The organism is Marinobacter caseinilyticus, assembly GCF_011074955.1.
Lineage (GTDB): Bacteria > Pseudomonadota > Gammaproteobacteria > Pseudomonadales > Oleiphilaceae > Marinobacter > Marinobacter caseinilyticus.
In genome coordinates this window covers 57,672-115,342 of sequence record NZ_WUQJ01000036.1, presented here as the reverse complement: position 1 = coordinate 115,342, position 57,671 = coordinate 57,672, and the positions used below count along the sequence as shown (strand labels likewise).

At 56.8% G+C, this 57,671-nt stretch carries 50 protein-coding genes and 1 tRNA gene (2 of these 51 cut by a window edge); 32 read left to right on the top strand and 19 right to left on the bottom strand.

Annotated features, from left to right (window positions below):
• The 3 genes in view from dapC to map are tightly spaced (each overlapping or abutting the next) and all read right to left on the bottom strand, a layout consistent with a single transcriptional unit that may run on beyond the window.
• A protein-coding gene (gene dapC / locus GRX64_RS18505; protein ID WP_166269502.1) for a succinyldiaminopimelate transaminase crosses the window boundary here: on the bottom strand, positions 1 to 304 show its beginning. 893 nt of this gene lie to the left of the window's left edge; 304 of the gene's 1,197 nt are visible here — the first part of the coding sequence; the start codon lies at positions 302 to 304; its stop codon lies off the left edge, out of view.
• The gene (locus GRX64_RS18500; protein WP_166269500.1) at positions 301 to 2,946 is read right to left on the bottom strand and encodes a [protein-PII] uridylyltransferase; all 2,646 of its coding nucleotides are present in this window, start codon (positions 2,944 to 2,946) and stop codon (positions 301 to 303) included. The genes dapC and GRX64_RS18500 overlap by 4 nt, the downstream gene beginning before the upstream one ends.
• Positions 2,947 to 3,717, bottom strand: coding sequence for a type I methionyl aminopeptidase (gene map / locus GRX64_RS18495; protein WP_166269498.1), 771 nt, complete (start codon positions 3,715 to 3,717; stop codon positions 2,947 to 2,949).
• Between the two features lie 278 nt (positions 3,718 to 3,995).
• Between map and rpsB the strand changes: the two genes are divergently transcribed.
• The 18 genes from rpsB (at position 3,996) to GRX64_RS18405 (ending at position 23,575) form a co-directional block, all read left to right on the top strand.
• The gene (gene rpsB, locus GRX64_RS18490; RefSeq protein WP_166269496.1) at positions 3,996 to 4,745 is read left to right on the top strand and encodes a 30S ribosomal protein S2; all 750 of its coding nucleotides are present in this window, start codon (positions 3,996 to 3,998) and stop codon (positions 4,743 to 4,745) included.
• Positions 4,746 to 4,941: 196 nt separating this feature from the next.
• The gene (gene tsf, locus GRX64_RS18485; protein ID WP_166269494.1) at positions 4,942 to 5,811 is read left to right on the top strand and encodes a translation elongation factor Ts; all 870 of its coding nucleotides are present in this window, start codon (positions 4,942 to 4,944) and stop codon (positions 5,809 to 5,811) included.
• 234 nt (positions 5,812 to 6,045) lie between these two features.
• Positions 6,046 to 6,780 carry a UMP kinase gene (gene pyrH, locus GRX64_RS18480; protein ID WP_166269492.1) on the top strand — a complete coding sequence of 245 codons (735 nt, stop codon included), beginning with the start codon at positions 6,046 to 6,048 and terminating at the stop codon, positions 6,778 to 6,780.
• 79 nt (positions 6,781 to 6,859) lie between these two features.
• Positions 6,860 to 7,417, top strand: coding sequence for a ribosome recycling factor (gene frr / locus GRX64_RS18475; protein ID WP_166269490.1), 558 nt, complete (start codon positions 6,860 to 6,862; stop codon positions 7,415 to 7,417).
• A gap of 67 nt (positions 7,418 to 7,484) precedes the next feature.
• Complete coding sequence (gene uppS, locus GRX64_RS18470) at positions 7,485 to 8,255, top strand: polyprenyl diphosphate synthase (protein WP_166269488.1); 771 nt, start codon at positions 7,485 to 7,487, stop codon at positions 8,253 to 8,255.
• 22 nt (positions 8,256 to 8,277) lie between these two features.
• Positions 8,278 to 9,117, top strand: a complete 840-nt coding sequence (locus tag GRX64_RS18465; RefSeq protein ID WP_166269486.1) for a phosphatidate cytidylyltransferase — start codon at positions 8,278 to 8,280, stop codon at positions 9,115 to 9,117.
• Positions 9,117 to 10,295 carry a 1-deoxy-D-xylulose-5-phosphate reductoisomerase gene (gene ispC / locus GRX64_RS18460; RefSeq protein ID WP_166269484.1) on the top strand — a complete coding sequence of 393 codons (1,179 nt, stop codon included), beginning with the start codon at positions 9,117 to 9,119 and terminating at the stop codon, positions 10,293 to 10,295. Before GRX64_RS18465 ends, ispC begins: the two co-directional genes overlap by 1 nt.
• Positions 10,296 to 10,352: 57 nt before the next feature.
• Positions 10,353 to 11,702: an RIP metalloprotease RseP gene (rseP, locus tag GRX64_RS18455; RefSeq protein ID WP_166269482.1), complete on the top strand. Its 1,350-nt coding sequence runs from the start codon at positions 10,353 to 10,355 to the stop codon at positions 11,700 to 11,702.
• A gap of 43 nt (positions 11,703 to 11,745) precedes the next feature.
• Positions 11,746 to 14,064 carry an outer membrane protein assembly factor BamA gene (gene bamA, locus GRX64_RS18450; RefSeq protein WP_166269480.1) on the top strand — a complete coding sequence of 773 codons (2,319 nt, stop codon included), beginning with the start codon at positions 11,746 to 11,748 and terminating at the stop codon, positions 14,062 to 14,064.
• An 82-nt stretch (positions 14,065 to 14,146) separates the two neighbouring features.
• On the top strand, positions 14,147 to 14,644 hold the full coding sequence (locus tag GRX64_RS18445; protein WP_166269478.1) for an OmpH/Skp family outer membrane protein: 498 nt from the start codon (positions 14,147 to 14,149) through the stop codon (positions 14,642 to 14,644).
• Positions 14,645 to 14,712: 68 nt separating this feature from the next.
• The gene (gene lpxD / locus GRX64_RS18440; RefSeq protein ID WP_166269476.1) at positions 14,713 to 15,738 is read left to right on the top strand and encodes a UDP-3-O-(3-hydroxymyristoyl)glucosamine N-acyltransferase; all 1,026 of its coding nucleotides are present in this window, start codon (positions 14,713 to 14,715) and stop codon (positions 15,736 to 15,738) included.
• An 11-nt stretch (positions 15,739 to 15,749) separates the two neighbouring features.
• Positions 15,750 to 16,187 carry a 3-hydroxyacyl-ACP dehydratase FabZ gene (gene fabZ, locus GRX64_RS18435; protein ID WP_166269474.1) on the top strand — a complete coding sequence of 146 codons (438 nt, stop codon included), beginning with the start codon at positions 15,750 to 15,752 and terminating at the stop codon, positions 16,185 to 16,187.
• Positions 16,187 to 16,978, top strand: a complete 792-nt coding sequence (gene lpxA / locus GRX64_RS18430; RefSeq protein ID WP_166269472.1) for an acyl-ACP--UDP-N-acetylglucosamine O-acyltransferase — start codon at positions 16,187 to 16,189, stop codon at positions 16,976 to 16,978. Before fabZ ends, lpxA begins: the two co-directional genes overlap by 1 nt.
• On the top strand, positions 16,978 to 18,162 hold the full coding sequence (gene lpxB / locus GRX64_RS18425; protein ID WP_166269470.1) for a lipid-A-disaccharide synthase: 1,185 nt from the start codon (positions 16,978 to 16,980) through the stop codon (positions 18,160 to 18,162). The genes lpxA and lpxB overlap by 1 nt, the downstream gene beginning before the upstream one ends.
• The gene (rnhB, locus tag GRX64_RS18420; RefSeq protein ID WP_166269468.1) at positions 18,155 to 18,838 is read left to right on the top strand and encodes a ribonuclease HII; all 684 of its coding nucleotides are present in this window, start codon (positions 18,155 to 18,157) and stop codon (positions 18,836 to 18,838) included. The genes lpxB and rnhB overlap by 8 nt, the downstream gene beginning before the upstream one ends.
• Before the next feature lie 210 nt (positions 18,839 to 19,048).
• Positions 19,049 to 19,125 (top strand) — tRNA-Met (locus tag GRX64_RS18415).
• A 680-nt stretch (positions 19,126 to 19,805) separates the two neighbouring features.
• Entirely contained in the window at positions 19,806 to 20,927 is a 1,122-nt protein-coding gene (locus GRX64_RS18410; RefSeq protein WP_166269466.1) for a metallophosphoesterase family protein, read from the top strand.
• Entirely contained in the window at positions 20,924 to 23,575 is a 2,652-nt protein-coding gene (locus GRX64_RS18405; RefSeq protein WP_166269464.1) for an AAA family ATPase, read from the top strand. Before GRX64_RS18410 ends, GRX64_RS18405 begins: the two co-directional genes overlap by 4 nt.
• An 87-nt stretch (positions 23,576 to 23,662) precedes the next feature.
• Here the strand turns inward: GRX64_RS18405 and GRX64_RS18400 are convergent, their stop codons facing one another.
• Positions 23,663 to 24,403, bottom strand: coding sequence for an NYN domain-containing protein (locus GRX64_RS18400; protein ID WP_166269462.1), 741 nt, complete (start codon positions 24,401 to 24,403; stop codon positions 23,663 to 23,665).
• A 537-nt stretch (positions 24,404 to 24,940) separates the two neighbouring features.
• On the opposite strand from GRX64_RS18400, the gene GRX64_RS18395 reads away from it, so the two are divergent.
• Together GRX64_RS18395 and GRX64_RS18390 are read left to right on the top strand one after the other, a co-directional pair.
• Positions 24,941 to 25,549: a hypothetical protein gene (locus GRX64_RS18395; protein ID WP_166269460.1), complete on the top strand. Its 609-nt coding sequence runs from the start codon at positions 24,941 to 24,943 to the stop codon at positions 25,547 to 25,549.
• 88 nt (positions 25,550 to 25,637) lie between these two features.
• Positions 25,638 to 26,186, top strand: a complete 549-nt coding sequence (locus GRX64_RS18390) for an outer membrane beta-barrel protein (protein WP_166269458.1) — start codon at positions 25,638 to 25,640, stop codon at positions 26,184 to 26,186.
• A 234-nt stretch (positions 26,187 to 26,420) separates the two neighbouring features.
• Here the strand turns inward: GRX64_RS18390 and GRX64_RS18385 are convergent, their stop codons facing one another.
• Positions 26,421 to 26,672, bottom strand: a complete 252-nt coding sequence (locus GRX64_RS18385; protein ID WP_166269456.1) for a hypothetical protein — start codon at positions 26,670 to 26,672, stop codon at positions 26,421 to 26,423.
• 349 nt (positions 26,673 to 27,021) lie between these two features.
• On the opposite strand from GRX64_RS18385, the gene GRX64_RS18380 reads away from it, so the two are divergent.
• Positions 27,022 to 27,222 carry a fibronectin type III domain-containing protein gene (locus tag GRX64_RS18380; RefSeq protein WP_166269454.1) on the top strand — a complete coding sequence of 67 codons (201 nt, stop codon included), beginning with the start codon at positions 27,022 to 27,024 and terminating at the stop codon, positions 27,220 to 27,222.
• A 99-nt stretch (positions 27,223 to 27,321) separates the two neighbouring features.
• On the opposite strand, the gene GRX64_RS18375 is transcribed toward GRX64_RS18380, so the two are convergent.
• The 4 genes from GRX64_RS18375 to GRX64_RS18360 form a co-directional block, all read right to left on the bottom strand.
• Positions 27,322 to 29,904 carry a CHASE2 domain-containing protein gene (locus GRX64_RS18375; RefSeq protein ID WP_166269452.1) on the bottom strand — a complete coding sequence of 861 codons (2,583 nt, stop codon included), beginning with the start codon at positions 29,902 to 29,904 and terminating at the stop codon, positions 27,322 to 27,324.
• 32 nt (positions 29,905 to 29,936) lie between these two features.
• Positions 29,937 to 31,610 carry a FecR family protein gene (locus tag GRX64_RS18370; protein ID WP_166269450.1) on the bottom strand — a complete coding sequence of 558 codons (1,674 nt, stop codon included), beginning with the start codon at positions 31,608 to 31,610 and terminating at the stop codon, positions 29,937 to 29,939.
• Between the two features lie 4 nt (positions 31,611 to 31,614).
• Positions 31,615 to 32,337 carry a response regulator transcription factor gene (locus GRX64_RS18365; protein ID WP_166269448.1) on the bottom strand — a complete coding sequence of 241 codons (723 nt, stop codon included), beginning with the start codon at positions 32,335 to 32,337 and terminating at the stop codon, positions 31,615 to 31,617.
• A 169-nt stretch (positions 32,338 to 32,506) separates the two neighbouring features.
• A complete protein-coding gene (locus GRX64_RS18360; RefSeq protein ID WP_166269446.1) occupies positions 32,507 to 34,663 on the bottom strand; it encodes a DNA topoisomerase III in 2,157 nt (718 codons plus the stop codon).
• A 163-nt stretch (positions 34,664 to 34,826) separates the two neighbouring features.
• Between GRX64_RS18360 and GRX64_RS18355 the strand changes: the two genes are divergently transcribed.
• Both GRX64_RS18355 and GRX64_RS18350 read left to right on the top strand, forming a co-directional pair.
• Positions 34,827 to 35,159 (top strand): BolA family protein, encoded by a 333-nt coding sequence (locus GRX64_RS18355; RefSeq protein WP_166269444.1) that lies wholly within the window; start codon positions 34,827 to 34,829, stop codon positions 35,157 to 35,159.
• Positions 35,160 to 35,178: 19 nt separating this feature from the next.
• Positions 35,179 to 35,805 (top strand): L-threonylcarbamoyladenylate synthase, encoded by a 627-nt coding sequence (locus GRX64_RS18350; RefSeq protein WP_166269442.1) that lies wholly within the window; start codon positions 35,179 to 35,181, stop codon positions 35,803 to 35,805.
• Positions 35,806 to 35,830: 25 nt separating this feature from the next.
• Here GRX64_RS18350 and GRX64_RS18345 read toward each other — a convergent pair whose 3' ends face one another.
• From GRX64_RS18345 to GRX64_RS18315, 7 genes are all read right to left on the bottom strand, one after another.
• Positions 35,831 to 36,472 (bottom strand): hypothetical protein, encoded by a 642-nt coding sequence (locus GRX64_RS18345; RefSeq protein ID WP_166269440.1) that lies wholly within the window; start codon positions 36,470 to 36,472, stop codon positions 35,831 to 35,833.
• A gap of 106 nt (positions 36,473 to 36,578) precedes the next feature.
• Complete coding sequence (locus GRX64_RS18340; RefSeq protein ID WP_166269438.1) at positions 36,579 to 37,712, bottom strand: lipocalin-like domain-containing protein; 1,134 nt, start codon at positions 37,710 to 37,712, stop codon at positions 36,579 to 36,581.
• A complete protein-coding gene (locus tag GRX64_RS18335; protein WP_166269436.1) occupies positions 37,709 to 40,012 on the bottom strand; it encodes an FtsX-like permease family protein in 2,304 nt (767 codons plus the stop codon). The genes GRX64_RS18340 and GRX64_RS18335 overlap by 4 nt, the downstream gene beginning before the upstream one ends.
• A complete protein-coding gene (locus tag GRX64_RS18330; RefSeq protein ID WP_166269434.1) occupies positions 40,009 to 40,683 on the bottom strand; it encodes an ABC transporter ATP-binding protein in 675 nt (224 codons plus the stop codon). The genes GRX64_RS18335 and GRX64_RS18330 overlap by 4 nt, the downstream gene beginning before the upstream one ends.
• A 105-nt stretch (positions 40,684 to 40,788) precedes the next feature.
• A complete protein-coding gene (locus GRX64_RS18325; RefSeq protein ID WP_166269432.1) occupies positions 40,789 to 41,274 on the bottom strand; it encodes a DUF6231 family protein in 486 nt (161 codons plus the stop codon).
• Positions 41,271 to 41,681 (bottom strand): YkvA family protein, encoded by a 411-nt coding sequence (locus GRX64_RS18320; protein ID WP_166269430.1) that lies wholly within the window; start codon positions 41,679 to 41,681, stop codon positions 41,271 to 41,273. Before GRX64_RS18320 ends, GRX64_RS18325 begins: the two co-directional genes overlap by 4 nt.
• A 94-nt stretch (positions 41,682 to 41,775) precedes the next feature.
• Positions 41,776 to 42,054, bottom strand: a complete 279-nt coding sequence (locus tag GRX64_RS18315) for a YebG family protein (protein WP_166269428.1) — start codon at positions 42,052 to 42,054, stop codon at positions 41,776 to 41,778.
• 193 nt (positions 42,055 to 42,247) lie between these two features.
• On the opposite strand from GRX64_RS18315, the gene GRX64_RS18310 reads away from it, so the two are divergent.
• Entirely contained in the window at positions 42,248 to 42,937 is a 690-nt protein-coding gene (locus GRX64_RS18310) for an SDR family oxidoreductase (RefSeq protein ID WP_166269426.1), read from the top strand.
• Between the two features lie 449 nt (positions 42,938 to 43,386).
• Positions 43,387 to 43,941: a gamma-glutamylcyclotransferase gene (locus GRX64_RS18305; protein ID WP_166269424.1), complete on the top strand. Its 555-nt coding sequence runs from the start codon at positions 43,387 to 43,389 to the stop codon at positions 43,939 to 43,941.
• Between the two features lie 13 nt (positions 43,942 to 43,954).
• On the opposite strand, the gene GRX64_RS18300 is transcribed toward GRX64_RS18305, so the two are convergent.
• The 3 genes from GRX64_RS18300 to GRX64_RS18290 all read right to left on the bottom strand — a co-directional run bounded on the left by GRX64_RS18300 (position 43,955) and on the right by GRX64_RS18290 (position 46,016).
• Positions 43,955 to 44,572 carry a TPM domain-containing protein gene (locus GRX64_RS18300; protein WP_166269422.1) on the bottom strand — a complete coding sequence of 206 codons (618 nt, stop codon included), beginning with the start codon at positions 44,570 to 44,572 and terminating at the stop codon, positions 43,955 to 43,957.
• A 71-nt stretch (positions 44,573 to 44,643) separates the two neighbouring features.
• Positions 44,644 to 45,399, bottom strand: a complete 756-nt coding sequence (locus GRX64_RS18295; protein WP_166269420.1) for a TPM domain-containing protein — start codon at positions 45,397 to 45,399, stop codon at positions 44,644 to 44,646.
• The gene (locus tag GRX64_RS18290) at positions 45,399 to 46,016 is read right to left on the bottom strand and encodes a LemA family protein (RefSeq protein ID WP_166269418.1); all 618 of its coding nucleotides are present in this window, start codon (positions 46,014 to 46,016) and stop codon (positions 45,399 to 45,401) included. Before GRX64_RS18290 ends, GRX64_RS18295 begins: the two co-directional genes overlap by 1 nt.
• A 283-nt stretch (positions 46,017 to 46,299) precedes the next feature.
• Here GRX64_RS18290 and GRX64_RS18285 point away from each other — a divergent pair, with 283 nt between their 5' ends.
• From GRX64_RS18285 to GRX64_RS18255, 7 genes are all read left to right on the top strand, one after another.
• Positions 46,300 to 47,103, top strand: a complete 804-nt coding sequence (locus tag GRX64_RS18285; RefSeq protein WP_166269416.1) for a flagellar motor protein MotA — start codon at positions 46,300 to 46,302, stop codon at positions 47,101 to 47,103.
• Positions 47,104 to 47,136: 33 nt separating this feature from the next.
• Positions 47,137 to 48,204 carry a peptidoglycan -binding protein gene (locus GRX64_RS18280; protein WP_166269414.1) on the top strand — a complete coding sequence of 356 codons (1,068 nt, stop codon included), beginning with the start codon at positions 47,137 to 47,139 and terminating at the stop codon, positions 48,202 to 48,204.
• Positions 48,205 to 48,273: 69 nt separating this feature from the next.
• On the top strand, positions 48,274 to 52,017 hold the full coding sequence (locus tag GRX64_RS18275) for a DUF1631 family protein (RefSeq protein ID WP_166269412.1): 3,744 nt from the start codon (positions 48,274 to 48,276) through the stop codon (positions 52,015 to 52,017).
• 129 nt (positions 52,018 to 52,146) lie between these two features.
• Positions 52,147 to 52,983, top strand: coding sequence for a hypothetical protein (locus tag GRX64_RS18270; protein WP_166269410.1), 837 nt, complete (start codon positions 52,147 to 52,149; stop codon positions 52,981 to 52,983).
• Positions 52,980 to 55,985 (top strand): coiled-coil domain-containing protein, encoded by a 3,006-nt coding sequence (locus GRX64_RS18265; RefSeq protein WP_235937747.1) that lies wholly within the window; start codon positions 52,980 to 52,982, stop codon positions 55,983 to 55,985. The genes GRX64_RS18270 and GRX64_RS18265 overlap by 4 nt, the downstream gene beginning before the upstream one ends.
• Positions 55,978 to 57,375: a hypothetical protein gene (locus GRX64_RS18260; RefSeq protein ID WP_166269408.1), complete on the top strand. Its 1,398-nt coding sequence runs from the start codon at positions 55,978 to 55,980 to the stop codon at positions 57,373 to 57,375. The genes GRX64_RS18265 and GRX64_RS18260 overlap by 8 nt, the downstream gene beginning before the upstream one ends.
• A protein-coding gene (locus tag GRX64_RS18255) for a DUF4194 domain-containing protein (RefSeq protein WP_166269406.1) crosses the window boundary here: on the top strand, positions 57,362 to 57,671 show its 5' portion. 299 nt of this gene lie beyond the right edge of the window; 310 of the gene's 609 nt are visible here — the first part of the coding sequence; its start codon is at positions 57,362 to 57,364; its stop codon lies off the right edge, out of view. Before GRX64_RS18260 ends, GRX64_RS18255 begins: the two co-directional genes overlap by 14 nt.

The following is a 57,671-nucleotide window of genomic DNA, read 5'->3' as shown; positions in this document are numbered from 1 at the left end:
GGGTGCCATTGACGGGCACGATGTGGGCTTCCGTCGTCAGGCTGTGGGGCGCTAGCTGAAAACGCCGCGTCGCCCAGACAGCAATCGCTGCTCTCAGTTCATCCATGCCCTTGGTGGTAGGGTAGTTGGCCAGCCGGTCCAGGTTGTCGGCGATTACTCGTTTGACGAATTCGGGTGATGGGTGTTTGGGTTCGCCAATGCCCAGTGCAATGGGGCTCAAATGTGCCGGAGGTACCACATTGGCTTTCAGTTTCGTCAGCTTTTCAAAGGGGTAGGGGTGCAATCGGGACAAATTCGGGTTCATTGAGTGTCATCCAGCAAAGTGCAGAGGTCGTCCTGGAGTGATTGGCACACCGCCGGATCACTGATGGCGTGGCCCTGTTCGTCGGTCACAAAAAACACGTCTTCCACCCGTTCCCCCAGGGTGGCGATTTTGGCGTTGGTCAGCCGTACCCGGTTTTCCAGTAACACCTGACCGACCCGAGCCAGCAACCCTGGCCGGTCCGGAGTGATGACCTCCATCACCGTGCGCTGATTGACGGTGTCGTTTGAAAACGTCACTTCGGTAGGGAAGGCGAAGTGCTTGAGCTGTCGAGGTGTGCGCCGGTGGATGATGTCCGGGTAATCGTCCGGGTTATCGAGCTCTTCAATCAGGCGCTCACAGACCCGGTCCTTGCGGGCGGGGTCGTTGCCCAGCGGTTGGCCTTTCTCATCCAATACCACGTAGGCACTGATTGAATAGGGGCCTTCGGTGGTGCTGATGCGGGCGTCGACAATGTTCAGGTTGAGTTGTTCCAGTACCGCCGTGGTCGCTGCAAAGAGTGCTACCCGGTCTTTTACGTAGATGATGATCTGTGAATAGCCGTCCGTCGGGCCACCTTTGGTGTCGCGAATCATCACCAAAGGGTCCGGATCATCCCCGTGCCGGATAATCGCGGCCGTCTGCCAGGCAATATCGACCGTGGAGTCTTGCAGGAAGTAATCTTCGTCCAGCGTATTCCACAGGCCGTCTATCTGCTCGTCGGTCATATTCTGGGCGTGCAGGATTTCTCTGGCCTCGGACTGGGTGGCGCGAACCCACTCCATGCGATCCACCGGATTGTCAGTGCCGCGTCGAAGGGCTCGTTTGGCCTCAATGTACAACTGCCTCAACAGCGAGGCACGCCAGGTATTCCAGAGCTTGGGATTGGTTGCACTGATGTCGCAGACCGTCATCACGTACAGGTAATCCAGGTGCACCTGACTTGGCACTGAGCGGGCAAAGCCGTGAATAATGTCGGGGTCTGAGATGTCTTTGCGCTGGGCGGTCATCGACATAAGCAGGTGGTTTTCCACCAGCCAGGAGATCAGTTGTGTGTCGCGCGAACTCAAATGGTGGCGTTTGCAAAAGGCTTCGGCGTCGACGGCGCCCAGTTCGGAATGGTCGCCGCCCCGGCCCTTTGCGACGTCGTGATAAAGGCCGGCGATGTAGAGTACTTCCAGCTTGGGCAGGCGGTGAATCAGTCGGGACGCCAGCGGGTAATCCTTTCGAGCCTCGGCACTCCCAAGGCGAACCATGTTGCGAATCACCCGCAGTGTGTGCGCATCAACCGTGTAGATATGAAAGAGGTCGTACTGCATTTGGCCGATGATCTCACCAAATTCCGGTAGGTACCGGCCCAGGACGTTGTATTTTTTCATGTGGGACAACGTCTGATCGAGCGCGTGCGGGGTCTTGAGCAGCTCCATGAACAGAGACGTCACCGCCAGGTCGGAACGGAAGGCGTCGTCCACCAGATGCCGATGCGCACGCAATGACCGGATGGTAGTGGCCCGAATACCTTTTATATCCGGGTGTTGCGCCATCAGGACGAAGATTTCCATGATGGCGTAAGGGGCGTAGGCAAAGACCTGATTGTTCACCGCCTCGATGTACAGATTGCGGGTCTGGAAGCGCTTGTTTAGGGGTTGTATGTCCTCCCGGCCTTCGGTGTCCAGAATCGCTTCATCGTAATACTGCAGGATCACATCGGCGAGTTCGGCCAACGCCAGTACCGTGCGATAGTACGCCTGCATCATCAGTTCGACACCCAGGCGTTTGCCCGCGTCCCGGTAGCCAAGCATCTTGGCAAGGGCGCGTTGATGATCAAACAGCAGGCGATTTTCATTGCGATCGGCAATCAGTTGCAGGCCGTACCGCAATTTCCAGAGAAAGGTCTCGCCTTCCAGGAGGATCTGGTATTCCTCCTCGGTCAGAATGCTGAAACGGGTCAGGTCCTCGATGCTCTGAAGGCCAAAGTGGCGTTTGGTGATCCAGCCAATGTTCTGAATGTCTCTCAGCGCCCCGGGGGAGCCTTTGACGTTGGGTTCGAGGTTGTATTCCGTGTCGCCGTATTTATCATGACGTTCTTTCTGCTCTTCCCGCTTTGCAATGAAATAGTCGCGGTCGGTACTGACGTCGTCGGAGTAGACGATTGTGCTCAGCGTTGCCCGCAGTTCATCGGGCCCGGCAATGGTCCGGGTTTCCAGCAGATTGGTAAGGATGGTGATGTCTTCACGGGCGGCGTCGGTGCTTTCTTTAATGCTGCGAACGCTGTGGCCGATATCAAGGCGCAGGTCCCACAGCAGTGTCACGAACGCGCTGAGATCTTCCTGCCACGCTTCTTCCACGCCATTACGCGTCAGTATCAGCAGGTCGATGTCCGAATGCGGGTGCAATTCGCCGCGCCCATAGCCGCCCACGGCCACCAGTGCTATATCGGCTGAATCGGCAAACGGGTAACGGGACCAGATCAACCGTAGCACGCGGTCTATCACATCGGCGCGATGACGCACCAGGTAGCGCACATCAGTGCCCTGTTGGAAGGCCTCCGCATCGGTATCGTAGGCGGACCGCAGCAGTTCCCTGGCGGGAACCACCGGCGAGGGGTCTTGGCGGATGCGGGATTCCAGCGCCGTCAGATCCACTTAGAACGACTCTTCCGATCGTTTTGTGAGAACATCGTAGCCATCCGCGGTCACCAGGATCGTGTGTTCCCACTGGGCCGACAATTTGTGGTCTTTAGTGACCACGGTCCAGTCATCTGGCAGCAGCTTGCAGTCTTTCTTGCCCTGGTTGATCATCGGTTCGATCGTAAACGTCATGCCTTCTTGTAGCTCAAGGCCCGTGCCGGGGCGACCGTAATGCATGACCTGCGGCTCTTCGTGGAAACCCCGGCCGATGCCGTGGCCGCAGTATTCGCGGACCACCGAGTAGCGGCTCTTCTCCGCATGCTGTTGGATCACGTGGCCGATGTCTCCCAGCCGTGCGCCGGGTTTCACCAGTTCAATGCCTTTGTACAGGCATTCCTGCGTGATGCGCACCAGGCGTTCGGCGGCAATCTTGGGCTCACCGACGAAAAACATTTTGCTGGTATCGCCGTGGAACTCATCCTTGATGACCGTGACGTCGATATTGACAATGTCGCCGCTTTTCAGGGTTTTCTTATCGGATGGAATGCCGTGACAGATAACGTGGTTAACCGAGGTGCAAATGGATTTCGGGAACCCTTTGTAGTTCAGGGGGGCCGGAATTGCTTTTTGCACATTCACAATATAGTCATGGCAAATCCGGTCCAGCTCTTCCGTCGTCACACCGACTTTTACGTGTTCGCCGATCATCTCGAGCACATCGGCCGCCAGTCGGCCGGCGACGCGCATTTTCTCGATTTCTTCCGGGGTCTTGATTGATACCTGCATTGGGAATCCCGTTAACTTGAATCAGGGCTTCATTTTAGGGGGCGGGGGCCTGCGGTACAAGACATGCGGGTTTTCATTGCTTTGAGGGGGTTTAAGTCAAAATATCTGGCGCCGCTGGGCGGAAATATGGTATAAACGCGCCCGCCAAACCGTGATCGAAATATCACAACCAGGCAAATTCGCACACGCGTCGACACGTTATCCCAGGGTGCCTGTTTTATCAGGTTGGGTTAATTGGACGTGTGGAGGACTAACCCGAAGCTAAAAAGGTAAATATCATGGCTCAGGTAAATATGCGTGACCTGCTCAAGGCAGGTGCTCACTTCGGTCACCAGACTCGTTACTGGAACCCGAAAATGTCGAAGTTTATCTTCGGCGCCCGCAACAAGATTCATATCATCAACCTTGAACAGACAGTGCCTGCATTTAATGACGCGCTGGATTTTGTTCAGAAGCTTGCCAACAGCAAGAACAAGGTACTGTTTGTGGGTACCAAGCGCGCGGCTGCAAAGATCATTAAAGAAGAAGCCGATCGTTCAGGTCAGCCGTACGTTAATCACCGCTGGTTGGGTGGCATGCTCACCAACTACAAAACAATTCGTCAGTCGATCCGTCGCTACCGTGATCTGGAAACCCAGAGCGGTGACGGTACGTTTGACAAGCTGACCAAGAAAGAAGCGCTCGAGCGCACCCGTGAAATGGACAAACTTGAACGCAGCATCGGCGGCATCAAGGACATGGGCGGTCTGCCGGACGCACTGTTTGTTATCGACGTTGATCACGAACGCATCGCGATCAAAGAAGCCAACAAGCTGGGCATTCCGGTGATCGGCATCGTCGACACCAACAGTGATCCAGACGGTGTTGATTACGTTATCCCAGGTAACGATGACGCAATCCGCGCGATCCAGATCTATGTCAAAGCGGTTGCCGATACCTGCATCGAGGCGTCACAGACTGGCACTGGTGCAGACGAATTCGTTGAAGTCAACGAAGGCGTCGAGGGTCAAGCACCAGCGGCCGAATAAGTCACGCGGTGCTAGTTGCTGATTCTGCTTCGGCACTTAAGAGGGGGCTTAGGGGTAAACTCCGGTCCCCCTTTCTTTAAGCGGAACCAGCAGCAAGGCGCGGCGGCTCTATGCTGCGCCGAACATTGATAGATGCTGCGCCGGTTGTTGACACGCCGGTGCAGATTCCCAGATTCCTGATATGAGAGGATTGAACATGGCTGCAATTACCGCTGCAATGGTCAAAGAACTGCGTGACCGTACCGGTCTCGGCATGATGGAGTGCAAGAAAGCGCTCGTCGAAAGCGAAGGCGATGTAGACGCGGCAATCGAAGAGATGCGCAAATCGTCTGGCCTGAAGGCTGCCAAAAAAGCTGGTCGTACTGCCGCTGAAGGCGTTGCCTTGGTCAAAGTCGCTGATGACAACACCAGCGCAATGATTCTGGAAGTGAACTCCGAGACCGATTTTGTGGCTCGTGACGACACCTTTATGAACTTTGCCCGCGAAGTGCTGGATGTTGCCTTTAGCAAAGGCGAGACCGATGTCGCCAAGCTGATGGAAGGCGAATTGGAAAGCAAGCGTGAAGCGCTGGTTCAGAAGATCGGTGAAAACATCACCGTACGTCGGATCGTCGCGATCAAAGGCGCCGTAGTTGACGGCTACGTTCACAGCAACAACAAGATTGCATCCGTGGTCGCATTGACCGCAGGCGATACCAATGTTGCTCGTGACATCGCCATGCACGTTGCCGCGGTCAATCCGCGCGTTGGCAAAGGCGAAGACATGCCGGCGGAGGAAGTTGAGAAGGAAAAGGATATCATCCGTGCTCAGCCAGACATGGCGGGCAAGCCGGCGGAAATCGTCGAGAAGATGACGACCGGTCGTATCAGCAAATTCCTGAAGGAAAACAGCTTGGTTGACCAGCCTTTCGTCAAGAATCAGGAGCAGACAGTGGGGGCCCTGATCAAGAGCCAGGGCGCCGAGCTGACCGGCTTCCTGCGTCTGGAAGTTGGCGAAGGCATTGAAAGAGAAGAAGTGGATTTTGCGGCTGAAGTCGCTGCGGCGGTTGGCGGCAGCAAGTCCTGATTTCCCATATCGGTTGACCTCCTGCGCCAGGCGCAGGAGTGCCAGTCGACATTGTCTGCCACGTGAGCCGGATACTTTCGGTTCCCGTGGCGGGCTTGTATCTGAGATACCCCTTTTGCAATGTGAGAGGTATGTCAGATACTGGCCCGGTCAGCTGGGGATTTGCGTTCACCAGTTGGTCTGCCCACTGAGTCATTGTCCGGAAGGACACCATGAACAAGGGGACACATCATCATGCCTAAGCAGTCAGGTACCCAGCCCAGATACAAGCGAATATTGCTCAAACTCAGTGGCGAAGCCCTGATGGGGGAGCATGATTTCGGAATTGACCCCAAAGTACTTGACCGTATGGCCCTGGAAATCGGCGCCCTGATCGGCATTGGTGTGCAAGTGGGTTTGGTTATCGGTGGTGGCAACCTGTTCCGTGGTGCGGCTCTGAACGCTGCTGGCATGGACCGCGTGACCGGCGACCATATGGGGATGCTGGCCACGGTCATGAATGGTCTTGCCATGCGTGATGCGTTGGAGCGCTCAAATATTCGTACCCGCGTCATGTCAGCCATTCCCATGAGCGGTGTGGTTGAGCATTATGATCGCCGTCGGGCCCTCAGGGATCTGAAAGACGGTGACGTGGTTATTTTCTGTGCCGGTACGGGCAACCCTTTCTTTACCACCGATTCAGCGGCCTGTTTGCGCGGTATCGAAATCGAGGCGGATGTGGTCCTGAAGGCAACCAAAGTAGACGGTGTATACTCTGCAGATCCGGTCATAGATCCGACTGCCGTAAAGTACGAACGTTTAACCTATGATGAAGTGCTGGATAAGAAGCTGGGAGTCATGGACCTAACGGCTATATGCCTGTGCCGGGATCAGGGCATGCCAGTTCGCGTCTTTAATATGAACAAGCCGGGCGTGCTGACCCGTATTGTCGTTGGCGAAAACGAAGGCACGCTGATTCACGCGGACTGAAAAAAAGCAACAACGCTTGGGCGTGAAGTGCTGTGAGCACTCGCCGGGAATGCTGAACTAACGAATTGAGGATATTGCAGTGATCGACGAAATTAAATCTGACGCCGAAAAACGCATGAAAAAAAGCCTGGAGGCTTTGACATCGGCCTTTAACAAGATTCGCACGGGCCGTGCGCACCCATCCATTCTCGACAGTGTGCTGGTGAATTACTACGGCCAGGATACACCGCTACGGCAGGTTGCCAGTGTCAACGTAGAGGACAACCGAACCCTTGCCGTATCAGCCTATGAAAAGCAGCTCATGCCGGTGATCGAGAAAGCCATCATGATGTCGGATCTGGGCCTGAACCCGTCCAACAATGGCGATATTATCCGTATCCCGATGCCAATGCTGACTCAGGAAACCCGTAAGGACATGGTCAAGCAGGCCCGGGCCGACGCCGAGCATGGCAAAGTCAGCGTTCGTAATGCGCGCCGTGACGCCAACAGCGTTGTCAAAGAATTGCTGAAAGAAAAAGAAATTACTGAAGATGATGAGCGTCGTGCGGAAGACGAGATTCAGAAGCTGACGGACCGCTACATTGCTGAAATCGACAAAATGCTTAAGTCCAAGGAAGAGGATCTGATGGAGGTTTGATCCTCCTGGTCACTTTCGGTATTCGATCAGTGGGCGCTGCGTGCGGGCTTACTGAGAAGGGGAAGGCATGACGGAAAATGTAGCGGCGGGCATTCCGGTTTCAGCAGGCAATCGGCCCAGGCATGTAGCCATTATCATGGACGGTAATAACCGCTGGGCTAAAGCCCGGCGGTTGGCGGGCGTCGCTGGCCACAAAGCCGGTGTGAATGCGGTGAAGGCCGTGGTCGAGACCTGCGCCCGGGAAGGGGTCGACGTGCTCACGCTGTTTGCTTTTTCCAGTGAAAATTGGCGGCGGCCGGCTGAAGAAGTGTCGGCGCTGATGCGGCTATTTCTGTTTGCGCTGGAGCGCGAGGTCAAAAAACTGCACCGCAATAACATTCGCCTCAAAATTATTGGCGACCGCACTGCATTCAGTCCCACCCTGCAGGACCACATGGAGCGTGCAGAGACCTTAACCGAGCACAATACCCTGATGACGCTCGTCATTGCCGCCAACTATGGCGGGCAATGGGATATGACTCAGGCGGCCCGACAAGTGGCCGAAAAAGTGCAGGCGGGCACCCTGGTTCCATCCGACATAACCGATGTTACCCTTCAAGAACACCTCTCCACCGGCAACCTGCCGATGCCGGATCTGATGATAAGAACCGCAGGCGAGCAGCGCATCAGTAACTTTATGCTGTGGCAGTTGGCCTACACGGAGTTCTATTTCTCAGAGGTGTACTGGCCAGACTTCCGAGAGCAACAAATGCGTGAAGCATTGAACGCTTACGCCAGCCGGCAGCGGCGATTTGGTCAAACGGATGACCAGATTGCCCACCGCTGCGCCTTAAAATAACGACAAAAGAGCGAACCGCACTGTGCTCAAAACTCGCATCATTACGGCTTTAATTATGGCGCCCATTGCCGTGGGTGGCATTTTCTTCCTGCCACCTCTGGGCTTTGCCTTGTTTACCGGCATCATTATCACCATTGGCGCCTGGGAGTGGGGCAACCTGGCCGGCCTGACCGGGCAGGCCGGTCGCATCGCCTACGCGGCGCTGGTGGCAGCCATTCTGTATGGTCTGATCATTGTCAATGCCGTCGGCGTGTTATGGCTGGCACTGGCCTGGTGGGTAGTGTGTTTTATTTTGGTACGGCAGTATCCTGATGCTAGCCAGTACTGGCAACCGACGCCCATTCGGGCGGTCATGGGCTTGCTGGTTCTGGTGCCCGCCTGGGTTGGGCTTAACCACCTGCGAAATGGCGACTTTGTCTTTGGCGAGATATCGAACAACCTGCTGCTGATACTCTATGTGTTCTGTATCGTTTGGGTGGCGGACATTGGCGCCTATTTTTCCGGACGGGCCTTTGGCAAAGCCAAGCTGGCACCCCGAGTGAGCCCGGGAAAATCCTGGGCAGGTGTTTGGGGTGGTTTGCTGGCGGTGGGTGTGTTTTCCGTGGTGATCAGTCTGCTTGCCGACGCCAGTATGCTCAACGGTGCGCTGTTGCTGGTGGCGAGCCTGATCACTGGCAGCGTGTCGGTGCTGGGCGACCTATTGGAGAGCATGATGAAGCGGTTTCGTGGAATCAAGGACAGCAGTCAGCTACTGCCGGGCCATGGCGGCATAATGGATCGCATCGATAGCCTGACAGCGGCAATCCCGGTGTTTGCATTGCTGATAACATTGCTCGGCTGGCTGGCGGCGAGCGGCCTCTGATGCGTCATGTCACCATACTTGGGGCGACCGGCTCGATCGGGATCAACACTCTGGATGTGATCCGTCGTCACCCGGACCGATTTTCGGTGTACGCCCTGACCGCGAACGCCAATGTCGATGAGATGGCTCGCTTATGCCTGGAGTTTCAACCTCGGGTGGCGGTCATGGCGGATCCGAGCGCGGCTGAGAAGCTGGCGGAAGCGCTGTCCTCGCGTTGCAATACCCAGGTGCTTGGCGGCCCAGAGGCGTTGTGTGAAGTCGCCAGCGCGGCGCAGGCCGATACGGTTATGGCGGCGATAGTCGGTGCCGCCGGATTGCCCCCGACACTGGCCGCTGTCGGCGCCGGTAAGCGTGTATTGCTGGCCAACAAAGAGGCTCTGGTGATGTCCGGCCGGTTGTTCATGGACGCCGTTCAGGCGTCCGGGGCGGAGTTGTTGCCTATCGACAGCGAGCACAATGCGATTTTCCAGTGCTTGCCGCCATCCATGGCTCGAGACATGGGGGCTGCCGGCGTTCGGCGCATCCTGCTGACGGCCTCGGGTGGGCCGTTCCGGTCCCACAGCGCCGAAGCGTTACGCGAGGTTTCACCCGCGCAGGCGTGTGCCCACCCGAACTGGTCCATGGGGCAGAAAATATCGGTAGACTCAGCCACCCTGATGAACAAGGGTCTGGAGCTGATTGAAGCGTGCTGGTTATTCAATACCGTGCCCGACAACATTGAAGTGCATGTCCACCCTGAGAGTATCATTCACTCCATGGTAGAGTACCTCGATGGGTCCGTACTGGCACAGTTGGGGAGCCCCGATATGCGGACGCCCATTGCCAATGGCCTGGCCTGGCCGGAACGTATTGACGCCGGTGTTGCGCCGCTCGATCTGTTTGCGTTGGGGAAGTTTCATTTTGAGCGCCCTGATCTGACCAGGTTCCCCTGCTTACGGCTTGCTGCCGAAGCCTTCAAGGCGGGGGGGACGGCCCCAGCGGTGCTGAACGCCGCGAACGAAGAGGCCGTGGCGGCATTTCTGGCAGAGCAGTTGTGTTTCGCCGACATTCCCGTTGTCATAGAGCGGACGCTGGCGGCGATGCCAGTGATGCCCGCCGACGATTTTGACACAATTTTCTTGCAGGACCAGTTGGCAAGAGCAAAGGCACAGGAACAGATCCGACGACAGCTTGTCTGAGAAACGGGGCTATCGCGCCACCATCGTATTACTTGAGGCCTATTGTTTGAGAACTATATGCAGATAATTCAAACCGTGTTGGCACTGATTGTTACGCTCGGCATTCTGGTCACGATCCACGAATTTGGTCATTTTTGGGTGGCCCGGCGATGCGGCGTTCGGGTTTTAAGGTTTTCAGTCGGTTTTGGCAAACCGCTGTTCTCCCGGTTTGACCGCCATGGAACCGAATTTGCGATTGCCGCCATTCCGCTCGGTGGTTACGTCAAAATGCTCGACGAGCGGGAAGGGCCGGTTCCAGAGCACCAGCGTTCCGAGGCATTTACGTCAAAGCCTCCAAGCCAGCGAATTGCCATAGCGGCCGCCGGGCCTGTCGCCAATTTTTTGTTCGCGATTGCGGCTTATTGGCTGCTGGGCATGGTGGGGTACACCACACCGGCGCCCTTTGTTGGTGAAGTGCAGCAGGATTCGATTGCGGCAGAGATGGGCTTGTCAGGCGGCATGGAGATCATTGAGGTCGATGGGCGCCCGGTAAGCTCCTGGCGTGAAATCAACATGCGGCTGCTGGAGCGGGCGGGTGAACACGGTCCGATCCAGATGGCCGTTTCTGAAAATGGTCAGCCTCGCACCTTGACGGGCGACTTGAACGGTTGGCAGTTTGACGACGAAAGCCCCAATCCGGTCGCACTGCTGGGCCTTACGCCTTGGCGTCCCGCAGTGCCTGCAACGTTGGGTGAGATCATCAGCGGTGGCAGAGCGGCGACGTCTGGTCTTCAGGTGGGTGACCGTATCACCGCTGTTAATGGCGAGCCGGTGTCCGATTGGTTTGATTTGGTGCGCTGGATTCAGGCCTCGCCCGAAACAGAATTGATGCTGAGCGTCGTTCGTAATAACGTGACGGTCTCGATTGAAGTGACGCCGGCCGAAAGGGAGGGCGCCGACGGCAAACCTTCCGGTTATGTCGGCGCTGGTGTGAGTCCGGTTGGGTGGCCGGAGGATAAGCTGAGGAACGTCAGTTACGGGCCTTTGGCAGCTATTCCCAATGCGGCCTCTGAAACCTGGGCTGACACCCGGCTGACCTTTGTGGCCATTCAGAAAATGCTGACAGGGCTGCTATCACCTACAAATCTCAGTGGTCCGATTACGATTGCCCGAGTCGCGGAAGCCAGCGTCAGCTCGGGATTTGAAGATTTTATCCGCTTTCTGGCTTACCTGAGCGTTAGTCTGGGAGTGCTAAACCTGTTGCCCGTACCGGTTTTGGATGGTGGTCACATCGTTTACTACACCATTGAAGCAATACGCCGAAAGCCGCTCTCAGAGCAGGTTCAGGCGATTGGGTTACGAATTGGTATGGCAATGATTCTTACATTAATGGTGTTTGCTCTTTACAACGACCTGATGCGGTTGTGAGAATTGCGACCTCCTAACGCGCGTGAACAGGCGAACTAACCGAATGAGACGTTCTCTAACTGGCGTGGCTTTTAGCCTCCTGGCGACAGCCTGGGCCTTTCAGCCGGCGCATGCCGACGAATTTGTGATTTCCGACATTGAAGTGGAAGGCTTGCAGCGAGTTTCCGCAGGCAGTGTCTTTTCTTCCTTCCCCGTGGATATTGGCGAATCCATCAATGAGATGGAACTGGCCGACGCCATCAAAACGCTGTTTCGCACCGGATTGTTTACGGACCTGGAGGCCAGCCGGGATGATGGCGTCCTCATCCTCACGGTCAAAGAGCGCCCCGCCATCAGTTCAATAGACATTGAGGGCAACAAGGCGATTGAAACGGAGATGCTCACCGATGCGCTGAAAGGCGCCGGATTGCAGGAAGGACAGGTCTTTCGTCGTGCGACACTGGAGCGGCTGGAATTGGAAATCCTGCGCTCATACGTCGGTCAGGGTCGCTACAATGCGCGAGTCAAAGCCACTGCCGAAGAGTTACCCCGAAACCGGGTCGCCATTCGCCTTAAAATTAATGAAGGCGATGTGGCCTCGATCAAGCACATTAATATTATCGGCAATGACGCCTTTAGCGATGAACAATTGCTGGATCTATTCGAGCTTGAAACCAGTGGTTGGTGGAGCTCGCTCACCAGTTCGGACAAATACGCCCGTGAACGCCTGAGTGGCGATCTGGAAACCCTGCGCTCGTTTTACCTTGACCGCGGTTACCTGGATTTCAGCGTAGAGTCGAGCCAGGTGTCTATCTCCCCGGACAAGAAAGCGGTCTTTATCGCGCTGGCCATCAGCGAAGGCCCTCAATACACGGTCTCGGACATCCGGTTGAGAGGGGAACTGATCGTTGACGAGGAGGAGCTGCGCAAGCTCATTCTTATCAAGGAAGGTGATATTTTTTCTAGGGAGCAGGTGACCAATACGTCTGAGTTGCTGTCGCGCCGCCTGGGCAGCGAGGGTTACACCTTTGCCAATGTAAATGCAGTGCCTGAAACCGGCGACGATAATACCGCTGCGGTGACATTCTTTATCGAACCCGGAAAACGGGCGTATGTTCGTCGCGTCAATTTTGACGGTAACGTATCCACCCGGGATGAAGTGCTGCGTCAGGAAATGACCCAGATGGAGGGTGGGGTCGCATCCACCGATCGGATTGAGTTCTCCAAGACACGACTGGAGCGGCTGGGCTTTTTCGAAACCGTCGATGTTGAAACCGTGCCGGTGCCTGGCACCGACGATATGGTGGACGTGAATTATTCGGTGGAAGAACAGCCTACTGGTAGTCTGTCGGCGTCGGTTGGTTTCTCTCAGGTATCCGGTGTCATTCTGGGTGCCAACATATCGGAGAATAACTTCTTTGGCACCGGCAAGCGCGTCTCTATTGGCGCCAACTTCAGTGATTCCATCAAGAGTGCGAATTTCGCCTATACCAATCCTTACTTCACCGTCGATGGGGTCAGCCGGGGCTTCAGTCTGTTTGCCCGTGAGACCGACTTTGAAGAACAGGATATCTCGTCGTTCCTGCTGGATGAATACGGTGGGCGCCTGACGTTCGGCTATCCGATCGATAACGTGACACGGCTCAATTTCGGCGTCGGTTACACCAAGTCAAAAATTAAAGCCGGGGCATTTACGTCCGAGGAAGTCCGTGACTTTATCGAAGACGAAGGCGAAGAGTTTGATAATTACTTCCTGAACGCCTCCTGGCGTCGCAGCACCCTTAACCGTGGTGTGTTACCCAGCGATGGATATAGCCTGAGTTTATCCGGTGACATTGCGGTCCCTGGTAGTGACTTGACGTACTACAAGGTCAATCAGAGAACTGAGTTCTACCAGCCGTTGAATGCCAATCAGACGTGGGTCTTCCGGGCTCGTAGTGATATTGGCTATGGCAATGGCTACAATGATCGCCAGGTCATGCCGTTCTTTGAACACTTTTTTGCTGGCGGTTACGGCTCGGTCCGCGGTTTCCGTGCCAACTCATTGGGGCGAAAGGCAACCAATAGCCCGAACGACTTCTCGGATCCGGATCCGTTTGGCGGTAACTTGCTGACGGAAGGCAGTCTGGAGCTTATTTTCCCGACGCCCTTTGCCGGCGATACGCGGTCAATGAGAACCGCATTCTTTATTGATGCCGGCCAGGTGTTCGACCCGGATCGAGGGTTTGATCCGGCTTTCAATGAAGTCAGGGTTTCGGCGGGTATTGGCTTTCAATGGATTACTGCGGTAGGCCCATTGGCATTCAGTCTTGCTAAACCCCTCAATGACAAGCCTGGAGATGAAACCCAGATCTTCCAGTTCTCGTTGGGTCAGAGTTTCTGATGGGTGTTGCTGAACGCAGTGTGTGAACCCTTACAATCGTTTTTATAACCAGAACAATAAGGATCTCAAGGAGATGATGAACATGTTTAACTTACGTTTACTGGCCGGTGTGATGACGTTGTTGCTGGCCGTTCCTGCCCTGGCGGAAACTCGTATTGGGGTTGTGGATTTGCGCCAGGCATTGTTTTCCTCCTCCGATGCCCAGGCCTTCAGTGAACAGCTGCAAAAGGACTTTGCTGACGACGAAGTAAAAGTCAGGGGCGTTCAGGATGAAGCTCGTAAGCTAAAAGAGCGCATCGAAAAAGACGGTGCCATGATGAACGAATCGGAGCGCAGCAAATTGGCCTCCGAATTTCAGGAAAAAGTGAAAGAGTTTAACTTCCTGAAACAGCGCCTGGATTCGACTGTGGCGAGTCGCAAGCAATCGTTTCTGGAAAGTGCGCGTCCGCAAGTCGACGCCGCCGTCAAAGAGCTTCTGCAAGAAAACGATCTGGATTTGATTCTGCCAAGTGAAGCCGTGGTCTATGCCAAGCCCGACATGGACCTGACCTCGCAGTTGTTGGAAAAGCTGAATCAATAAACAATGATTGCGGAAGAGAGGGCGCCTGCAGCCCTCCTGGTGTCCAAGCGCGTGAGCTGGAGCAAGACATGAAACAAAGTTCCTACACGCTGGGCGACATTGCCGAGGCGCTTGGGGCCGAACTCAAAGGCGACCCCGGTTGCGTCATCAGCGGACTGGCCACGTTACAAGCGGCAGGGCCAGGCCAATTATCGTTCCTGGCCAACCCCTCCTATGTTCGTTATCTGTCGAATAGTCATGCCTCCGCGGTGATCCTGTCGCCCAGCATGGCAGAGCACACTCAGACCAATGTCCTGTTACTGGACAATCCCTACCTCGGTTATGCTCGGCTAAGCCACTGGTTCGACCCTTCCCCCGTTGCAATGCCCGGTATTCATCCGAGTGCGGTCATTGATCCGACGGCGGAAGTGCCGGACTCTGTTTCTGTTGGCCCCCAAGCCGTCATCGAAGCGGGCGCCTGCCTTGGTGACAGGGTGGTAGTTGGCGCCGGTTGTGTGATCGGTGCCCGCAGTCGCATTGGCGGCGATTCCACGCTGAGACCGCGAGTGACACTGGCCCACGACGTGGTGCTGGGCGAGCGCTGCCACATACTGAGTGGCGCGGTCATCGGGTCGGACGGCTTTGGGTTTGCTAATGACAAAGGTGTCTGGCATCGCATTGCACAGATCGGCCGTGTCATTCTTGGCGACGACGTTGAAGTGGGTGCAAACACCACCATCGACCGCGGAGCACTGGACGATACGGTAATCGGTAATGGCGTGAAACTGGATAATCTGATTCAGATTGCCCACAACGTCACTATTGGCGATCACTCTGCGATGGCCGCCTTTGTTGGCATTGCAGGTAGCACGAAAGTGGGCAGTCATTGTGTCTTCGGCGGGGCCTCAGGCGTTGCGGGACACCTGACCATCAGTGACCAGGTTCACTTGACGGGCATGACTCTGGTGACCGGTGATATTCGGGAGCCCGGGGTCTATTCGTCGGGCACCAGTGCGGACAAAAACAGACAGTGGCGCAAAAACGCAGTTCGTTTCCGCCAGCTTGATGCCATGGCGAGAAAGCTGAAAGAGCTGGAAAAAAAATTAGAGGGCTGAGGCCAATCCTGATGATGTATATCGAAGAAATTATGGAATTTCTGCCGCACCGCTATCCGTTCCTGCTGGTGGACCGTGTGATTGAGGTCGAAAAAGGGCAATCCATTGTGGGTTATAAGAACGTGTCCATAAACGAGCCTTTTTTCAATGGCCATTTTCCTGGCAAACCAATTATGCCAGGGGTGTTAATCGTTGAGGCGATGGCACAATTGTCAGGAATTCTCGGGTTTGTGACCGTTGACAGGAAACCATCTGATGGCGTGATACACTATCTCGCTGGGTCCAGTAAAGTGCGCTTCAAGCGCCCTGTGGTGCCGGGAGATCAACTGCGGCTTGAGTCACGGTTTGTTACCGGTAAACACGGTATCTGGAAGTTTGACTGTCGCGCACTGGTGGGTGATGAGGTCGCCTGCGTGGCAGAAGTGATGACCGCTGAGAGAAATGTTTGATGTCAACACAACACTGGTCGGGAGTTCACCCTCAGGCGATTGTTGAACCGTCTGCAAAGGTAGCCGACAACGTAACGATTGGTCCCTGGAGTTACATCGGTGCCGATGTGGAGATTGGTTCGGGTACCGAGATCATGTCGCATGTCGTGATCAAGGGCCCGACCGTCATTGGGAAAAACAACCGTATATTCCAGTTTTCCAGTGTGGGCGAAGAGTGCCAGGATAAAAAATACGCTGGTGAGCCGACCACCTTGATCATTGGTGACAACAATATCATCCGCGAAAACTGCACGATCCACCGGGGCACAACCCAGGATCGTGGAGAAACCCGCATCGGTGATCACAATTTGTTGATGGCGTATGTGCATGTTGCTCACGACTGTGTGGTGGGCAACAACACCATTCTGGCCAATTGTGCGACGCTGGCCGGACACGTGACGGTTGGCGACTGGGCCATTCTTGGGGGGGGCACCATGGTGCACCAATTCTGCCGTATTGGCCCCCATAGCATGAGTGCCGGCGGCAGCATTGTGCTCAAGGATATTCCCGCCTATGTCATGGCGAGTGGTCAGTCGGCATCGCCATTTGGCGTCAATGTCGAAGGGCTCAAACGCCGTGGCTTTGGCAAGGAATTTTTGCTGAGCTTGCGTCGTGCTTACAAGATCATATACCGCCAGGGTCTGACCACAGAACAGGCTGTTGAAGCGCTTGAAGCCACCTACGGCGATGTGACTGAAATTCGACCTTTGATCGATTCTCTTCGAAACGCGGATCGGGGTATCGTCCGATAGTGTCTGGGGTCGCCCCCGAGCCGGTCAGCTCCCGCAAAGTCGTCATCGGCATCGTTGCCGGTGAGGCATCGGGTGATATTCTGGGTGCCGGTCTGATCCGCTCATTGCGCGTGCGTTACCCCAATGCCCGGTTTGCGGGGATTGGCGGCGACGAAATGAAGTCAGTGGGTTTTCAATCCCTGGTCCCAATGGAACGCTTGTCCGTCATGGGGCTGGTGGAGGTGTTGGGGCGGATCCGGGAACTGTTCGATATTCGCCACCGTGTACTGGACTATTTCCTGACCACACCGCCGGATGTGGTTATCGGCATCGACTCCCCCGATTTTACTCTGGGCCTTGAGCGGCGCTGTCGTGACGCAGGCATACCGACCGTCCATTACGTGAGTCCGTCGGTTTGGGCGTGGCGACAAAAGCGAATTTTCAAGATTGCCCGCTCTGTTGACCTGATGCTGACCCTGTTCCCGTTTGAAGCCCGCTTTTATGAGGAACATCAGGTCCCGGTCGCTTTTGTCGGCCACCCTCTGGCGGACCGTATCGCAATGACGCCGGATACCCCTGGCGCTCGCTCCGCGTTGGATCTTCAACAGAATGCCCCGGTATTGGCCATTCTTCCCGGTAGTCGGCACGGCGAAATTGAGCGTCTGGGTACTTTGTTTCTGGAGGCCGCGCGTTGGATCCAGACCCGTCGCCCGGATCTTCAGTTAGTGATCCCCTGTATCAATCGCGCCCGACAAAAGCAGGTCAGTGACCTGGTCGATGCGCTGGACGTCAAACTGCCGGTCACGCTGGTGCTCGGGCGTTCAAGAGAGGTGATGGCTGCGGCCGATGTCATCCTGCTGGCGTCAGGCACTGCAACCCTGGAAGCCATGCTGTTGAAGAAGCCGATGGTGGTGGGGTACAAGCTGACCGCAATGAGCCATGCCATACTCTCTCGCATGGTGAAAATACCTCACATAGCCTTGCCGAACCTGCTGGCCCAAAAACCATTGGTGCCTGAACTGCTTCAGGATGATGCCACTCCGGAGTCACTGGGTGCGGCGGTGTTGGAGCGATTGGAAAACAGCGATGAGCGAGAGCGTTTATTCCTGGCGTTTAGCGATCTGCATCTGCAGTTGAGGCAGGGCGCCGATGAGCGGGCGGCGGCAGCGATATCGGCGCTGATTGAGGAGAGGACGCGTGGCTAAAACGAAGCCAGAGTTACCCCCTTTTGTTTGTCGTTACGAAGGCTGGAAACTCGCGGGAGTGGATGAAGTCGGTCGCGGCCCGCTGGTTGGAGCCGTAGTGACTGCGGCGGTGATACTGCATCCGGATCGTCCAATTGAAGGTCTGGCGGATTCGAAAAAACTGACGGAAAAGCGCCGAGAAGCGCTCTATGAGCAGATTGTCGAGCACGCGGCGGCTTGGAGTCTCGGGCGTTGCGAAGCCGAGGAAATCGACCGGTTGAACATATTCCAGGCCACGATGCTCGCCATGGAGCGCGCAGTATCGGGTTTAGCCATTCCGCCCGAGCATGTGTTGGTTGATGGCAACCGTTGCCCACGTTGGCACTGGTCATCTGAGGCGGTTGTCAAAGGCGATAGCCGGGTAGCAGCCATCAGTGCCGCCTCGATAATCGCCAAAGTGACGAGAGATCGCGAAATGCAGGCGATGGAAGCCGACTACCCGGGTTATGGCTTGGCCCAACACAAAGGTTATCCAACCCCGGTTCATCTGGAAGCATTGAATAAACTGGGTGCAACGCCCTTGCATCGCCGTTCCTTTAGACCCGTACAGGACATCATTGACCGAGTGGGCATCAACCCGGGCGTTGCCCGGGCCGAGATGAGTTACCCCACTGATTTGTTCTCAGATAGTCATTGACAGCCGAGCCACGAATCCTTAGTATACGCGCACGTTGATCGGAGGCAGAAAGACACAGCCACCGAAAAACAAACAGTTTGTTGCGGGATGGAGTGGTCTGGTGGTTCTTCGGGCTCCTACATCACGAAAGCCGAAGAGAGTCGCCGACCTTCGGATTATGAGCCCGACCTGGTAGGTCAGCTCGAATGGAATGGGCGAGAAAAAGTTTGTTGCGGGGTGGAGCAGTCTGGTAGCTCGTCGGGCTCATAACCCGAAGGTCGTAGGTTCGAATCCTGCCCCCGCTACCATATTAAAAAGCCGGTCATTTGTGACCGGCTTTTTTTGCATGGAATTTATCCGGCCCGACGCTTAACGCTCCCACAAGAGGTGTGTGGTAGGCGCGGCTTCGGTCCGCGATCCAGTACTCCGGCGATCGCCTCCCCGCCTCCGTCGCGGCACGTCTGCACTGCCGTAATCGCGAATTCCGCGTCTGGCAGGCAGCATAGTACTCGTCCGATTTATCGCGCTCCTGTTTTGTTTGCCGTCACGGTTTCCTACGGACACGTTTGACCGACAGAGTCATTCGGCGGACTTCGCGACCGATGTTGGCGTTCATTCTGATATGGTTAGGTGTTAACGCTAAAAGGAGCGGGAGTTTCTTTCACCAAGCGGGTAATTAAATGGGTTTTGGGCAAGCTGAGTGCTTATCCCTTTTTGTGAGCCGACGAACGTTTCCCCCCCCTTAGCGCCTCAGTCGCCATGGCTCATGCGCCTGCTCACGCGGCCGAGCCCCGGTCAAGGTATCGGGCCAATTCGGCGGTGCAGGCTTGGCCTCAGCCCGGGCTTTGAAGTCATTGCAACCTTTCGGCAACGAGCGGGTTGGGACTTGCCTGCCCAATGCCGGCGACGGGAACAAAGTGAGTGTCACCGAGCCGTGCGGGTTCAATATTGGGCGGGAATTCCGTTTCTAACACTTTAGGTAACACACATGCCAAGATTTCTGCACACCGCCGACTGGCAAATGGGCCGGTCTTTCAGCCGCTTCGAAACAGACGATGCCGCCGCCCTGGCGGAGGCGCGTTACGAGGCCATTGAACGGCTGGCAAGACTGGCGGTAGAGCAGAGCTGTGACGCGGTATTGGTGGCCGGGGATGTGTTTGATGCGCAGACTGTCACGGACCGGACCATCCGTCGGGTGTTCAATGCCACCCGCGCGTTCACCGGCCCCTGGGTCATGCTGCCGGGCAATCACGATGCCGCTCTGGCGGAGAGTGTATGGAGTCGGGCCCGGCGCCTCAATGCCGTGCCGGACAATGTCCATCTGGCTCTGGAGCCGGGCCTGATTACGCTGGAGGCGCAGGGCTTGGCGATCCTCTCGGCTCCGTTGACGCAGCGTCACACCCACAGTGACCTGACGGACCATTTCAACACCCTCGAAACCCCGAAGGGCTTATTGCGCATCGGCCTGGGCCACGGCAGTGTCCAGGGCCTGTTGCCCGACGGGGTGGATGCGACCAACCCGATTGCTCCCGACAGAACCGAACAGGCGAGGCTGGATTACCTGGCCCTGGGGGACTGGCACGGCACCAAGCCGATCAACGAGCGTACCTGGTACAGCGGCACGCCGGAGCCGGAGCGTTTCCGTAACAACGACGCAGGCTACGCGTTGGTGGTGAACATCGCCGACGCCGGCGCGATACCTGAGGTTTCCCAGCATGATACGGCCCGTTACCGCTGGCATCAGTGGCGGGAAACACTGGCCGTCGCGTCCGATCTGGATCAATTACTGACACGCATTGAGGCGTTGCCTGACGCCTCGGTATTGGATATCCGGCTGGAGGGCGCCATCACGCTGGGCGGTGAGCAACAACTGAGCAATGCGTTGTCTGTCGCTGAGGCCCGCTTTCGCAGCATTGCCTGCGACCGGACCCACCTGCAACTTGAGCCGACGGAGGAGGACATCGCCGCGCTGCACGCCGATGGTTATCTTGGTGACGTCATCGAGGACCTCCGAGTCCGGCAGCAGGGCGATGCGCCGGAATCCGCCCGGGACGCGTTGGCGATCCTCGCCAGCTTGCTGAAGAACAAAGCCGTGGAGGCAGCCCAATGAAGCTCCAAAGCCTTCAGGTCGAACAGGTCCGCCAGTTTCGCAAGCCGCTTGCGCTGGAAAATCTTCAGCCTGGCATCAACCTCATTCACGGCCCCAATGAGTCCGGCAAGAGCACCCTGGTGCGCGCCATCCGCGCCGCGTTCTTTGAGCGCCACCGCTCCAAGTCTGTGGAAGACTTGCGACCCTGGGGTGATTCGGCGGCCGCGCCAACCATCATCTTAAGTTTTGAGCACAACCAGCAGCAATGGCAGCTCACGAAGAGTTTTTTACAGCGCAAACGCTGCGATCTGGTGATGGACCAAACCGCCTTCAGCGGTGAAGACGCCGAGGAGAAGCTGGCCGAATTGCTGGGCTATCAGTTCCCCAAAAAGGGTGCCAGCCGGGAAGAGCATTGGGGCATTCCCGGTTTGCTTTGGGTCGAACAAGGTACCGGCCAGGACATCGAAAAAGCCGTTGAACACGCTGGCAACCATCTCAAATCGGCCCTCAATGGCCTGGTGGGCGAAGTGGCCAGTAGCGCCGGTGACGATGTGATCCAGGCGGTGCAGGCGCGACGTGCCGAATTGCTCACCGCGACCGGCAAACCCCGCGAAGAATACGGGCAGTTGGAAAAAGACCGGGACATCCTGCGAAGCGACATCGCCGGGTTGGAAGAGCGGATCCAGCAATACCAGACCCAGGTCGACCGTTTGGGCACATTGAACGAAGACTATCAGCGCAACGAAAGAGAGCGCCCCTGGGACGACGCCCACCGGAAACTGGAGCAGGCTCGGGAACAATATCGACAGGTCGAAGCACTGCAGCAGCAGCAAGCTCAGGATCAGTCTGCTCGGGACCATATCCTCCAGAATCTGGGGCTGCTGCACGAGAATCAGAACCAGTTACAAAACCAGCGTAAGAAATTTGAGCAACGTGAAAAGGAGCGCGAGCAAGCGCAACGGGTTCTCGAACAGGAAGTCGCGCGGGCGCCAGCTATTGAACAGGCGGTCGAAGCTGCTCGCGCGGATTACCAGGCGGCGCTAAAGGCCGTTGAGCTGGCCCGACTGGCCGAGCGACGGGGACAGTTGCAGCAGGACATCAGCCGGCTGGAAGACCAGCAAAAGCGGCTGCAACAGAATCTGGACAAAGCCCGGGAGTTCCAGGGGCAGTTGGATGACGCCCGGAAACAAAAACAGATCAATATGACCGATACGGCGGCGGTGGAGAGGGTCAGGGCGACACAGCGCCAACTGGACGAAGAACAGATTCGCTCCCAGACGATTGCGACCAGGCTCACCTGGCAATTGACGCCCGGCCATAGCCTGAAGCTGAACGACCGCGAGATCCAGGGGCAGGGTGAGGAGCGGTTGCTGACGGACAGTACGCTCGAGATTCCTGGAGTCGGCACACTCGGTGTCACGCCCGGTGGAGAAGATCTTGCCAGTACGCGCAGAACCCTGGCCCACCTGCAGCAAAGTCTGGACGACCAGCTGCGCGCGCTGGGAGTTCCCATTACTGCGGAAGCAGAACACCGTCTCGCGCGGTATCAGGCGGCGGATCGCGCTCTGGGTCACCTGGAGGATCTGATCCGCTCGGTCGCCCCGAACGGAGTCGACCGACTGACGGCCGAGCACCAGGACAGCTGTACGCAGTTGGAGCAGAAAACAGCCGAGATGGCAGCCATGCCGACCCATGATTCGGCGACCGAAAGCAGCGTATTGAGCCTGGCCAATGCTGAAAGCCGAAGAGTAACGGCCGAGTCCCGGTTATCGGAAGCGGAAACGGCCCAGAGACAGCATCAGGCGGATGCGCTTGCCGCCAAACAGAATTGCGACAACGCTCAGCGTGAATGGCAACAGCTTAAAGACGAACTCGACACCGATGCGCGGCAGCAACAACTTCAGAAACTGACCGGCGATATCGAGCGTGCCGAACAACGCAGGACCGATTTGGACCAAACCCTGCAGGCGCGGGCAAGCCAGATTCAGCAGGCTCGCCCGGACTTGCTCGCGCAGGACGTCGAACGCTACCAGCGCACGGCGGAATCGCTGCAAACCGCCCAGGAAGAGCGTGCGCGAGAACTTCGGGATATTCGTGTTCGGCTCGAAGCCTGGGGTGCCGAAGGCCTCGAAGAACTGTGCAGTGAAAAGGTAGGTGAACTGGAACACGTCAATCGGCGCTACCTCGAATTGCAGCGCCGGGCGCAGGCACTGGACCTGCTGCTGAATCTGTTGACGGATAAACGCCAGGCGTTGACGCGCAGGCTGCAGGCGCCGCTTCAGAAACACCTCGACCACTACCTCTCGGTACTCTTTCCCCAGGCGACCCTGGAAGTGGATGAACACCTGGTGCCGGGCAAGTTCAGCCGCGGTAACGAGCTTGGCCAGATGGCAGAACTCAGTTTCGGGGCGCGCGAGCAGATGGGCTTGATCAGCCGCCTGGCCTACGCAGACCTGCTGCGGGACGCTGGCAGACCCACCCTGATTATTCTGGACGACACGCTGGTCCACAGCGACGCGGAGCGACTCGATGGCATGAAGCGGATCCTGTTCGATGCCGCTCAACGCCACCAAATTCTGCTGTTCACCTGTCACCCGGAGAAATGGCGGGATATTGGCGTCGAGCCAAGAGACCTGGAAAGCCTGAAGGCCCGGGCGCTGGGGGTATGATGGCGGTCAATTTTCGGGCTTGGTCGTTTCTCCTTGCAAAGCATTCAGTAGGCTTCGGGCGATCGGTCAGGAGAGGCGTATTCAGGCTCAGCCAGGGTTTTTTATGTAGAGCACGGTCTTCTCTCGAATGCTGATCTCGAATAACTCACTGGCGCGGATCAGGTCACTCAGCTTTTTGTAACCGTAATTCACCGGTGAGAAGGAGCTGTTGTTGGAGATGTATTGGCCGACCTTGCCCAGGTGTGCCCAGCCATCGTCGTCCGCGGTCTGCTCGACGGCGGTTCGCAGAGTCTTCACCAGCATTGAGTCGCCGCGCAGTTGGTTGCGTCCCCATTTCTTTTGCGTTTTGGCGGTTGGCTCTGCGCCGTTTTCGACACTGTCTTCGTCATGCTCTTCGCGAAGATTTTCCGTGTAGATGAACTGTGAGCAGGCATTAACAAAGGGCGTGGGCGTCTTTTTCTCGCCGAAACCGAAAACGGGTAGACCGGCTTCGAGGATGCGCATCACCAGTGGTGTGAAGTCGCTGTCACTGGTCATGAGCGCAAAGGCACTGACGTTGCCGCTGTAGAGCAAGTCCATGGCGTCAATGATCATGGACGCATCGGTTGCATTCTTGCCAGAGGTGTAAGCGAATTGCTGAACCGGGCGTATGGCATTGGCGTGGAGCTTTTCGATCCAGCCGCCGAGTTGGGGGCCGTTCCAGTTCCCGTGCGCGTGCCGGATATTGACCGCACCGTATTTCGCCAACTCCTGTAACACACCCTCAATGGCTTGGTGGCTGACGTTGTCGCAATCAATGAGCAGGGCAATTTTGTAGTTTGTGTCCATCGTCCGTGAAGATCCCCGGTAAAAGGTCGAGTAACGTCCTGAGAAAATTTCGCCCTGAAAAAGCAGCGTCCTGAGAAAGTATCATCCATTGTGGATTGTCGATACAAGACACATAGCCGTCGTGTCCCGAGCGGCGTCTTCTCGTAAGCATTGTTTAAGGTCGGAGGCTTCACTTGGGCGACAGCAATCGTTGTTGTGGCCATCGCTGACGGCCCGGGGGAAGTGCAATGGCAAGCTAATGGGGCCGAATGATGATTAAGTGGCGTAGGGCAAGTGACCGACCTGTTCCGCGTTGACCACTATAAACGTACGTATCACCGCCACGCCTGCAATTTAGTTCATTTATGCAAATACTTTGCGAATCAATTAGCTAACCGCAAAACTTTACAAATTCGTCCTTCCCCTTTGGTCTGGCCTGACGCATTATCCTACGCATAACTAAAAAGTAATAATTCAAAAAGCGACAACGGATGTCGGCCCCTCTGGTTAACACATCCTTTCAGATTCAAAACGTCGCTGCAGCTGCAGGAAGCAGGCATGGAAGCTTTTTACGCCCAAGGCGCGCGGGATGTAATTCGGGATAGCGAATGGGTTGCCTGTCAGGTCAACCCCAATCACTTTGACAGTGACTCTCCCGCTGTGGGGACCCTGTTGGAGTGTGTGAGAGGTAAGGGTGTGCGTCTCCCGATTCGCTGGGAGGGACAGGCCAATGCCATTACTGTTCCGAATCCGGCAGGCATTGGTTTCGAACAAAAAATTTCACCTCACACGAAACAAAATCGTCCGTTTCTTGAAACCCGGTTACAACGGATGTCCTCGCCCAACCCTTGGGCCCACTTCGACGACAATGCCTTCATGGGTGCTGAGCCTTACCCGCTGGATCAGTCATGCCAGCGTCCGCAGACGCTGAAAAAGAATTGCCAGCATAGCCCGCCTGTTCGTGTGAACTCCCCAAGTCTGCAGCGGGTCTGCCATGGCATTCCCCGCAATCACAATCCCCGCTATTGCTTCAATCCGTTGGCCATCAGTGTCAGCACACCTCGGGGAAGTCTGGGCGGTCGCACCACAGGCTATAAATCGCCGTTCTTTCAGTCCGACAGGATCAAGGGGTACCGAATTGCCTGGAAGGTGTTTTTGAACGCCTGACGCAACCATCAAGAGGGTTTGAAGAACCTTCGAACTACCAACCATTAAATCAATTAGCCAGTAAATCTGTGTAAACGAGGAAATGTTTATGTTTAAAACAGCAATTCTTGCTGCTGCGGTGACGCTTGGCTCAATGCCTGCGATTTCTGAAGAAATGAACGAACAGAAGCGGTTCTCAGTGGGTATCGCATCCTTTGCGACGGTCACTCGTACTGAGACCTATTTCGGCACCGAAGACGATGATTTCTCAGGCTTCGCTCTGTTCGGAACCGGGGCTGTTAATGACAACATTGCCTTTCGTCTAACCTACGCCAGCCAAAGCTATGAGGAAGACTCCAACCTCGATCTGACGGCAGTGGAAGGCAGCCTGCTTGCGGGCACCGGCTTGGCCACTCAGGGCTTCAAGGCATACGGTTCGCTGGGTTTCTTCGATGAGACTCTGCAGTACGACGGCTTCAGCGACGAGTATGGCTTCAATGGTTTGATGCTGGGCGGCGGCATTGGTTACAACTGGAACCCGATCTCCCTGGAGTTCTGGATCAACTTCCGTGATGCAAGTGATTATGAGGACTTTGCAGGCGGGAACATGAACGTAGCGGCGGCTTCTGGCGGGCTTGGGCTTTCGGCCCGGTTCTGAGCCGTTTAATGCTCATGACACCTCCTAAAGACCTGTGTGCCGCGGGTCAAGGTATGGCAGGCGTGAGCATGTCCCTTAGGCGCCATGGGTGACTCATGGCGTTGTTCTGAAATTCTCGTTGTGATCTGAAATTCCAGCGATACCCCTTCGCGGCGGAAGCCGTTCCTACCTCTGGCGGGTCTTGCTGTCGAGATTTTGTCATGACGAATTTTCTTTTATCAAGCGTCGAAATAATTACTTCTTAATAACTTCTTTTGTGCCACTTTTTTTACGATTTTTCATCGCCGCTGCAACCCTGTTGCTAAAAACATAACTACCTCTTATTGGGCGAGTTTTTAAGGATCTGTTTTTGGTTTTTTGCATCCCGTGTGCTGCTTGTGGCCCTAACACGATTTTTTCGGCGGGTCTATTGGCTGAAATTTTCAAATCGGTTGGAAACACAGGCTGGTCGCTTTGCGAACGATTTAACTCTCTGTTAGAGCTCAAAAAACCGCCCGGATTAACCATTTAGTGACGAAAAAATGACAAATTTGAAACTTGAATAATGACGTGTGCCACACATAATGCAGGCTGAATTTTATATAATTTCACAAAATCGACGGAAAACTGGTACATAAATATGTTAAATAGCGTCATTAATTCGTTCAAGGTAGGGATCGCCGCTATTTTCGTAGTCACTTTGTTGTCAGGGTGTGGTGGAAGTTCGTCCGACAGCGCGGCTGGGTCGCCCAACACGGGTTCTGGCGCGGTCGCAGGGCAGGCGCCTGGTGATGATAAATTTGCAGCTCTAAGCTGGAACGCTCCGGCAACACGGACCAATGGCGAAGGGCTTGCCATGGGGGAACTGCAGGGTTATGTCATTCTTTACGGGCAGGACTCCGGGGATTTGGCTCGCCGAGTTGAGATCAATCGGGCCAGCACCATGGCTTACACCGTCACAAACCTGAGTGCGGGCGAGTGGTATTTTGCAATTCAGGTGGTCGACACTAACGGCTTGGTCAGTGAGCCCTCTCAAGTGGTCAGCAAGACAATTTAACGAACCAGGTGCTTGGGGCCGGAGTCTGCTTTCCCGGCCTTGTTAACGAAACCCCGATGACGGCACTTCAGTCGCTCCGCCTCAACGAAAGTGCTTTAATCACTCCATCAGGTGGGCAATGGGAAGCCTCAGAGTAAACGCCGACCCCACGCCTTCCCTTGAGACCACGCGGATTTCCCCCCGGTGTTTTTCCACCACAACGTTTACGAACGACAACCCCAGGCCTGTGCCGTGATTGCCTGAGAGTTCGCTGCTTTTCTGACGTCGAAAACGATCAAAAAGGAAAGGGATCTCAGCTTGGGCGATGCCGGAACCTTCATCGCTGACGGTAAGGCAGGCTTGATGTCCAGCCTGGAACACTTGCAGGGTGATCGTTGATCCGGTGGGGCTGTACTGCACGGCGTTGGTCAGCAAATTAATGACGGCCCTTTCCAGAAGTTCTGCGTTACCGTTTAACCAAAGGTCCTGGTTGCCCAGCAAGTGCAGTCGTATGCCTTTCTCTGCGGCTTGCTCGCTGACACTGTCACGTGCATTTTCGACGATGGCCAGAAACTCGCATTCGTAAAAGCGGGTTTCTGTCAGCTGTTCTGCTCGTGCCAACTGTACAAACTCTTCCGCCAATTGATAGCTTCTGCGAGCCAGTCGCCCGAGTTGGTCTAGCTGATCGGGGTGTATCTCCCCTGGCCGTCGTTTCAACTGCTCGATGAGTGCAAGTTGTGACACCAGGGGGGAGCGGACGTCATGAGAGATGAAGTCAATCGCCTCTCGGTGCTGTCGCTGCTGTTCTCTCAACTCCGAAATGTTGGAGATGTTCGCAATCAACCCGCTTTGATCATTGTCCGGCAGCGTAAAGGGCGCAAAATGGATCAGGAAATCCATACCACGCACTTCCAGATCCACCGTTCGGCTCTGCTGCAGTGTCAGGGTCTCGGCAATGGTCTCGGGCCATGGCGGGGACTCACGAGGGTCATGACCGTGCAACAAGCGAATGATGGGCATGCCAATCAGGCTGGGCCTCGGTTCGTTGAACCACTCCTCGATGTGACCGTTAATGAACTGAATGACGCCGAGGGAGTCGGTGACAATGATGCCATCCGGCATGGTTTCAAAACTTCGGCCGATGAACTCCTGCATGCCGTTCAGGCGTTCGGTGGCAATTCGTACCTTCTCAATTCGGGCAGAGATGTTTTCGCGGTACCGGTTCACCGGCAGGTTTTCGTCGGAAGAGCTCAAGGACAACCTCTGGAGATAGCGTCGGTTGGCTTCCAGCGTCATATTGGTGGGCAAGGTAAGCCCAAGCTCATACGTATGGTTGCCACGCCTGAACGAAACCCAGCTTTGTTGATCCTGATGCACCCAGTGGCTTTCGTTAGAGAGATCTGGCCGATCTGCGCTGGTCAATTTGTGGTGGGCCATAATGTCGTCGCCTTTTGACAGCCACCAGCCTTCTGCCTCAAGCAGCATGGTCAGGTGTTCCAGTATCTGCAGCGGGTGACGCTCTGACGGTTGAGATACCTGAAGTTGGTGGCGACGACCGAGCTCATCGAGTTGCCGGTTCAGGAAGCGATTGGTCAGCGCGAGTCGGCGGGCGCTCCACAACGGGAAGGCAATCACGGGCACCAGCATGGCACTGGAGATAGGAACCCAAAGGCCTGCACCAAAAAGACACGCGACGAAAATAAGCAACAGCCCACCCAGTACCGCTGCGCATAGCGCCGGCGTTCGTGCCGGGCGTAGCTTCGGTAGTAGCAGTATGAGAATGACGAGCGCTGCCAGTGGCAGCAGCAAGGTGATCGGGCCGTCCTCTGTTCGGATCAGCCGGTCATTGAGCAGGGCGGAGTAGCTGTTGGCGTGGAATTCGACGCCAGACACGGGATTGGTTAGCGCGGAGAAGGGCGTGGGCAGTATGTCGCCAAAGCCTGACGCAGTGGCGCCGACAAAAACAGTTTTACCTTGGAACCGGAGGGGCGCCGGAGGCGATGCAAGTACGTCGCTGAACGAGTAGGTCGTGATTGTGCCCGAGCGTCCGGCCAGCGGCACGGCGACATAGTCCTGGCGGACATTGACATAGGGTGATGCGTCGGTGGGGCTGTCTGCGGTGCTGGGCCGAGGGCCTTCAGACAGGTGTGCCGCGGCGTAGCCCAGGCTTGGCCACAATGTTGTGCCCAAGCCATTGAACTGGTACAGGCCGCGTGCAAGGCCATCGGCATCCAGCTCCACATGCGCATGGCCCAGCGCTGCTGCGGCTTGCCGCAGGGTGGGGGTGGGCGGCTGTTCGCTGATCAATCTGTTGTTGCTCAAGGAGGCCAGATGCAAGGGGAGGACAACGCCGCCGTGGGCTCGCATGGCAGCCGCCAGTGCCAGATCGTCGGGGGAGGGTTCGGGAAACAGTATGTCGAATACGATGGTCCTTGCACCCGCCGCGTGCAATTTCTGAATCAGTTCGGCATGGGTAGATCGAGGCCAGGGCCAGCGCCCAAGTTGATCAAGGCTCTGTTCGTCGACGGCCACCAGGACGACCCGGTCGTCAACGGGGGCGGGATAAGCGGTGATCAGGCTGTCGTAAAGCCAGTAGTCCAGGCGCTGCGGCACAGACGTTTGTTGCAGAAGCAGGAACACTGCAAACAGAGGGAGGGCGAGTGTCCAGGATATGCTTATTGTCGAACGCCAATCCCGCTTCATGAGCCCTGCTTTGTTTTTATGGATTCTGGTGATTACTCAATAAACAACTCCCTGCCCGGCCCCCACCGGCTGGCCAGTGGGCTGTCAGAAAGCACTTTCAGCCGCACAAAGTACCGTCTTCCGGGAATCAGACGCAAGGCCGCCGTAGTATCGGCGACTGTTGCCTCTTTGACAATGTTCTCGAAGTTCGGATCCTCAGACAATTGCAGCAGGTAATCGTTTGCGGTGGCGACGCTCTGCCAGAAAACCCGGACCTGGCTGTCGATGTAATTGATGTTGATAATCTTCACCGGCGGTAAGGTGCCATTGACCATAAAGGCCTGGGTGTCGCTGGTTGCGACCGAGTTGCCACCCGCTTCAGTAACCACGCGCCAATAGTACTTGCCCGGGCTGAGGGGGCGTGAAGGCAATGCCGTGTTATCCGGTGCCCATTCGCTGGTGGCAATGAGGTCGCCAAAATTTTCGGATTCTGCAATTTCTACCCGGCCAACCTCGTTCTCGCCACGGTATTCCCATTTGAATTCTGGCAGATCATCGTCCACCAGAGCGTCGATAATCGGTAGGAGCGGTCGCGCGGCACGGGCCTGTAAGTCGACATCGATAAACTGAGTGTTTGGCATGCCGGCAATGCCGCCGTTGCTCAGGGAAGCGACTTGTACCTCGTAACGACCGTTATCGAGATAGTTCAGGGAAAATTTGCGATCGGAGGTTTGTGACCGAGCGACTTGATGCCCGGTTTCGGCGTCAAAAATCTCCAGTTGGTGCCGGGTTGCGCCGTTGACGGCCCAGTTAACGTCTATCGGCAGTTTCTGAATGTTAGCCGGCAGTTTTCCGGCATTGGGTGTGGGGAGAAGGCGTCGAATGTCGACGTTGGTTCGTCCCGACTCACCGACGCTGGCGCTGTAACCTGCAGGAATTATCTGTGTCTTACCTCGTGTCCCGAACGCGACGGCGCCTTCTCTTACCTGAAGCCGGGTCATGCCCGGTTCGGTTTGAAGCGAAAAACTCGTTCCCCGAACGGCGGCAACAGCAGACGACGTTTCAATTTCAAACCGGGAACCCTTTTCGATCAGGGGCTTAACGTCGGTACTCAGCTCGCCTCGCTCAAGCCGGAGGCGAGTGTCCACCATGCCCGTGCGGCCGAATTGAGTGAGCCTGTTAAAGACGAGTCGGGAGTTTTGATTGATCCGAATGATGGAGCCGTCGGCCAGCATGACCGTCACTGAACCCGCCTGAGTGGTGACTTCATCGCCCACCCTGAGGCGCATTTGCGCACGGATAGGTTCGCGATAACCGCTATTTGCCAGTCGTACCTGGCCCTGGCCGGTAATGGCCACAACGGTGGCAGGCTCGGGTTGCCGCTTCAGCCAACCGAGGGGGATTCGAAGCGCGTCTCCGGCCTTAACGTGCGTAATATTGCTGATCTTATTGTACGCCGCCAGTTGCAAGCTGGTGTGACCGGACGTCAACAGGTCTTTGGCGGCTTCCTGAAAGGTTTCACCGGGTCTCAGCTTGTAGTGCCAATCCGGTAGCTCATCACGGACAGACACGGTGGTCAGACCCTGGGACCCATTGGCAATAGGTAGCTCTGCCGATGCGGTGGGCGTTAGCGCCAGAGACAGTATCGGTAGTGCCAGCAGCAGTGCCAGCCTCAAATACCCAGCGGGCTTTGTCGTGATCGGTTGTGTGCTTGCAGTAACAGCCATTACATTACTTTGCCTCTGCCAAGCCAGTGTCCGTCGGCGTGGCCGTGGTCATTGCTTCCAGGCGATAGCCGCGCTGGTAGATGGTTTTGATGCGGAAGCCGTTTTCAGGGTTTAGCCCGAGCCGACGCCGAAGCCTGCTCATATGGGTGTCCACGGTGCGTGTATTGATGTCCCGTGTGACCCCCCAAACTCGCTCCAGCAGCATTTCACGAGTTAACAGCCGACCCTGGTTTTGAAACAGGAACAGCGTCAGGTCGAAGTCTTTGTCGGTCAGCGTCAAAATCTCACCATGGAGGCGAATAATGCGCTGTTGGGTGTCGATCTGAAAAGGACCAAAAGCCAGCAGAGCCTTGTCGCTTTCCGGGTGGATACGGCGGGCAAGGGCATTGATTCGGGCCAACAATTCAGCGGGTCTTGCGGGTTTGGCCAGGTAGTCATCGGCGCCGGCATCCAGGGCCTGTACAATATCCTGTTCGCTGTCACGCTGGGTCAGAAACACCACGGGGATGGGCCAGTTCAGCTGCGCCCGGACATTTTTCAGCACTTCGATGCCTGTCATGTCCGGGATCTGCCAGTCCAGGATCAGCAGGTCGTAGCTCCGGTGTTGTACCGCGCTCAGAAAGGTTTGGCCGGTTTGAAAGCTGTCACATTGGTAGCCTGGCTCGGTGAGTACCAATTCAATATGGCGCGCCTGCTCAAGCTCGTCTTCCAGCAACGCTATTCTCATGATGTCTCTCCTGAAACCGTCCACGTGTGAACATCTCAATTGCCACAGTAATTTCGGGGCGATGACCAAATTGCACGACATTGTGACAAATCCGTAAGCTTTGGTCAGTGTCATTGTGTAGAGTTGCGTAACCGGGAAGACACTCTAAGTCACCGCTATCCGGTGTTTTTCATTTTTTTTGAGGTTGCCTGGGCTTTCCGTTCAAGTCACTCACTGTTTGTCGGCAGGCAGGGTAATTACTGCAGCCCCAGAACCAGGCTTTTTTACTTTGCCGTCTTACCAGTGGCGAAAAGCAGTGGGGGCAGGGGACTGGCTTCTGGTCTGTGCCGTCGCTCGGGGTGCTGTCTTCCAGAGGTCGCGTGCCGTTGCAGTCCGGATAGCGGGTGCAGGCCCAGAAGGTGCCGTATTTGCCCTCGCGCTGACGCATCGGTGTGCGGCATTTCGGGCAATGGACGTTGGCGTCGGTTGTGACTTCGGGGGCCGGCTTTACCCGCGACTCGCCGAGAAAAGCGGTAATCTGGGATTTTATCTGGGAGATGAACGCTCTTGGATCGCCGGCGCCCTGGCGAATGCCCTCCAGCGTCGACTCCCAAATGGCCGTCATATCGGGCTGGCTGACCGACGGCGGTAACGCCTCTATCAATGCCAGGCCCTTGTCGGTGGCTTTGATAAAGCGACTGTCCCGATAAAGATAATCCCGCTTGAACAGTGTTTCGATAATGCTGGCTCGGGTCGCCTCGGTGCCTAGGCCATCGGTATCACGCAGGGTTTGACGCAGGGCAGCGTCACTGACAAACCGCGCAATGTTGGTCATTGCCGACAACAAGGTGGCGTCGGTGAAGTGCTTCGGTGGCTGACTCCGTTGTTCCTTAACGCTCGCGCTGTCACATAGGACCGGGTCGCCCTTTGCCAACCGGGGCAGGGGAGCTTTGCCGGCCTCACGTGACGCTTCCCGCCGGCGCAGCTCCAGCGCCTTCCAGCCCGCTTTAAACACCGCAGTCTCCGAGGCCCGAAATCGGTGCTCACCGATGGTGAGGGTCAGCTTGCCTTCACGGTGCACGGCTGCGGCGCTGAATTGCATCAGGTAGTGGCGACTGATCAGCTCATAGATTTTGGCTTCCCGCTGACTCAGGCTGCCCGACGGCCGCGTGCGAGCCGTTGGAATGATGGCGTGGTGGGCGTCGACTTTTGTGTCGTTCCAGGCCTGTGAGCGCAGTGACAGGTCGGCCTGCTCAACAAAAGTCGCAAGCCCGGGGTTAACCTGGCTGATGGCCCGGGTGACGGCTTGGCGTTGCTCGAAGTGACCCCCGGGCAGGTAGCGACAATCGGACCGGGGGTAGGTAATGAGCTGATGGCGCTCGTACAGGTTTTGCGCCGTATCGAGCACCTCTTTTGCTCCCATCTGGAACAGTCGGCCAGCCTCTATTTGCAGGGACGACAGTGAAAACGGCAAGGGTGGTGTTTCGTTACGGTCGCGAAACTGACTTTCTGTTATTGACCCCGGCCGACCCTGGATGTCGGTAACGATCTGTTCCGCCAGGTCGCGGTTCAGTAGGCGGTCTTCTTCGTCAAGGTGGTCGCGGTGTCGTTCATCGGGCTGCCAGAGGGCTTGAAACGCCGGGGTCTGCTCCGTCTCGGCATCGCGGCATTCAGCCGTAATGCGGAAATAGGGTGTGGATTGAAAATCACGGATGGTGTTGTCCCGCGTCACCACCAGGCCGAGCACCGGTGTCTGGACACGCCCCACCGAATAGACACCTTGTTCGCCTTGCTGACGGTAAGTCAGGGTATACAACCGTGTGAGGTTGATGCCAAACAGCCAGTCGGCTCTCTGGCGGGCCAGTGCCGAGTGTGACAGACGCCTGAATTGACGGTTGTCCTGCGGGGTGTTGACGGCGCGGGTGACGGCGGCCGGGGTCAGGTCGTTGATCAGAATGCGCTCGACCGGGCACTGGGCCCCGAAGTAACGGATCACTTCATCCACCAGCAACTGGCCCTCACGGTCGGGGTCGCCAGCGTGCACGATGACCTCCGCTTTGCGGATCAGGGCGCCCAATACGTCCAGTTGCTTGCGAGCACTTTCCCGGGGCATCAGCCTCCAGTGCTCGGGAAACACCGGCAGATCGTTCAGGCGCCAGCTTTGCCAGCGGGGATCATAGTGTCCGGGTTCCGCGGGCTCCAGCAGGTGGCCGATGCACCAGCTTACAATTACGGCGTCGTGTTCGGGGCCACAGCGAAGCCAGCCGGGACCCTTTTGGATCGGACCCGGCAACGCCGCGGCGATGGCGCGGCCGAGGCTGGGTTTTTCAGCGATATACAGTCGCATGGCATTCCGTCGTGGCGCTAATGGGAGAGCGAAGATGGCGAATCACCGGTTCACTGTCAAGCAGCTGCGACGGTCCTGGTGTACACTAAGCCCAGTGAGTCTGGCGTGTTCGTCGGATGTTTTACCAGACCGTTTCAATGGATTAAAGGAGTTAACTTCAGGCATGTCGATCCAGCAGTCGATTGAGCAAAAACTGGCAGCGGAGTTCGAGGCTGAGCACTTGGCTGTTGAAAACGAGAGCCACATGCACAGCGTTCCACCAAACTCCGAAACCCACTTCAAAGTCACGATGGTGTCCGGGCGCTTTGAGTCTTTGGGCAAGGTCAAACGGCACCAGACCGTGTATCAGGTGTTGGCCGCTGAACTGGCCGGCGGTGTGCATGCGCTGGCCTTACACCTTTACACGCCCCAGGAATGGTCGGCTCGGCAGGAATCTGCGCCGGCGTCCCCCCAGTGCGTGGGTGGGTCCAAACATGACCCCGCTAACCAAGCCTAATCTTGATACAGGATACGTTATGAGTCAGTTTTTCCAGATTCATCCTGAGACCCCGCAAAAACGATTAATCAAGCAAGCCGTCGAGATCCTGCAGCAGGGCGGCGTGATTGTTTACCCGACGGATTCGGGCTATGCACTGGGGTGTCATTTAGGCGATAAACAGGCCGCGGACCGTATCAAACGGATCCGGCGGCTGGATGACAAGCACAACTTCACCCTGGTGTGCCGGGACCTTTCAGATGTGGGCATTTACGCCAAAGTGGGCAATACCCAGTTTCGGCTGCTGAAAAACTTCACGCCGGGCCCCTACACGTTCATCCTCGATGCCACCGGTGAAGTCCCCAAACGTCTGCTGCATCCAAAGCGCCGCACCATTGGCCTGCGCGTGCCTGACAATGCCATTGTCCAGGCTCTGCTGAGCGAGCTGGGCGAGCCTATTATGAGCAGCACGCTGATTCTGCCTGGTGAGAGTGAACCGATGACCGATCCTTACGATATACGGGAAACGCTGGAGCACGAACTGGACTTGATCATTGATGGTGGATTTTGCGGCATGGAGGCGACCACGGTGGTCAACATGTGTGGCGATGTGCCGGAAGTGACCCGGGTCGGGAAGGGCAATCCGGCGCCGTTCCAACTGGGTTAGCCAGAGCTCCGCTGCGATATTGCACTCAGGCCTGCGCGTTGAGGCTGAAGGCGTAGTGGCGTGGATTGCCTGCCGCTTCGACACGCTCGGCGCTCAGGGTCTGGCGCAGGTTATCGTAGCGATGGACCAAGTCACCCAGGCCGTTAAATTGCTGATTATCACTGACCAGTGTGTCCAGCAAGCTGTTATTCACACCATAGGCTTTGTTGAGCTTGAGCGCGGTATCCACAAACGCCAGCGTGGGCTCGTTCATGCTTAATCGACCAAAAGCGTCTTTGAAGCCCTTGTTGTTATTGAGATCCAGTTCAATCTGCTGCCTCAGGTTTTCCGGCATCCGGGCTTCCAGCGCCAAGGTACCACCGGATGATCGTTGAACCGCCATGCGCGTGGCGGGGTTCAGATTGTACTCGGCAAGTTTGTGCCGCAAGGTCTCACGTACAAAGGCAGCGTCTTGCCCCACATCCGATTTGTAGCGACTGACCGCGAGTCGCGATGAGGCCTTTGGTTGCTCGCCCCCATTGAGTGTCACACTGTCATCTTGCTTGCCCGTCGCGTCTTGCGGAGCCGTGGCAGACGCCTTCTGTTGCTGGGCTTGAGCCGCACTGCGGCTTTCGGCCGCTTGTTGGAAACCGGCGCCAAGGCGGGCCAGTGATGAGAGTAGTGACACGTGTATGCTCCTTCTGTGCCGGCGACCGATGTCAGCAAACCGGCAGTGTTACGTCGTTCAAAGGAGACTAAGCATTTTTAATGCCATCGGTGGGCAGGTGCGGCAATCAGCGGTGATAACCGGTCATCTCCAAATAACCTGTGCCGCGGTGACTGCCGCTGACGGCGACGGGGCTTTCCCAATAGGGGAACACGCCATCGTTCCAGTAGTTGCCCGGTGGGACGGTAACGGCCACCACAATGTTTTTCGATGGGATGGTGAGCCGCCACTGGTCCGGAACCGTCCCGGCGCTGGTTTTGCGTCGATGCAGCGGCTCGAGGGTGAACTGGTTGGCGCTCAGGGTTTCGACCTCGCCGTTGGCAGCGACCCAGGTCGCGGATCGGAACGGCTGGTCCTCCTGGCCCAGGCGAAAGGCCATTACTTTGTCACCGTTACCGAGATGCAGCGCCAGCCAGTCCCAACCGCCTTCCTCGGCTTTTAAAAGCTGACTGCTCCATTCCCGATCAAACCAGCCTTGGCCGGACACTGCGAGAGTCTGGCCATCGATGGTCACTGTGCCGTCAATGGCGAGATCGACAAAACTGAAATACATTGAACCCTGACCGTCGACTGATTTGGCGCTGAACCCGTTTTGGCCATGGCGGACAATGGGACGCTGAGGGCGAATGCGCAGAGTGTAGTGCCAGTCGCCAGCGCCAGCGCCTGCGCTGAGTTCCCAGTGACCGTTCTGTCCCTCGCTCAGTTGCCAGTCGTCCAGCCAGACGTGGAAAGGCTCCGCGGTGGCTCCGGTCTGGCCGATGCCGCCGCGGGCCAGGCGCTCCTCAAACACATGGCGGCCGTCAAACGACACCGCGGCGTGGCTCATCCAGATCGTATCCAGGGGCCAATGGTGATCCACGGTGCCGGGGTCGTTGGCCGTTGGTGGCTGCAGCCCGCGACGAAATTGCGTCCATTGCAGACCCATGGGCGTGCCCTCTGCGGTCGTCAGATTGGCGGTGAGATACCACCATTCAATGCGGTAATCGGGATGAGGGCCCATGTCTCTGGGTAATTCAATACCGTCTCTGGGGGACGGCTGCCGGAAACCTTCTTCGGCGATGTCCCCAAGCCCGGCAAAACTGCTGTCCAGCGACGAAGTCTCAGAGCAGGCGGTGACTGCACCGATCAACAGGTATACGAGCCACGTTGGGGTCTGAATCCGTGCGACAAAGCCGGGCCAGTGCCATTTGAAACCGGTCATCCTGCCTTTTTCTCCCTGCCCGTGCCCGAAGGATGATGGGGTTCCGTGCTACGGCGAATGCTGGCCGGACTCAGGGCAATTTGTGGTGCCAACAAGACCGCCAACACCAGCCCTACCGCCAGGCTCAGGGCGACGATCATCAGCCAGAAACCTGGGTAGGTGGCCATGGGCAGTGACCAGCCAAATGCCAACGGATTAATGCGCGCCACCAAGACCCAGGTCAGAAAAACGCCCAGTGGCAGCGCGATCAGGGCGATGGCCCCGGTCAGCAGCAGCCCGTGGCGGATCAGCCAGCCCCGTACCTGTGTGGCCGACAAACCCCAAACCTGTAGCAGTTGGTAATACCAACTTCGGGAGGCAAACAGAGTGAGTGCCATCAATAACAAGGCGACCCCGGCCAGCAGCAGCGTCATGGTGCTGATGGCGCGAGTGAGGGCAAAGGTCTGGTCGAAAATCCTGACCGCCAGTGTGCGGATTGCCTCATTGTCCCGAACCTTAACATCGGACGTCTGCCAGGCCTGAGCCAACTGCTGTTGAAAAGATTCAACGCCGCCGGAGCGCAAGCGCACGGCGAAGCTGGAGGATTGATAGGGCCAATTTTCAGGCCATAGCGCCTGGTCAATCACCACCTCACCGGCCGGACGACCGTAATCGGCGTAAACGGCGGCAATGGTCGCGGTCATGGTGGTCGTCCCCAGCGTTAAAGTGATTGCATTGCCGGCGGCCAAACCATGACGCCGCGACAGCTGCTCATTGATCAGCACCTGTCCTGCTGCGACAGCACGCCAGACGGTGTCGCCATCGGTCGGTGTACCCGCGGAAGCGTCTGCTACTCCGGTATCGCCTGGCACCGCCGTCGATAAAAACTCCCAGCGCCGCAGAAGCGGCGATGCCGACTCAATCGCCATCACGTCCAAGGAGCCGAAACGGGACTGGGCACGACCGCGCAAGACGCTGTGCAGCGCGGACACCGACGCCAGGGACGCGAGCCGTTGCCGGGCCGTTTGCCGCTCCAGCGCCGGCGGCGCCTGAACATACACATCACCCTGCAAACGCTGGTCCAGCCACTGGTAGAAGGTGGATTCAAAGGTGGCCACCAAGGCATGCACGGCGATTACGGTTGCGGCTGCAAACTGCAGGGCCGCCAGTGGCAGGGCGAGCTGGCGAACCATGGCCGAAACCTCTGACCAGGACCAGCTCAGCAGCGGGCTGGCTGACCGGCGTGCCAAACGCTCAAGTAGCAAGGGTAAGTTCAGGGTGGTGAGCCAGCCGTAGCCGGCAAGCACCAGGGCGATGCCGGCGAACTGCCCGGTCAGAGAGGGCAGCAGCAACACCACCCCAACCCCTGTCGCCAGGGTTAACCAGGCGGCGGTCATCTGTGCCGGTTTGTGCCGTGAGGGTTGATGTTCAAACAGCCGGTCGGCCACTGCCCAAATCATCACAATGACCAGCATCAGCAGGGGCGCTAACCAGGATAATACGGAGGCGGTTTGAGTATACAGACTGACACTGAACAGTCCCGATAGCACCTGGTCAAAGCCCGCTGCAAAGCCTCGGGCCAGCACTCGGCCGAGGACCAGACCGAGCCCGCCACCTAGGAGGGCGAACAGGGTGATTTCAACCACCAGGTGCCAGCGAATACGCTGGGCGGTCACACCGTGACGTTGCAATAACACCAGCGAGGCCTCGCGCTGGGTCATCCCGAGTACAAACACACTGCGGACCAACAGGGCCGAGATCAGCAACACCAGTGCGCACAGTGCGTCCAGATTCAGCAGGAAACTGTCGGCAAGCTGCTCGGTGGCCACGGTTCCAGGTTGTTGTTCAATGCGGTAATCGGATGGCAGTCCGGACGTTGTCTGGTCGATGAACAGTGTCAGGCGGGTTGGCCATCGGGTGCCGGCAATCGCCTCCGCTTCGCCGATATCCACAAACACTCCGGGGTGCGCCCTGGCATTGGGCGCGCTCTGCGCTGCGAAACAGGCCAGCGAGAAGGCGTCGATGCCAATGAGTCGGCCCTGTGGCGCGGGGCGCTCTACCACCAGTTGTGGTGTTACACAGACCCCGAGACGTCGCAGTCTCACAAAGTCCGAGACGCCAACGGGCACGCCATCGTTGCGCAAGACAACATGACGCTGGGCCAAGGCCGCGTCGCTTGCGCTGAAACTGGCGCGGGCTTGTTGGGACAGACTCCAGACGCCGCTCCACAGCGCAGTTGCAATCAATAATATGAGCAGCAAGGCCAGGAACTGGAGAGGGTGCCGTCGATAATGGCTGAGAAGCGCACCGGACAGAGTCACGGATCACCCAGCCCGGTGGCCATCAGCGAGAGCGTGGTGTCGCAACGCGCGGCCAGGACCGGGTCGTGAGTTGACAGCAGCATGGGACAGCCGGTGTCCTGTTGGTGGTGAAACAGCGCATCGGCGACTTGCCGGGCGGTGGCGACGTCCAGGCTGCCGGTCGGCTCATCGGCCAACAGCAACGCCGGGCGCATGGCAAAGGCCATCGCCAGCGCCGCGCGCTGACGTTGGCCACCGGAAACCTGATCAGGAAAACGGTGGCCGAGGTTGTCCAGTCCCAGCAGGTTGAGCCAGTGTTCGGCGTTGGCGTCGGACGTGCCTGCCAGCTGCGCCCGCAGTCGAATGTTGTTGGCAAGGGAGAGCGTGGGCATCAGGTTGGCGTCCTGGAAGACGGTGGCGATGCATTGTCCCCGCAGCTGAGACCACCGCTTTTGGCTACTGTGGCTGACCGTCTCGCCAAACAGCCGAATGGCACCGGCATCGGGTGGTTCAATGCCGGTCAGGATGTTGATCAGGGTACTCTTGCCACTGCCTGACGGCCCGACGAGAGCCGTCGAGTGGTGCAGTGGCAGGGTGAATGTCAGGTTTTCGAGCACCCGCACCTGCTCATTGCCATCGACAAAGGATTTATAAAGACCGGTTACCGATACGGCTGGACAGCCCACGGACATTGCCCCCTGTTACATAACTGATGATTGTTGTCAGTCTATACGAAGCCGGTACGGATGCGGTTGAGAATGGGCCGGTTTGTTAGTCAGTTCGGGCAGACGGGCATGCTACCAGCGGGCCTTGTCCCACATTTCCGGGTTGGCCCAGAAACGTGCATTGTTCCAGTCCCGCTTGTGGTTGTAATTGGATATATTGTAGGTGTAGAGGGTTAACGGTGGCTGAGACTCAAACTGGGTGAGACGCTTGAACCCCAGACCGATAAAGTCCTGAAACTGCCAGCGATCGGAGTCAGCGACCAGCACCGCGATCTGGTGCGTTCCATAGTTGCGCAACTGGCCGAGCAGCAAAGCGCCGTTTTTCTGAGGGTGATGTTCCAGCGTCTCGGTGATCAGTGCCACATCGTACGGCCGGGATAGGGCGTGCTCAACCGTGAGGGTATCGGAGGTCAGCACCGTCACCCGGGTGTCTGGGTGGGCTTGGTGCCAGCTCTGGCCGAGGTGCTGGGCCAGTTGGCCACACACCAGCAGTGACTGAGGCTGACACGCCTCTATCAACCCCGAGAGGCACTCCGCCGCTGCCGTTGGCGCGCTCATGCCGGGTCTTCCTCGCTGCTTTGTTGATGCTTCCAGGCCGCGTAAGTGGCCAAATCCGACTCGACCATTGACAAACACGCAGCCAGGACGGCGGCATCGTCAAACAGGCCGAAGCCGACAATCAGGTCTGGAATCAGGTCAATCGGGTTCAGCACATACAAGAGTGCCCCGGCGATGGCCGCGATGCTCATCCAGGGCACCGCCCGATAACGGCCATTCCAGTAATCGCCAAGCATGGAGAACATCACCTGGATGTCCTCCAGAAACCGCCGCAGTGGCCCTTTACGCTGGGCTTTGGCTTCGATGGCGGCCCGCTTCGACAAGACGTGGCTTAAATCCCGCTGATTAACATCATCGGCGTGCGCCTGCAGCGCAGACTCTGCCTGTTCATTGCTGATCGTGCTCATAATGATCCTTCGATGAAGCGTGATGGATGCGAGCATTATTATATCACTCTGACGCCTCGAGCTGTGACCGCACAACGGATGGTTATCGGTTCCATCAGCCTTCGTCTTCCGGCGTATTCAGCACAGACGGTTTCTTGAAGGCTTTTTTAAACAGCTCGGAATGTTCGGCAATCGCCATGGCACAGGCTTCTGCGGTTTCTTCATTAATATCACTGACCTTCGCCTGGAGAAATACGCTGATTTCTTCGGAAAGCTCAAGAATCCTGTCTCGCGCATCGGCCTCGGCCTTACTTGAGAAGATCATGGTGTCGGGATTCTTTAGTGCCACGTCCAGCCCGTCCTTTTCAGTATAATACAAGGTTTTCACCGCCATACAGCAGCCACTCCTGTGGGTTTGTCAGTGATTTACTGGTTGAATATACAGTATGACTATATGACTATGGATCATCAAGGGCAAGGGGTGTTCAATTGAAAAATGTTGCGGTGTTCATTTTGGTCCGACAGGGTGTAAGTCCATGACAACATCACAACCGTAGAATGTCCCACCCCCAAGTAAGGAGACAATCATGGTTCAGAAAGTGATGGTAATTACCGGCGCTTCATCGGGCATTGGCGCTGCAACAGCAAGAGCCGCGGTCAAGGATGGGTATCGTGTGGTGCTGGCCGCCCGCACGCCCGAAAAATTAACGTCTTTGCAACACGAGCTGGGTGGGCCGGACCACGCCCTGGCACTGACGTGTGACATGCAGAATTTTGAACAGCAGTTGAAAATGGTGGAAGACACCCTGACGCATTTTGGTCAGATCGATGCGGTTTTTGCCAATGCCGGGCGCGGGGGTTCTCCCGGGGGCTTTAGTAGCGCGGACCATGAGGCCTGGCGAGACATGATATTGACCAACGTTTATGGCGTTGGTCTGACCCTTCAAGCGACCTTGCCGGCGTTGCGCAAGTCCCGCGGGCATGTGCTTTTGACGGGCTCCGCGGCGGGCAGAGCTACCATCCCCGGTTCCATGTACAGCGCCACCAAATGGGCGGTGACCGCGATTGGGTACGGTGTGCGCGAGGAGCTGCGAGGCAGTGGTGTGCGTGTCACACTGATTGAGCCCGGCATGGTGGATACGGCGTTTTTTGATCAAAAGCCTGAACATGCATTGGTTGATGAGGACATTGCCCGCGCGGTGATGTACGCGGTTTCGCAACCTGCCCACGTCGACGTCAATGAAGTCCTGATAAGACCCACGCCAAAAGTGGAATGACCGGTGGTGTTCGCAGGTTGAGGTCGTCATCAAACGCTGTTTTGTGTCCAGGTGCTGTTGCATAAACGCTGTCGTATCAGGCAGCAGTGAGTGGACTTACAGGGTTAAAGGGGCGGCCGATTGAGGCCGTGTCGTTGTTTTTTGCGGCCGTCACTTCCAGCCCCCATCCCGACTGTTTTAGAGTACCGTGTTATGCTGACGTTCCGGCGGCTGTACAAGCCGCGGGCCAGGGAACCTATGAATAAGTCTATAGGCAATTCTGGCTGTCCCTGGCAGCCGGGATCAAAGCGTGGCTTCGCAGGAAAGCTGGTAGCTTTTCAAGAAGGCGGCACGCAGAGTCCGGTTGTCAGGACAACCCCTTCGGGCAAGCCTTGCCAGGAAGGCTCTCAAGGCGTGCTGAATCGTCAATAGACTTGTTCAGAGGTTCCTTAGGCATTTGAGGGTGACTCATGTCGACTAATACCATTGAGCTCAATCGTAGCCGGTTCCGATTTGATGACGTGGAATCGGTTTGGCTGTTCGGTTATGGATCCCTGATCTATAAGGTGGACTTTCCTTTTCTGGAGCAGCGTGCGGCGCGGATACATGGCTGGACCCGTCGGTTTTGGCAGGGCTCTCACGACCATCGCGGAACCCCTGAATCACCCGGGCGGGTGGTTACCCTGGTGAAGCAGGCCCATGCGAGCTGTCGCGGCATTGCTTACCGGATATCGCCGGAGGTGTTTTCGCATTTGGATGTGCGCGAAAAGAACGGCTATTTGCGCTTTGCAACGCCCATGGTGTTCGACGACGGCTCATCGGAGGAGGGGCTGGTTTACATTGCCACCGACGACAACGAAGCGTATCTCGGCCCCGCTGACGAAGCGGTCATCGCCCGTCAGATCGCCGGGGCCTCGGGGCCCAGCGGCCGCAACGACGAATACCTGCTAAAACTGGCAGACGCACTGCGGGAGCTCGGGGACGATGACCCTCACGTCTTTGAAATCGAACAACATCTGACGTGATGCTGAGTGGGAATCAAGGCAACACTACCAGATGATTCGGTAGCTCGTTACGTTCGTGGGTGGCTGGAACATGGTTTTTCAGATGCGTCCCGCACTGGTCAATGCAGTCCAGAAAGCCCTGAAGCGTCTCACCCTGCTTCACCCGCCGGGTAAAGGATTCAACAATCTCCTGCCACACCGCATCATCGATTCGGCTTGAAATGCCCTCGTCCGCCAGAATTTCAACATAGCGCTCGGCCTCCGACACAAAGATCAGTATCCCGGTGCCGTCTTTCGTGTGGTGGAGGTTCTGTTCGAGAAACTGCCGGCGGGCCAGGTTGGAGGCGCGCCAATAGCGAACCGCTCGCGGAATCAGGCGCGTATTAAGCTGGGGCAGCCGACCGGCCAGGCTAAGCACAACAAAGGTGGTCCACTGCAGCAGCATTAAGCTGTCGGCGTTGAACCAGCCAAAAAAGTAGTTAAGTATGCCCGGCACCAGCAGCGCGAGCACGCCCGCCCACACCAGTGGTATGTAGGCGTAGTTGTCAGCCTGGGGCGCCAGAACCGTCACCAGTTCAGCGTCGGTTTCCCGTTCTACTGCGTTGATGGCGGCCGCCACCTGATCCTGTTCATCTCTGTTCAATAATGTCATGGATGCTGTTCGCTTATTCATTGACTGGTGAATTGAGCCACATGGCTGGGGTAATTCTGGTGGGCGAGTTCCTACCAGCCACCAGAGGCGCCGCCCCCGCCGAAGCCACCGCCTCCGCCGCCAAAGCCACCACTGCGGCCGCCCAGGCTGGCACCCAGTAAGGCGCCGCCAAGTAATGCGGCGCCCCCGCGGCTGCGTCCGCCACGGCCCCGTCCGCCGCCGACGAAGAAAATGACCGCCATCATGATAATGAAAAACAGTGCTGCTCTGGCCAGACTGGGTTTTTCCCGGCTTTGATCAGTGACCGATTGGGTGGGTTGTGCGAGTGGCTTGCCACCCAGAACCTGGATCATCGCCGCAGTGCCGTTGACGATGCCATTGCTAAAACTGCCCTGACGAAAAGCCGGAGTAATGATCTGGTTGATGATTGTAGCGGAGGTGGCGTCGGTTAACCGACCCTCCAGACCGTAGCCGACCTCGATTCTGACTTGGCGCTCCTGCTTGGCCACAATCAGCAAGGCACCGTTGTCCTCGCCTTTTTGACCAATGCCCCAGTGCCGTCCCAGCTGGTAACCGTAATCCTCGATGGCCTTGCCCTGAAGGTCGGGCAGGGTAACAACGACCACCTGCTCGGTGGTGGCTTGCTCGTGGGCCTCAAGCATCTGGCTCAATGCCTGCTCGGTTTGGCTGTCCAGCATATCGGCCTGATCCACCACCCGTCCGGTCAGATCTGGGAATTCCGGCGCCGATTGCGCCAGCGCTGCAGAGGCTGAAAATATCGTCAGAACCCAGGCCAACAGCACACTGTGTCGCACGTTAGAACCCATCAGAATTCCACCTTCGGTGCTTCCTCAGCATTGTCAGTGGTGGCTTCAAAGTTTTCTCGCAGCGGCATGTCGCTGTAGAGCATGCTGTGCCAGATGCGACCGGGAAAGGTCCGGATTTCGGTGTTGTAAAGTTCCACTGCCTGAATAAAGTCGCGGCGAGCAACGGCGATACGGTTTTCAGTGCCTTCCAGTTGAGACTGCAGGGCCAGGAAGTTCTGGTTGGATTTTAAGTCAGGATAGCGCTCGGATACCGCCATTAACCGACTCAGGGCGCTGCTCAATTCGCCCTGGGCTTGCTGGAACTGTTTCAGTTTTTGCGGGTTGTTCAGAATGCTCTCGTCCACTTGAATGGACGTTGCTTTGGATCGGGCCTCGATAACCGCCGTCAGGGTGTCTTTTTCCTGAGCGGCAAAGCCTTTGACGGTTTCCACCAGATTGGGTACGAGATCGGCGCGCCGCTGATACTGATTTTCAACCTGCGACCAGGCGGCTTTGACCTTCTCGTCATAGGTCGGAATGTTATTGATGCCGCACCCGGATAACACCAATGCCAGTAGCATGATCGACGTCAGTTGCCATAGCGTCCGTGTGGGGGGCTGAAGCTGAAGAGTTCGCATGTGTTTTTCCCGGGTATTGATCGTTGAATGGGTGCCAGTTGGTTGACCGTATTTCAGAGGTACAGTCATAGGCAGACAGAACACTAGTTGGTGGCAAATTCTGGGTTTTCAATGATGTTGGTTCGGGTTTACGCCGCTGTCGCTCGATGAATTGCTTATGCGTAACGGTTCCTGCAGTGACCGGTTTTTAGTTTTTGGTAAGCCGGTTGCTGTCCACCGCCACAACGCCTCGGACCATGTGCTAAGGTTTAGCTAGCTTTCAAACTCAACGTTGGTGGTGGCAATGAGTAACCCCAAACACACTTTGTTTTGGATGACGGTTTTTCTGCTGGTGGTGCTGACCGTTTGTGCTTTGATCTACGCGCCTTTGCAGACCGCCTTTATGGCGAACTGGGTCTTTAACTTGCTGATCGTGTGCGTCCTGTTCATTGGGATTGGGCTAACGTATCGGCAGGTCATCGTCCTGTTTCCCGAATTACGCTGGATTTCCCAGTTCAGAACCGGCCACGCCGGGTTGTCCGTGCTGCAAGAACCACGGTTGCTGAAGCCGCTGGCGAGGCAGTTGGGAGACGACTACAAGCGTGATCAGTTTTCGCTGTCAACGCTGTCGCTCAGAACGGTGCTGGACGGGATCCACACTCGAATGGACGAGCAGCGGGAAATAACCCGCTACTTCATCAGCTTGCTGGTTTTCCTGGGTCTGCTGGGGACGTTTTGGGGCCTCTTGGGGACGATTAATGCAGTTGGTGCGGTCATTGTGAACCTTAATATGGATCAGAGCGATTTCGGCGAGGTTTTTGCCGCGCTTCAGACCGGCTTGTTGACGCCGCTGGAGGGGATGGGCACCGCCTTTAGCTCATCACTGCTGGGGCTTGGTGGGTCTCTGATTCTGGGTTTTCTGGACATTCAGGCCGGGCATGCCCAGAACCGCTTTTACGATGGTCTCGAAGAATGGCTGACCGGGGTCACCAATCTTGTGGACACCGTTGGTGGCGGCGTTGCTGCCAGTGAACTGGCCCGGCAGAACATAGAACAGCTGGAAGATGAGAACCAGCGCTTGCGGGACAAACTGGCGGGCAAGGAGTGATGCGATGCCCGGTAATCCTCGGAGTCTGCTTCCATGCTAGGGTCTAAACGCCGCACCAGAAGCACGATCAATGTTTGGCCGGGATATGTGGATGCCCTGTCGGCGTTGCTGATGCTGGTTATATTTATGTTGCTGGTGTACGTCGTCAGCCAGCTGTATCTCTCCCAGACGTTGTCGGATCGAAATTCGGAATTGGCAAAGTTAAACAACCGGTTGGCCGATATTTCGAGGTTGCTGGGATTGGAGCGGAAAAAAAACGACGCACTCGAAGAGCAAATGATGGTGGTGCAGAACGATTACAGCGCCAGCCTCGCGTTAAGCCAACGGTTACAGGAGACTTTGGCGCAGGAGCAGGCGGAGGTGGAACGCTCCCAGGAGCAGCTCGCATCGCAGGCGTTGAAAATTGACGATCTGGTGGCGGTGGTCAAGGAAGGGGAACAGGCGCTGGCAAATGAAGAGGCACTGTCGGCCTCCCAGGTCGCCTTGATCACACGATTATCCAATCAGGTGGCGGCCTTGCAGGCGCAGCTCAATGAAATCACGGCCGCGCTGCGTCTACAAAAAGGATTGACGGCAACCAAGGAGTCCGAGCTGGAGAAACTGGGGCAGCGTCTCAATACCTTGCTGGCGGAACGGGTGAATCAACTGGAACGCTACCAATCGGAATTTTTCGGTCGGCTGCGAGAGATCCTGAAGGCGAATGAAAATATCCGCATTGTCGGTGACCGGTTCCTGCTCCCGTCCGAATTACTGTTTGCATCCGGCTCGGCTCGCCTGGGCGAGCCCGGACGGGCCGAGCTCGATAAGCTTGCCGAGGTCTTGCTGGATGTTGCCGCGACCATTCCCAAGGACATCGACTGGATTCTTCGTATCGACGGTCACACTGACCGGGTGCCCATCAACACCGCGGCTTTCCCTTCCAACTGGGAGCTTTCGACCGCGCGGGCAGTGGCCGTGGTCCGTTATCTGGCCGATCAGGGCGTGCCGGAAGAGCGCATGGCAGCCGCTGGCTTTGGCGAGTTTTTCCCGGTTGCAACCGGGAACAGTGAACAGGCATTACAACGAAATCGGCGTATAGAGATCAAATTGACGGATCGATAATCGGGCCATGCATTCAGGCCCGCCACGCCCTAACACAAGGCGGTGGGGTTATTACAGTCAGGAGGATTGATGACTTCAAGGGAGCGTCGGCAGTATCGTCGCCATAGCCTTCATCATGGTGTGCTCGTGGTAGCTCGCGGTCTCAATCCGGTTGCGGGAGCGCTGGGCAACATTTGTGAATCCGGTATGTGGCTGGAACAGGTCACCTCACTGGCACTTGCTGAATTTCTTCAGGCACAAAAGGATGCCGTGGTTGAAGTCCATCTGTTCATCAAACGGTCCGGACTGGAGCAGCATCATCGCGTGATGGCAACAGTCAGACGCATCGATGGCAGTAATCTGGGCCTGGAGTTTCTTGAACCCAACCCGGATCTGCTGCGATTACTTATCACAACCGGATCCTATGACGGCAAGGCTGCGGTCACGCATAAAAATCGTCGCCAACAGCTCTGGCGCCTTGTACGTCAGCACTCCCAGTCACTGGTTCAGGCGCTGCTGGAAACCTTCAGTGAGTACGGCTTGCATAGCATTGAACAGCGTCTTGGCAGCGCCACCCTGTTGGCGGAGATCCATCAGTTGAACGACGGCAAGCAACTTTTGGTGCGACAACGCACGTCGCTGTCCAAAATGTTCAACCACCGATTAAACCTGTCCATTGCCGAATTGGAAAACAACGAAGCCATCAGCGGGGCGCAAGGCGGGCTCGGTGTGCTTGATAAAGGGGTCTTCGAGGATTGGTTGACGCTTCAGGCAGTGGCAAAATCGGTGGGCGATCGCAACAAAAACGTGCTGTTCAAATTAAATCAGGCCCTGTCGCAGATAACCCAGAGGGATCTGACGAATCGTACCAACCCGCTGGGGCCGACCGAGCTCTGTCATAGTCTCCAGTCGGCCATTTTCGATTCCGGTTTCGGCGCCCTGACCCGGCCCGCGCTTTATGAGGCGTTTGAATCGTCCCTGTACGATCATTGGTTGCGCTCCATTGAGGCGCTGCTGCAGCGACTCTCCGATGCGGGGTTGCGGGTTCTGGGCATGGAGAATTTGCCCCTGAACTGGCCGTCTGTTACGCAGGCGCCGGTCAAAGCCAAAGCTTCTCGTGAACTGTCCTGTGAAGAATCGCCAGACCCGGTTCTCGAAACCGGCGCCGCAGAGGTTCGCCCGGCTGAGCCTGAACGGGCGGATAGAAAACGGCTGGCCTCCGGCAGTGTACTTCGGTTGGTGGGGTTGCAGCGCGATCCGACATCAACGGACGCTCACAATGCGCAGCCCCCGTCCGAAGCCATCAGGCAACTGCACACCCTGAAAGCCGAATTGCGCCGCGTACTAAGTGAACCGGCGTCCAGCCTGCAGGCGGCTATCGCCAATGCGGCGGAACAGAACGGGTCGCTGAAGGCTGCGATGAATCAGGAGGCGATGGACCGAGCGGGGCTGGTGGATAAAATTTTCGCACCCCTGGCAAGCCAGACCAAACTGCCGGATAACATTCGTGAGCACCTGAACCAGTTGCGTGTGCCGGTGCTGCAAGTGTTGTTGGAGACGCCAGCATTCCTGGACGAAGAAGATCATCCCGCCCGTGAAATAATCAACAATCTGATGCGCTTGAGCCTGGCTGACCGAAGCTCAAACAAGGTGCTGGAACGCACTGTTTCAGACATTGTCACGCAGTTATTGGATGCGGAACATCTGGATGACGACCTGTTTCAGCAGGTCGGTCGTCGCCTGGTCACCCTGATTGAACGCCAGGATCAATCGTTCGGGCGCAACGCCGAACGTATTTCAAAAACGCTTGAGGGCCAGCAGCGTCTTAAAGAGACACGACAAGCCGTCAAAAATCGTCTTGATGTGAGATTGTCAGGCCGTAACGTGCCCGTTGTCCTGCTGGAGCTACTCCACGCCGGCTGGGAGCAGCTATTGGTGCTGGCCATACTCAAGGAAGGCGCCGATAGCCTGATGTTCACTGAACGGTTTGCGGTGGTGGATCAGATTCAGGCCTGGCTGGGACAGGAAGCGGGTCACGAAGACATCGCATTCGAACGTGAGCTTGAAAGCTCGGCGTTGTTGCGGCTTGTCGAGCGTGAATTGGCGGGCCTTGGCGACTCGTCTCGGTGGCTCGACGTTGTCAAAAACCTGAAGGGCCAGTTGGTTGATGAAATCCGGCCCGACCGAGAGTGGGTGGAAGCGTACCCACCGGGCGAGCAGGCGCCGGCTGCTCCAGAATCCTATCACCCCGAAAACAGTCGATGGGTCGAGCGCGTCCATCAACTCCAGGTCGGAGACTGGATACTTGTCCGTGATGGCGATGACGAGGCTCAACGCATGCGGCTGGTCTGGGGCGGGGAGGATGTCTATCGGTTTGTCTTTTTAACCGGCCAAGGCATGCACGAAGTGGAGTACGACCTGGCCGGCCTGATCAAGCGGTTTGAAGTAGGGGACATTCAGCGGGTTGATCAAAACCAGGTGCCTTTTGTGGACCAAAGCCTCTTCGACATTGTGCAGGATGTCTATCGGGAAATGGCCATCAAAGCCACCCAGGACCCACTCACCGGATGCCTACAGCGGCATGGGTTCGAGAAGCAATTCGCCTGGATGGTCTCGCAGAGCAAGCCGGATCAGGCCGACGGGGCATTGATTGCCCTTGATATCGACCAGTTCAGTATCGTGAATGCAAGTTACGGAACCGCTGCCGGTGACGCGATGTTGCAAAAACTGGGTGCGATGTTGGCGGATCTGCAACCGCGAGGCGATGAGTCGTATCTGCTGGGGCGTTTGAGTGGCAACGAGTTCGCTGTGGCCATCCTGCCAATGGCGCACGAAGACGGGCTCGATTTTGCCGAACGGCTCAGGCGCCAGTTCAAGCAACAACAGTTTCACTACCAAAATGCGGAGTTCTACAGCTCGTTGAGCGTCAGCGTCAATACGTTCGATGACGCCTCGCCCGAGCCAGGAGAACTGCTCAATCAAAGCAACCTCGCGCTGAAATCGGCCAAAAAGGCGGGTGGAGATCGGGTTGAAGTGGTGGGCGTCGGCCAGCAGCAAAGTCGGCAGGCAATTTCCTGGGTATCGCGCATTGACAGCGTTCTCGAAAGTGGCGCCCTGTCACTGCGTGCTCAACGTATTGTCCCGGTAAGTGACACGGGCCCGGCCTACTACGAGATACTCTTGGGTTTGCAGGACAACGAAGGCAACACCATCTCGCCACAAGCCTTTATTGAGGCAGCAGAGCAATTTCGACGCAGTACCCGGATCGACCGCTGGGTGTTGGACAACGCGTTTGACTGGATGCAGGCCAATCCGGACATTGTGGCCTCGGTCGGCGGTTTCAATATCAATTTGTCCGGGGCGTCGCTCAGTGATGACGCCTTCTTGAGTTATCTGGAGGACACCGTTCGCGGGGGCCGCGTGCCGGCCAACAAGCTGTGCTTTGAAATTACTGAAACCGCCGCCGTCGCCAACCTGCACTATGCCGCCGATTTCCTTCAGGAAATGAAACGCACAGGTTGCCAGTTCGCGTTGGATGATTTTGGCACAGGTCTGGCTTCCTATGCCTATCTTCAGCGCCTGCCCGTGGATTTTCTGAAAATAGACGGTGTGTTCGTGAAAGACCTGAACGATAATCTTTCCAATTACGCCATGGTGCGTTCCATTAATGAGTTAAGCCACTTCCTGGGCATTAAAACCATTGCAGAATACGTTGAGGATTTGGAGATTCTTGAGGCGTTGCGTGAAATGAACGTGGACTACGCTCAGGGCTTCGGGCTCGCAAAACCCCGGCCATTAAATTCAATAAAGGCGGAACCAGCCACGAAGTTCTGACACCGCCTTGGGTAAAATCCCCCGTAAGCAGCATCGGAAATTAGTGGCATTTTGACGCTAACGATGGGAACCATTGCCTGCTCAGGCGGTGCTTCCTGCTCGATTAGTGATGGCAGAAGAGGTGTCAAAATGAGTAATGGCGGCAGGAGTCTGACTCGCTACATTGCCTGCATCCGTGAGGGTTTGCCCATTAATTATTACGGTTTTGTCCAGGCCCTGCCCGAATCCGTTCGCTTTCGTCACGAATCACTGTTTCGGACCGAAAAAGTGGCATCTAATCGTTGGCGAGTGACCTGTTTGAACGAGTCGATACTGGATGCCCTTGAGGCGGCCGCGGCCGCACCGGAAAGCCGGACCGAGGCGGCCGCCAAAGGCGATTCGCATCAATATAGGACGGCCCGCTCGTTTTTGCTGGTATACCACGCTGAGCTATCTGATGAACGGCCCGCCGTGGTGATGCTTTCCGTTGACCACTCGGTGCAGGACTTCGTATCGAAACCGAATGCGCTGGTGGTCGAGAACGAGGAAAATTTTGCCCGACCCGAGGCCATGCTAGCGTTTGCCTCTCTGTGTTCGGGGCGGTTACTGAGTCTAAGCAATACCGATGTGATTTTAGGGGGCGGTAGCCGTATCGCACGGTCGCTCAACGTCGCCTGGTTGAAATGCTACGAGCAACTCTGGTGTGCCTTTGACTACGATCTCGGGGGCCTGAGACTGTACCAGGCATTGCAGAAAAAACTGGGCACGCGGGTCGTCTTTGTCCAGCCCGCTGACTGGCATGACTTCTACTCGCGGTTTACGATGTCACCCAAATCCACCGACCGGTGTGTTCAGGCCATCACCCTGGCCAGTGCCATGGGCTTTGATGCCCTGGCGCGGGCGTTCCGGGAAACGGGCCACTTTATGGAGCAGGAATGTGTGCTGGACAATATTGAAGCGCTACAGAGCAGTGGGGGTTCCGAGTGAGTCTTGATCAGTTTGGATTTCGCATCCGACGCCTGGTGCTTGTCGATTCGGCCGGGTTCTGTTACGTCGAAATTCCAGTCGATGAGCATGCCGTTATTCTCGGCACCGGCAACCTGGGCAAGTCAAGCTTGCTGAATTCGTTACGGCTGTTTTTATTGCCGGAAACCAATTTCCGTAACAGTCGTAAGAAGTTCTCCTTTCGCAATGCCAGCGCCGGAAGCTATTACACCAATGAAGAAAGCTACCAGCATTACTTTCCGGGCCAGTACAGCTTCCTGATTATGGAGGCGGAAAATCCCGCCGGTGTCCACTGTCAGATTCTTTACCGGGACCGCTCCAGCGATCTCAGTTACGGTCGATTGTTTGTTCCGGCGGCGTACGACGACCTGCGCCCGCTATTCTGGACCATGGGCGACGATCACGATGGCATCGGCCACGCAGTGTCGGGTCTCTCGGTCAGTAAAGTGGCGGAGTCGGTCAAGAAGCTGTCCGCCAAGGCAGTGGTCACCAATGACACCAACAAACTCAAGTCGATGCTCTACAGCAGTGACCTGATGTCGCCGGATGCCGTGCGCTATTCCGTGTTGCCGCTGGCGGATGGTGACGAACGCAAAGTACAGTCACTGCGGACATTGATTTTGCTGCTGTTTGAAATGAAGGCGGATGATCGCGCCATGGCGGATGCGGTCGCCAGTATCATCGAAGCCGATAAAAAGTTTGCCGATGACGCTTTTGATTTCGACATTGATCAGTTTTTGCTGCGCCATGAAGAGCTGAAATCCCAGAATGAACATTTGATCCGGATTGAGTCCGAACGGCCAAGATTTGGCAAATTGACCCAGTCCTATCAGCGTCTCCATGAGGTTGAGCGCAGTCAAAGTGAATTTGCCGCGTTTCGAGCGGGGCTGGCGCAGGCGCTGGAACAATCCCGCAGCGCCCACCAGCAGGCGAATAATGCGCGGGCCGACCTGAAAGAAACCCACCGCCATGCCAGCAAGCAGTTACAGGATCAGGATGACCGCCTGAAAGAACTGAATGGTGAGATAAAAACCCACCGAAAAAACCTGAGCAAAGCCGAAGACGACCAATGCCGTGGTGAGTTGATGATGTCGCAGTATGCGGGCATGAGCCGGGACGAGGTGCATAGCATCCTGACGGAAGAACTGGAGGCCGCGGAATCCCAACTCAGGGCCCTCAAGAATGCTGCTCAGGCGCAGGTCCAGACACAGCGGTTGAACGCACAGATTAACGCGGTCGACGAGCGCTTGAAAAAGCTCATTGACCGTCAGCAGCGGCAGAAATGGCAGTTGCATCATCAATTGGAGGACGCCGTTCTGCAGCCGTTGCAAGCGGTCGACTCACGACTGGCACTGGCAAGCCCCGGAAAGGCCCTGGACGACGCAACCAGGGCCACAATCCGGGCATTCACCGAGTTGTTCCGACCGCAAGGTGAGGGCTTTGAGTGGTTTGATACTGTTTTTGAGCGTCGCGACCTGCATCAGGAAGACCTGGAGGCCGAGCGACGTAAATTGTCGGAGGAGCGCCGGGAGCTGCAACGGCGCCTGGACGAACTCGCCGGCGGTGATAACGAAGCGTTCGACCGACCCCGGAAAGTTGCTGATACCGAAAAGGAAGTTCAGGCCGCGAAGCAGGACCTGGAGCTGCTTGACCGGTTGCCGGCGGCAACCATCACCGGCCGGGATGCCGAAACCGGAATAAACGAGTGTGAGAAGGTTAAGGCAGAGGCCGAGCAGGCCCTGTCTGTGGAACGAGAACGGCTGGATGCGGTCAGTGTAAAGCTGGCGCGGGCGGAGTCGGACCTTCGGCACGTGGTTGAACGGGAGAATGAGTTTATCCAGCTCAATAAAACCGTGGGGTCGCTGCAACACCGGATTCCAGTGTTGGCGTCGGCCGTCGCTGAGGTGCCGCTGACGCCGGAGGCACTGACGGTGGTACACCTGGACGACATCGGTCAACGGCTGGAGGCGCTGATCGAGTTGCGGCATGCGGTGCTCAACCATCTCCGGCATTTTGTGTTGGTCGGCATTCTGGAAGACGGTGACGGCCAATTACAGCTCGATAGCCCGCCGGCAACAGACATCCGGGACGCCTTTCAACGGCTCGGAGAGGCGTTTTCGGAGTTAGCGGAGCAAGAGCAGTTGCTCACCGGCCAGATCAAGGCCCACAACGAAACCGTAGCCAGTTATCGGTTGGCATTGAAAGCCAACCATGAACACATTCGACGGTTTGAGAATCAGCTCAATGGTGAACTGGACGGCGTGACGATTAATGATCTGGTGGAAATCCGCGTAGATATTCACACCGATCCCAAGTTCCGCAACCTGGTGGAAGAGTCTGACGCCATTGACCCCTATTCGGATCAACTGCAATCCGACGCCTTTTACGACCGGTTGCGGGTTTTTGTGGCGGAGTTTTTCACCGACCAGTCGCAAGGGTACCGGTTGACCATGGACCGGGTCATCACCGGCGTGTCGTACCGCACTCGCAAACGCAATGGTACGGGCCTGGATACCAAAGGTCAGTCCACCTCCACCACCGCATTGATTAACCTTGAACTGGTGCATCGCTTGCTGCGGCGCGTGCTGTACCCGGGGGTTCGGCTGTCCTTTCCGATGGTGCTGGACGAGTTGGCGAGTATCGACGTCAGCCAAATGCCGTCGCTATTGGAACGCTTGAAGGCTCAGGGGTTCAACCTGTTTTCCGCGGCCACCCACAGCGCCAGTCCGGAAGTCATTTACCAGGTTGGTCGCCATCTGGAAGTGGGGCAAATGCGCACAGCGAAACCCTACGACGCCCGTCGAACCCTGGTATTCTGGGGCGGGGCGGAAGGGTTCCGGCGGTCCGACGGGGAACACTGGGTGGACCAGACTCAGTCTGGCCTATGGGACAGTACTGAGGAACCGGCCAAGATGGAACACGCTGTGAACGCAGGACACGCTGTCGACGAACGCAGTCCGTTGGAGGGCGAGTCGGGTGAGTAAGCAGTTCAGCACTCTGGAAACGACCCGCATCCTGTTTGAGCATCCTAAGGTGATGTTCCACATGATTGAGCGGATGGATCGGGTTGCGGTGCACTATGTGCTGGAAACCGATCTGATCCGGTATGTGCTGGATTACTCCGGCACCTTAAAAAAGGCCGATCAGGCCCGACTTCGGCGTGCGTTCAGCACCGATAACCTGTTTCGCAGCGGTGTTGTCATCGATATCGACAAGGTGCAGGGTGAGCGCCGCCTGGTCTTTCAGGATGCCCTGTTGGGCTTGATGCGCGCATGCAATGCATCGTTGTATCAGGAGTTGACGGACGCGCGCTTGCGATCGTATCTGGTGACTCTGCGGGACGTGCTTGACCGTCTCAGGGTCAGCAGTTTTCATGAGGCCGACCCGGATTTCACCGAGCTACGGGACGATCTGAACGAGCGGGTCAGTCGCTTGATTGGCTTGTTGCGGCAGAACATCTTCCGCATGCAGACCATCAGCGCCGAACTGGCGGAGTTGTCCGATGAGGCCAGTCGGGGCAAAGAGCAGTTCAGTGACTTTCGCCAAAATCTGTTCGAACAGATTACCACCCTCTACGAGCGCCATATCAAACCGACGCTGGTGTTGCTGAACCCGGATTCGCAGTTGGAAGACGGCGCCAACCTCTTTGCCATTATGGACGGTATTCAGGACCTGCTGGAACGCAACGATCAACAAGCCTCGGCCGATCAGGTGTTTCGCGCGTCGCTGAGCCTCAACGCCATGCACCGGCCGATCCAGAAAGTGGCCGTGGAGGTCGACCACTTTCTACGCAAAACCCGGCGGGGCATGGTGCAATACAATGCCATGGAGCATCACTTCCAACACTTACAGACCTTGCTCGAGGCAACCAGAACGCAGGACTTGCGCAAAACCCGCCTGGATGGTCGTGGTTTTGTGCGCAGCTCGTCGTTTATGTCTGGACTCAAGGCGTCCGCGCGACCAAAACAATACGCATTCGGTCAGTCTGAGAGCTATTACCAACTGCTGTTCTCCGAACTTACCTTGCGGTTGGATGATCTTCAGCGCCAGCATGAAGCCCCGGTTCTGCCCGAGTTGACCGCTCAGGCGAGCGGTCCGGTGATGGACATACAGCGGATCGACACGTTGTTTCGCTGGGTCGATTCCCTGGAGTTGCGGCCAACCGCTGATCTGGTTCGGGAGTTGCACGGCCGGCTTGAAGGGTTCATTGACGGGTATCGGTTTCCGGATCTGTTGGTAGCCATGAACCGTCTCTCCAACCTCGATCTGACGCCGTGGGAGCTGGTCACGACGAACCGTTTCCGTCAGTTGGGGTCACCTGAGAACGAACATTATATTTATCGAAAACGCAGGTTACAGCATGCAGGACATTGAACCATCAGCGCTCGCCGACCAACCACACACGGGTTTTGAAGGCGTTTTACCGCGCGACTCAACCGCCGTATACCGCGAGCTGGTCGCAGGCCGCGTTATCTTGCGGGATATGTTCAACCCCCACCTTGGGGCGTTGGAAGATAACCGGCTGTATAACGTGCTGTACAATCACCTTAGCCACTTCCGCAAGTTCTATGAGCATCTGGGCTTTGAGCTGATGTTCAATGAGCAGGGTGCGTTTTTCTACCTGCGTGAGAATACCGATGACGAAACCGAAGAACACGACGAAAATGCCT

Bases quoted from the DNA above. Each gene is read 5' to 3' on its own strand.
- map (WP_166269498.1), bottom strand. From the start codon at position 3,717: ATGCAGGTATCAATCAAGACCCCGGAAGAAATCGAGAAAATGCGCGTC.
- rpsB (WP_166269496.1), top strand. From the start codon at position 3,996: ATGGCTCAGGTAAATATGCGTGACCTGCTCAAGGCAGGTGCTCACTTC.
- tsf (WP_166269494.1), top strand. From the start codon at position 4,942: ATGGCTGCAATTACCGCTGCAATGGTCAAAGAACTGCGTGACCGTACC.
- pyrH (WP_166269492.1), top strand. From the start codon at position 6,046: ATGCCTAAGCAGTCAGGTACCCAGCCCAGATACAAGCGAATATTGCTC.
- uppS (WP_166269488.1), top strand. From the start codon at position 7,485: ATGACGGAAAATGTAGCGGCGGGCATTCCGGTTTCAGCAGGCAATCGG.
- ispC (WP_166269484.1), top strand. From the start codon at position 9,117: ATGCGTCATGTCACCATACTTGGGGCGACCGGCTCGATCGGGATCAAC.
- rseP (WP_166269482.1), top strand. From the start codon at position 10,353: ATGCAGATAATTCAAACCGTGTTGGCACTGATTGTTACGCTCGGCATT.
- bamA (WP_166269480.1), top strand. From the start codon at position 11,746: ATGAGACGTTCTCTAACTGGCGTGGCTTTTAGCCTCCTGGCGACAGCC.
- GRX64_RS18445 (WP_166269478.1), top strand. From the start codon at position 14,147: ATGTTTAACTTACGTTTACTGGCCGGTGTGATGACGTTGTTGCTGGCC.
- lpxD (WP_166269476.1), top strand. From the start codon at position 14,713: ATGAAACAAAGTTCCTACACGCTGGGCGACATTGCCGAGGCGCTTGGG.
- fabZ (WP_166269474.1), top strand. From the start codon at position 15,750: ATGATGTATATCGAAGAAATTATGGAATTTCTGCCGCACCGCTATCCG.
- lpxA (WP_166269472.1), top strand. From the start codon at position 16,187: ATGTCAACACAACACTGGTCGGGAGTTCACCCTCAGGCGATTGTTGAA.
- GRX64_RS18410 (WP_166269466.1), top strand. From the start codon at position 19,806: ATGCCAAGATTTCTGCACACCGCCGACTGGCAAATGGGCCGGTCTTTC.
- GRX64_RS18405 (WP_166269464.1), top strand. From the start codon at position 20,924: ATGAAGCTCCAAAGCCTTCAGGTCGAACAGGTCCGCCAGTTTCGCAAG.
- GRX64_RS18400 (WP_166269462.1), bottom strand. From the start codon at position 24,403: ATGGACACAAACTACAAAATTGCCCTGCTCATTGATTGCGACAACGTC.
- GRX64_RS18395 (WP_166269460.1), top strand. From the start codon at position 24,941: ATGGAAGCTTTTTACGCCCAAGGCGCGCGGGATGTAATTCGGGATAGC.
- GRX64_RS18390 (WP_166269458.1), top strand. From the start codon at position 25,638: ATGTTTAAAACAGCAATTCTTGCTGCTGCGGTGACGCTTGGCTCAATG.
- GRX64_RS18380 (WP_166269454.1), top strand. From the start codon at position 27,022: ATGGGGGAACTGCAGGGTTATGTCATTCTTTACGGGCAGGACTCCGGG.
- GRX64_RS18375 (WP_166269452.1), bottom strand. From the start codon at position 29,904: ATGAAGCGGGATTGGCGTTCGACAATAAGCATATCCTGGACACTCGCC.
- GRX64_RS18370 (WP_166269450.1), bottom strand. From the start codon at position 31,610: ATGGCTGTTACTGCAAGCACACAACCGATCACGACAAAGCCCGCTGGG.
- GRX64_RS18365 (WP_166269448.1), bottom strand. From the start codon at position 32,337: ATGAGAATAGCGTTGCTGGAAGACGAGCTTGAGCAGGCGCGCCATATT.
- GRX64_RS18360 (WP_166269446.1), bottom strand. From the start codon at position 34,663: ATGCGACTGTATATCGCTGAAAAACCCAGCCTCGGCCGCGCCATCGCC.
- GRX64_RS18355 (WP_166269444.1), top strand. From the start codon at position 34,827: ATGTCGATCCAGCAGTCGATTGAGCAAAAACTGGCAGCGGAGTTCGAG.
- GRX64_RS18350 (WP_166269442.1), top strand. From the start codon at position 35,179: ATGAGTCAGTTTTTCCAGATTCATCCTGAGACCCCGCAAAAACGATTA.
- GRX64_RS18340 (WP_166269438.1), bottom strand. From the start codon at position 37,712: ATGACCGGTTTCAAATGGCACTGGCCCGGCTTTGTCGCACGGATTCAG.
- GRX64_RS18330 (WP_166269434.1), bottom strand. From the start codon at position 40,683: ATGTCCGTGGGCTGTCCAGCCGTATCGGTAACCGGTCTTTATAAATCC.
- GRX64_RS18325 (WP_166269432.1), bottom strand. From the start codon at position 41,274: ATGAGCGCGCCAACGGCAGCGGCGGAGTGCCTCTCGGGGTTGATAGAG.
- GRX64_RS18320 (WP_166269430.1), bottom strand. From the start codon at position 41,681: ATGAGCACGATCAGCAATGAACAGGCAGAGTCTGCGCTGCAGGCGCAC.
- GRX64_RS18315 (WP_166269428.1), bottom strand. From the start codon at position 42,054: ATGGCGGTGAAAACCTTGTATTATACTGAAAAGGACGGGCTGGACGTG.
- GRX64_RS18310 (WP_166269426.1), top strand. From the start codon at position 42,248: ATGGTTCAGAAAGTGATGGTAATTACCGGCGCTTCATCGGGCATTGGC.
- GRX64_RS18305 (WP_166269424.1), top strand. From the start codon at position 43,387: ATGTCGACTAATACCATTGAGCTCAATCGTAGCCGGTTCCGATTTGAT.
- GRX64_RS18300 (WP_166269422.1), bottom strand. From the start codon at position 44,572: ATGACATTATTGAACAGAGATGAACAGGATCAGGTGGCGGCCGCCATC.
- GRX64_RS18295 (WP_166269420.1), bottom strand. From the start codon at position 45,399: ATGGGTTCTAACGTGCGACACAGTGTGCTGTTGGCCTGGGTTCTGACG.
- GRX64_RS18290 (WP_166269418.1), bottom strand. From the start codon at position 46,016: ATGCGAACTCTTCAGCTTCAGCCCCCCACACGGACGCTATGGCAACTG.
- GRX64_RS18285 (WP_166269416.1), top strand. From the start codon at position 46,300: ATGAGTAACCCCAAACACACTTTGTTTTGGATGACGGTTTTTCTGCTG.
- GRX64_RS18280 (WP_166269414.1), top strand. From the start codon at position 47,137: ATGCTAGGGTCTAAACGCCGCACCAGAAGCACGATCAATGTTTGGCCG.
- GRX64_RS18275 (WP_166269412.1), top strand. From the start codon at position 48,274: ATGACTTCAAGGGAGCGTCGGCAGTATCGTCGCCATAGCCTTCATCAT.
- GRX64_RS18270 (WP_166269410.1), top strand. From the start codon at position 52,147: ATGAGTAATGGCGGCAGGAGTCTGACTCGCTACATTGCCTGCATCCGT.